This window comes from Pedobacter nanyangensis, assembly GCF_003313505.1.
Lineage (GTDB): Bacteria > Bacteroidota > Bacteroidia > Sphingobacteriales > Sphingobacteriaceae > Pedobacter > Pedobacter nanyangensis.
Genome location: NZ_QMHO01000010.1, coordinates 115,344 through 172,221, shown reverse-complemented (window position 1 = coordinate 172,221; position 56,878 = coordinate 115,344). Strand labels below are relative to the sequence as shown.

Here is a 56,878-nt window from a genome sequence, read left to right as displayed (position 1 = left end):
TACTGAACAGTTTGGAACGTACAGGGATGGATAGTATTTCCGAAATACACACAATAGGTGTAAACTATAACCAGATTGTAAAGCTGCTGTACCGCCATTTTTCGGAGAAAAAAGCCGCAGCATTTCTTTACAAACTGGAAAAACAGACGGCTGAAATGGCAATGTTGTGTCAAAAAATCATTCAGATAACCGAAGAGTTTGAAGCCAAACACCTCAAAAAACAGCCGTAGAAATGATAGCTAAAATCGGAAGAAGTGAAAATTTATACGGTGCGTTGGCGTATAACAACCTGAAAATCGAAAAGGAAAACGGGCAAATTTTGTTCGTTAATAAGATTATTGAAACCGCAAACGGACAATATACCGTCGCACAATTAGCCCAATCTTTCGCTCCCTATCTGCTGGCAAACCGCAATACGGAAAAACATACGCTGCATATTTCGCTCAATCCCGACCCGAATGATACCGTTAGTGATGATAAATTTCGGGAAATGGCACAGCAGTATATGCGTGAAATGGGCTACGGCGAACAGCCTTTTATCGTATTCAAGCATACCGATATTGACCGTAGCCACATTCATATTGTTTCGGTTTGCGTGGACGAAAACGGCAAAAAGATTTCGGACAAGTTCGAGAAAATGCGATCTATGAATGTTTGCCGTGAACTCGAAAAGCAACACCATTTAATACCTGCTACGGACAAGGAACGTCAGCACAATGACAAGGTTTTTCGTCCTGTAAATTACAAGGCTGGCGATGTCAAAAGCCAAATCGCTTCAGTAGTCCGCCATCTGCCAAACTATTATCAGTTCCAGACTTTGGGCGAATACAATGCCTTGCTTTCCCTGTTTAATACTACTACTGAAAAAGTGGAGGGAGAGTTACACGGCAAGGCACAGCAGGGTTTGTTGTACATTCCATTGAATGAAAAAGGAGAAAGAGCCGGACATCCGTTCAAGGCTTCTTTGTTTGGAAAAAGTGCAGGACTGGCAGGTTTGGAATTGCATTTTGCGAAATGCAAAACAGCTTTGAAAGACCACCCAACTAAGCAGACTTTAAAATCAGCCGTTACCATTGCCTTGCAAACCACAAGTGATGAACAGGCTTTTAAAAAACAATTAGGCGAACAGGGAATTAATGTAGTGGTACGCAGAAACGATACCGGACGGATCTACGGTATGACATTCATCGACCACAATTCTAAAACGGTATGGAACGGCTCACGGCTGGCAAAAGAACTTTCTGCCAACATATTTAATGATTATTGGAACAACAACATAAAACCGGAATTAAAAGAGCCTGCCGAGGCGCAATCCAAAATATCACAGTCAAACGATACGAACGATTTACCTGCCGAAAAACCTCATCAGTTATTTGACTTCTTAAATACCGATAAACCCGAAGACAGTTTGGTTGAAGCATTGGGCGGTTTGCTAATTCCCGAAGCACAGGAAGAGGATTACGAGGAACAGGATTTTGCTAACAGAATGAAAAAGAAGCGTAAACGCAAGCGAGGTCAGTAATAGCTTTTTCGGCGTAGGTTATGAAGAAACTTTAAACCCCAAAGCATAACTCCACTGCAAAATCTCAGGTGCAGTAGGTGTTTTGAACTGATAAATATTGTAGATGTATAATGCAGAAAGGACGAACGCTCCCCAGCTTAACCCGATAAACAAGATACTTTCCCGTTCAGTAATACTGAACATTCCGGCTACTATTGATTTTATGATAAATGCAGGAACTATACAGCATAGCAGCACACAGATTGCCCAGGGCAATACCCATACCTTCCGGTTCTTTCTCCGTAACCCGATAACAACTCCTTTTAAAAAGTAAACGATGCAAAAAATAAAGTAGGCAAATAAGATGGAGAAGCCCCAAACTTTAAAGTGATCAGTTTCTTTGCCCCACAATTTTTGTGAGAGTAAAAATCCGGCATAAAAGAACACACCGAAAATTGCCCCAATTTTCAGGACGAAAAGAAAAAACTTTATGATCCCCGACATTAATCCGGTAGCAGCTTGGCTTTCTCCGCTTTTCCGAATTTCATATTCTTCTTCAGTTTCTCCGGGATACGCATCTGGAATGTTCCAATTCATAGCATTCCACTTTAAAATCTTGCTTTCAAATAAAGAGAAAAGCAAAATGACTTTCACAATTTTAAATTTAAAAAAAATGATTGGATTATCTGCAAAGGATTAGAGCCACTTACAGCCAAACACTGCCATTTAATGCCACTGACTGCCACCTTCTTATAACCGCACTATACAGCCCATAAATTCACGCCCGAACATTTAAAATTTTATAAAAATGCAGGGAGAAGACGATTTAAGAGGCTTAGCCAAAATAATGGCTTTTATGCGTGCAGTAAGTATCATCATAGTGTTGATGCACTTGTATTGGTTCTGTTACGGGTTCTTTATAGAACGTGGCTGGACATTAGAATTAATCAACAAAATATTGGGCAATTTTCAGCGAACAGCAGGGCTGTTTTCGCATACCCTTTATACCAAAGCCTTTGCATTAGTATTGCTGGCGTTGAGCTGTTTGGGAACTAAGGGCGTTAAAGATGAAAAAATTACGTGGAGCAAAATCTATGTGGCTTTGGGGATTGGTTTTGTATTGTTCTTTCTCAACACGCCATTGCTAAAACTATCCCCGGCAACAGGCACATTCCTGTATATGCTGACTATATCGTCAGGCTATATCGCCTTACTGATGGCTGGTGTATGGATGAGCCGATTGCTGCGCACTAACCTGATGGACGACGTTTTCAATAATGAAAACGAGAGCTTCCAGCAGGAAACCAAATTGATGGAAAATGAATACTCCGTCAACCTGCCCACCAAATTTTACTACAAAGGCAAATGGAACAACGGTTGGATAAACATTGTAAATCCTTTCAGGGCATCCATCGTGTTGGGTACTCCGGGTTCCGGTAAATCGTATGCCATCGTAAACAACTATATCAAGCAGCAGATTGAGAAAGGCTTTAGTATGTACATCTACGATTTCAAATTCGACGACCTTTCTACCATCGCTTACAATCATTTGCTGAAGCACAGGGATAAATACAAAGTTCAGCCAAAATTTTACGTGATAAATTTTGACGACCCACGCAAGAGCCACCGTTGCAATCCACTCAATCCCGATTTTATGACGGATATATCCGATGCCTACGAAGCGGCTTATACCATAATGCTGAACCTCAACAGGTCGTGGATACAGAAGCAAGGCGATTTTTTCGTGGAAAGCCCGATTATCCTGCTTGCTGCCATTATTTGGTTTTTGAAAATTTATGATAATGGCAAGCATTGCACTTTCCCTCACGCTATTGAATTGCTGAATAAAAAATACGCAGACGTATTTACAATATTGACATCATATCCTGAACTGGAAAATTATTTATCGCCCTTTATGGATGCGTGGCAGGGCGGCGCACAAGACCAATTACAGGGACAGATTGCATCGGCAAAAATTCCGTTATCAAGAATGATTAGCCCACAATTGTATTGGGTTATGACAGGCGATGATTTTTCATTAGACATCAATAACCCGGCAGCGCCTAAAATTTTGTGCGTGGGTAATAATCCCGACCGCCAAAACATTTACTCCGCAGCATTGGGTTTGTACAATTCAAGAATTGTAAAGCTCATTAATAAAAAAGGGCAATTAAAGAGTTCCGTTATCATAGACGAATTGCCCACGATTTATTTCAGGGGACTGGACAATCTTATCGCAACGGCGAGAAGTAATAAGGTGGCTGTATGTTTGGGCTTTCAGGATTTTAGTCAATTAATACGGGATTATGGCGATAAAGAAGCTAAGGTTATTCAGAACACGGTCGGTAATATTTTTAGCGGGCAGGTTGTGGGCGAAACTGCAAAGAGCCTATCTGAACGCTTTGGAAAAGTATTGCAGAAAAGGCAGAGTATGACGATCAACCGTAATGATAAATCCACCTCTATTTCTACACAGTTAGACAGCCTTATTCCGGCTTCCAAAATTTCAACCTTAACGCAGGGTATGTTTGTAGGTTCTGTATCAGATAACTTTGAGGAACGCATTGAGCAAAAGATTTTCCACGCCGAAATTGTAGTGGATAATGAAAAGGTAGCTGCCGAAACTAAAGCCTATCAGCAAATACCACAAATCCTATCTTTTGTAGATGAACAGGGCGAGGATAAAATGAAACAGCAAATTGAAAGCAATTACAAACAGATAAAATCAGACATCCTGACTATTGTTGTAAGTGAAATGGAACGCATCAAGAACGACCCGAACTTGCAGCATTTGGTGCAAGAGGGATAAAATCATTCATTTTGTAACAAAAGTTACCGTATATAGCAAGCAGATTGTGTAAATTTGCAGGTTGCGTATTTCAATATGGTAATTAGCAGATATATAACCGTATTATGAATAAGTAAGCCTTAAAAATTTGCAGATGGAACCATTGGAACAGATAACAGAATTTAAATCCTCTCCTGAATTGGTGGGGAAACTCTATGAAAACAGCATACGAAAAGAATATGAAGCAGGAAGCGTTATTCTGAATGAAAATTCATCCATTCGTTCTATTCCTATTGTTACTAAAGGAACCCTTAAAGTTATCCGAACAGAAGAAGACGGCAGGGAGATTTTGCTGTATTACATCAAAGCCGGAGAAAGCTGCATTATGTCATTTTTGGGTGGGATGCACAATGAAACAAGCAAGGTCAAAGCCGAAGTGGAAGAGGATGCAGAAATCCTTTTTTTGCCAATGGATAAAGTAGCCTTGTTCATCAAAGAGTACCCCCAATGGCTGGACTATATCTTCCGTTTGTACCACAAGCGTTTCGAGGAACTTTTAGAAATAGTCAATGCCATCACTTTTAAAAAGATAGATGAACGCTTATTGGCTCTGCTGCGCAAGAAGCAGGAACTTACCGGAAATAATATCCTGAACATTACCCACGAACAATTAGCCAATGAATTGGGTACTGCCCGTGTAGTCGTGTCGAGGCTGCTGAAACAGTTGGAAGAAATGGGGACGGTTCGATTGGGCAGGAACAAAATCACCCTTATGTAACAAATGTAACTGTACAGGTTTTTGGATTGGTGCAAATTTGTAGTATCAATTCAGAAATCTATGGATATAGCAGGGTATTCGGCATCAATTTTTATTGGTATTTCTTTAGGGCTAATCGGTGGCGGTGGCAGTATTCTGACTGTTCCTGTACTGGTTTACCTGTTTAGCCTTGATGCAGTATTGGCTACCGCTTACTCCCTTTTCATCGTTGGCTCAACGAGCGTTGTCGGTTCATTCTCTTATTTCAAAAAAGGATTGGTCAGTATCAAAACAGCACTTGTTTTCGGTATTCCGTCCATTGCATCTATTTTTTTGACAAGGGAATATGTACTTCCGGCTATCCCGCAAGAGGTCTTCACTATCGGGAACTACACCATAACCAAGAATATGCTGTTGATGCTGCTCTTTGCCATACTGATGATTGCAGCATCTTACAGTATGATAAAAAAAATCAGAAAGGAAGATGATGAAGCATTACAAAAGCAACAATTCAATTATCTGCAAATTCTATTACAGGGAATTTTTATCGGCGTGATAACCGGACTGATTGGCGCAGGCGGTGGCTTCCTGATAATCCCTGCTTTGGTAAACCTGCTGAAATTGCCGATGAAAACAGCCGTAGGCACATCATTGGTCATTATTTCCATCAACTCTTTAATGGGCTTCCTATTTTCCCTGCCCCATACTTCCGTACAATGGGGCTTTCTATTAAGCATCGCTTCCATTGCCATCATCGGCATACTGATAGGCAGTTACCTTTCTACAAAAATAAAGGCTTCCAAGTTGAAGCCCGCTTTCGGATGGTTTGTGCTGGTAATGGGCATCTACATCATCGTTAAGGAAACATTGTTACACTAAAATCATTGTCATATGGAAAAGCATTTTCAAATACTCATTATTGGCGGAGGTACGGGAGGTATTATGGTTGCTGCTCAATTAAAGAACAAGCAACCCGGTTTATCCATTGCCATTATTGAACCGTCCGAAAAGCACTACTATCAGCCCGCTTTTACATTGGTAGGTGCAGGCACTTACAAAATGGAGAAGACCATCAGGGAAGAAGCATCGCTCATTCCCTCCGGCGTGGAATGGATTAAAGACAAGGCAACGATACTCCGCCCCGAAGAAAACAAGGTGGAAACAGAAAAATGCGGCAGCATCGGTTATGATTACTTAATCGTAGCTGCGGGGCTTGTGTACGACCTTTCATTGATAGCTGGCTTGGAAGAAGCCCTTGCCAAAGGCGTAGTTTGCAGCAACTACATAGACCCTGAATATACGTGGAAATGCTTGCAGGGCTTCAAAGGAGGCAACGCCATTTTTACACAGCCCACCACACCCATTAAATGTGGTGGCGCACCACAGAAGATTATGTATCTGGCGGCAGATTATTTCAAAAGGAAAGGACTGGATAAAAAAACAAATGTGGTGTTTGCCACGCCGGGTTCAGTCATTTTCGGCGTAAAGGTTATTGCCGAAACACTCATGAAAGTTATCCATCGGTATAACGTTCATTTCAAACCATTCTATGCCCCGGTAAAGATTGACCCCGACAAGAAAATTGCCTATTTCCAGAACATCGCACCCGATGAAAACAAGTGTGTGGTCAACGAGGGCAATGTTTTAGGAGAACGGGTACAGGGGCAATCCGTCATTGAAATACCGTTTGATTTCCTGCATTTGGCTCCCCCGCAGGTTGCTCCCGGATTTCTGATAAAATCAGGTTTGTGCAATGAGGCAGGATGGCTGAATGTGGATATAAACAGCCTGCAACACAAGACATACCCTAACATTTTCGGATTGGGCGACGTAGCGGCATTGCCAACGGCGAAAACAGGTGCAGCCATTCGCAAGCAGGCTCCCGTAGTGGTGGATAATATCCTGAAACTACTTGCCCATAAGCCCGCAGACAATAAATCTTATGACGGGTATTCGTCCTGCCCATTGGTTACAGGGTACGGCAAAATGACACTCGCAGAGTTTAATTATAAGAATGAGTTTACACCCGACCCTATGCTGAAATTTATGCTGGTGTTCAACAGCTACAAAGAGCATTGGCGGTTGTGGCTGCTAAAGAAATATATGCTCCCCTATATGTACTGGAATAAAATGATGAAAGGGAAAATGTAGTCTTCCTGTCCTTATGTAACTAAAGTAGCTGTACAGGAAAAATAAGTAACGGAAATTTGCAGTAGTAAAAAGAATGATAACGATAAAAATAAATCAGTATGTTTTTTCAACACGTTTATGATAAAAGTTTGGCACAGGGCAGTTATGTAATAGGCTGTCAGGCTACGGGCGAGGCAATCGTAATAGATGCCCAAAGGGATATTGATGTATATCTCGAAATCGCAAAGCAGAATAATATCCGCATCACGCACATTGCCGAAACCCACATACACGCAGACTTTCTTTGCGGTTCAAGGGAACTGGCGGCAGTAACCGGGGCAACGATGTACCTTTCGGACGAGGGAGGCGAAAACTGGCAATATCAATTCCCGCACAAAGGGCTGAAAGACGGCAATATGGTTAGAGTGGGCAACCTCACATTGGAGGTAATGCACACACCTGGTCACACGCCCGAAAGCATCAGCTTTTTACTGACCGACCATCCGGCAACGGACAAGCCCGTTATGGTATTCACAGGCGATTTTGTATTTGTCGGCGATATTGGTCGTCCTGATTTGTTAGAGAAAGCCGCAGGACTTATCGGAACAAAAGAAGCCGGAGCCAAACAGATGTTCCAATCGTTGAAAAAGTTTGCTGCGCTTCCCGAATACGTTCAGGTATGGTCGGCACACGGGGCAGGCTCCGCTTGTGGTAAGTCTTTGGGAGCGGTGCATAGCTCTACCGTAGGGTACGAAAAAATCCGCAATTGGGCGTTCCAGTATAGCGAAGATGAAAACGGATTTACCGAATACCTGTTAGCCGACCAGCCGGAGCCGCCGAAGTATTTTGCAACGATGAAGCATTTGAACAAAGTTTATCGTCCACTCTTGATAGAAGTTCCGAAACACCCGAAGCTATCCAAAGAACAATTTGTTTCTGCCTATGAAAAAGGCATCAGGGTAATAGATACCCGCAATAAGGCAGATTTCGCTAAAGGCTTTATTCCCGGTAGCCTGAACATTCAGGGAAATAACTCTTTTTCTACGTGGTGCGGTTGGTTGCTGAACTATCAGGAGCAGTTTATTTTGGTAGCTGATGACAGCCAGATGGAAGATTTGACCCGTAAGCTGATGCGTATCGGTTTGGACAACATCTACGGTTACATTTCGGATGTAAACGATATGGGCATTGCACTCCAGAGCGCAGACGTGATTGCTTTGGACGAATTTAAGACCTACATCGGGCAGGATAATGTGCAGATAGTCGATGTTCGGGGAGCAACCGAATATGAGGCAGGACACATAGACGGTGCGGATAATGTTTTTGTCGGAACCCTGCCGGACAACCTCGATAAAATCAGTAAAGACAAACAGGTGGTCATCCATTGTCAGGCGGGCGACCGTTCGGCAATCGCTTATTCCATACTGGCTAAAAACGGCTTTGAAAACGTAAAGAATTTTTCCGGCGGTATGAAAGAATGGTTAGCAGTAGAGGGTAAAACAGTCGGGTGCAAAGAAGCATCGTGTACGAACGCTTAAAATTTAAACCTATGGGATTTTTTTCAGCCCTATTGGGCAAAACAGATAACAGCCAGCTTACCGAAGCTATAAAAGACGGGGCTTTCTTGGTAGATGTCCGTACACCTGCCGAATTTGCAAATGGTAGTGTAAAGGGTGCGGTAAACATTCCGTTGGATAAAGTGCCGACAGAATTATCAAAATTCAAGGGAAAGGAAAATATCGTTGTCTTTTGCCGTAGTGGAAACAGAAGCGGACAGGCGAAAAGCATCTTGGAGCAGAACGGCTTTAAGGGTGTAATCAACGGTGGAACGTGGCAAAATGTAAATCATGTGATGAATGGATAAAAAGAAAAAAGACCTACAATGCTGCTTGACACGGTGCGAAACGCCACTTGACCAATCGTATTGGAACACCCGTTGGGAAAACAGCGAAACAGGCTGGGACATTGGTCAGGCTTCGCCCGCCATTACGGAATATATGGGACAACACCCGGATAAAAATGCGGCTATCCTTATTCCGGGCTGTGGGAATGGGTATGAAGCGGAATATCTCGTTTCAACCGAATTTACGGACATTACCCTGATAGACATCGCACCTAAAGCCGTTGAAACGTTGAAAGAAAAATTTTCCGGTACGCCACAGGTAAAGGTGCTGTGCGGGGATTTTTTTGGTCATGAGGGCAATTACGATTTAATCATCGAGCAAACATTTTTTTGTGCCATCCCGCCGGGCAGGCGAAAGGAGTATGCAGAGAAAACGGCTTCCCTGCTAAACGAAAATGGCAAAATAATAGGCGTACTGTTCGACAAACAATTTAACCAACCGTTTCCACCGTTTGGAGGTTGCCCTTGCGAATACAAACCCATCTTTGAGCCACATTTTACCATTAAGACAATGGATGGCTGTTACAACAGTATTCCGTCAAGAACCAAATCGGAAGTGTTTATCAACCTGATAAAAAAACAGAAAAGATGAAAAAGAATATGGGAACAGCGGACAAAACCATCCGCATCGGGATAGCCGTTGTTATTGCGGTATTGTATTTCACCAACGTTATTTCGGGAACGTGGGCAATCCTATTGGGCATTTTGGCAATCGCCTTTATACTTACATCGTTTATCAGCTTTTGCCCTCTTTACTTCCCGTTTGGTATAAACACTTTTAAAAAGAAGAAAAGATGAAGCAAAGCATTTTAAACGGTTGGAATTTGATGCGTATAGTGCGCTTGGCATTGGGCCTCCTCGTTATGGTGCAGGGCTTTCAGGCAAATGAGTGGCTGCTCGTTGCATTGGGCGCACTGTTTTCATTAATGCCCTTGTTCAACATAGGCTGTTGCGGTGCTTCGGGCTGCAATACACCCGTTTCACGGCGAAGCAGTAAAAAAATAGAAGATACAACGTATGAAGAAGTTCGCTAAAAAACATTTGTTTACCCTAATCGGTATGGCTATCGGGGCAGTCGCAGGTTATTTCTATTGGAGATTTATCGGTTGCAGTACGGGAAGTTGCGCCATTACTTCCAACCCGGTCAACAGTACCCTTTACGGCGCAGCTATGGGCGGGCTACTGTCATCAACATTTAAAAAAGACAAAAAAGAGTATGACGTTTCAGGAGATAATAAACAGCGATAAGCCCATATTGGTAGATTTCTTTGCCGAATGGTGCGGACCCTGTAAAATGATGTCGCCCATTCTGGAAGACTTAAAGCAGCGTGTAGGCGATGATGCCAGCATTATCAAAATTGATGTGGACAAGAACCCCCAGGTGGCAGCAGCTTATCAGGTGCGGGGTGTGCCTACCCTCATTATATTTAAAAAGGGAGAAATACGCTGGCGGCAGTCCGGTATTTTCCCGGCGAATGAACTGGAAAGATTAATTAACGAAAACAGATAAAATCATAAATGTTAGAATTCTTGAAACAGCCCTGGGCTTGGTACGTTGCAGGTCCATTAATTGGACTAACCGTTCCTGCACTTTTAATTATTGGCAACAAATCATTTGGCATCAGTTCCTCGCTACGGCATATATGTGCATCCTGTATGCCTGCCAATATTCCATTCTTTAAATACGATTGGAAAAAAGAAGTGTGGAACCTGTTTTTTGTGTTCGGGATATTTTTGGGCGGAGCTATTGCCGTTAGCCTGTTATCAAATCCGGCTCCCGTTGAGGTCAATCCAAAACTGGCACAGGAATTAGCGGGCTACGGCATTACCAACTATAACAATCTAATCCCTGAAGATATTATCAACTGGCAATCCTTACTGACCCTAAAGGGTTTTATCCTGATGGTAGTAGGAGGATTTTTAGTAGGCTTCGGCACACGTTATGCGGGTGGCTGTACCAGCGGACACGCCATTATGGGATTGTCTAATTTACAGTTGCCCTCGCTGATTGCCACCATCTGTTTTATGATTGGCGGTTTCATTATGGCGAACCTCATTTTACCGTTTATACTTTCATTATAACCCTGACAAGAAATGCAACAAAACAGAGATATAGAAAAAGATTTACAACTTCGTGAACTGGATGCGATGTGTGTCAACGAAAGCCGTTTGGAACACAAATGGTATCATAACATCAAATACCTGATAATCGGCATACTGTTCGGTATCGTATTCGTAAAATCGGAAGTCGTAAGCTGGTTCCGCATACAGGAAATGTTCCGACTGCAATCGTTCCATATGTACGGCATTATCGGGAGTGCGGTCTTAACGGGTATGATCTCCGTTTTCCTGATAAAGAAATTCAATATCAAAACCATTTACGGCGAACCTATTAAAATTGCTCCCAAAACATTCAATAAAGGGCAAATCTATGGTGGTCTGATTTTTGGTTTGGGCTGGGCAATAACCGGAGCCTGTCCGGGTCCCTTGTTTGCACAAATCGGAACGGGGGCTACCGTTATTGCCGTTACCCTGTTGAGTGCCATTACAGGTACTTGGGTGTATGGCTTGCTAAGGGAAAAACTGCCTCATTAATACCGTTTATGTATCGGTTTAAACGATTGCTGGCAACAGCAATGTGGGTTTTTATTGCCCAAACTTTACAGGCACAAAAACATTACAACGCTTGGTTTCGCAGTACGTTAAGCGTTCCTGTCGGCGAAAAATTCAAAGTAGATAATGAGTTTCAGCACAGGCGACAGAGCGGATTTCAAAACGGGAATATGCTGGATAACGACCTGATGTTTACATTCAGGAATTGGGTACACTACCAGCATAACCCCAACCTAAAGTTTTCCGTTTCGCCGTTTGCCTATTTTTCCCATTACCGCATTATTCAGGATAAGCCAGATAAAGAAGCTGCACCTAATAGTGAGGTACGGTTTTCAGTAGCAGAAGAATTACAGCACAAAATATACAAGCGTATTTACCTTGTGAACAGGAGCTTGGAGCAAAAAAGCTTTATGCTTCTATTCAAAAGTTTTCCCGATTGCCTGACGATTTGGAGATATGGGCAGGACACGGAGCAGGTTCATTCTGTGGCAAGAGCCTAAGCACCATTCCACATTCTACCTTAAAAGAAGAAAAGCAGAACAGCAAAGCCTTTCAATTTAAAAATGATGAAAAAGGTTTTGTAAAATACATTTTGGACGGACAGCCGACCCCGCCCAACTATTTTGCCGTGATGAAGCAACTCAACAAGGTGGAACGTCCGTTGCTTCTTCAAGTTCCTGTTCATCCAAAACTCAACCAGCCAGCATTTCAAAAAGCCATTGACAACAAATTGCTGGTTATTGATACCCGCAGCAAAAACGAGGTTGTCAAAGGTCACATTCCGGGCAGCCTGCATATCGAAAACGGAAAATCATTTTCCACTTGGGTAGGTTCTTTGGTAGATTATCAACCTCAAATCGTATTGATAACCGATGAAAGCCACACGGAAGACCTGACCCGTAAGCTGATGCGTATCGGGATGGATAATATCTACGGTTTTGTGACCGACTTGGATAAGATGAATGTGGCACTGGAAAAATCCGACCTCGTTAGTATCGGGGAACTGAAAAAGCACCTGGATAAAAAAGACGTTCAAATCATAGATGTGCGAACCGAGAGCGAATACCATAACGGACACATCAAAGGCGTGGAAAATATGGTGCTGACCTCATTGGAAAACAACTTGGACAAAATCAGCAAAGACAAACCTGTTATCGTGCATTGTCAAAGCGGGGTACGGGCAGCAATGGCATATTCCATACTGAAAAGGAACGGCGTAAAAAATCTTAAAATGTATTCGGGAGGTATCAACGAATGGACGGAACAAAAAAACGAGTTAGTGAAATAACGGTTTCTTCAGATAGTGTAAAATCATACAAGGGGTGCGTGGCAACACTTCTTTTCCTAACGATAGTAAAAGCATATATAAGCAAACTGCATCGTATTTCACTGCTTTTCGTGTTAAAAAAGCATAAAACAGGCGTAATTGTTTGCGACCTTAATCAAATAAAACTATTTTTGTAAATTGATGAACAGGACTATACCAAATATTTTAACGAATTGCAAGCGATACTTTTTAGTATTCGCCACGTTCTTGTTGGTATTGCTTACATCCTGCTCGATCAAAAGCAGCATTAAAATTTTTGTAGGTCTGCCAACACAGACAGAAAGTGGTTTTCCTAAAACTCATCAGAGTTTCCCGACAAGCTCTCTGGAAAAATGTAGCAAGATTGAAACTGCCGACAACCAGATTGTCCAAAACTTTAATTTTAAGGCGAACGATTTTCTACCCGTTCTTCTTTTTACGGCTTCCTTTCTTTTCCTTATCGGCTTCTGCCCATTAAACAAAGAAAACAAACATCCACTTTATAGCGGTAGCAACAAAATCCGAAGTTCTATTCCTATCTTTTTGGAATACCGGAAGCTCATCATCCACTTTGCCCGCTAATTCTCTTTTCCTATTGACTGCGATGCGGTTTCAATAGGCTTTCTATTGTTTTCATTTTAAAATAATCTTAGGTCGTTTTAACCGACCTCTCCAAAATTGTATCGTAATATGATAAAACATATTATGGCAACCACATTATTATGGTTAGCCATTGTTGCTGCGCTTCCACTATATGCGCAGCAACAACAGGACTATACTTTAGGCAGCTTGTGGTCTAAAGTCGAAGAAAATTATCCCGGAGTTGGAGCCAAAATGTCGGCGATTGATGCTGCAAAGTATAACCAACGGGCGGTAAAAGGCAATATGCTGCCGCAGGTAAACGCACAGGCACAGAATACCTACGGTACTTACGAGGGAAGCGCAGGCGGATTTTTCCCACAGCCCGGCTTTTTCAATGTAAATGGTTCAGTGCCGTTAGACGGCAGTACCACCGCAGCTAATACCTTTGGCTCCGCCATTGTCAATTGGGAATTGTTCTCTTTCGGAAAGCTCCGTAAGCAAAACGAGGCTGCCGGAGCGTTGTATAATAAATCAGTGAGTGATAAAGATGCGTATGTCCTCAACCTTAAAAAGATATTATCTGAAAGATACATTACCCTTTTGTACAACAATGCCAAGTTGCAGTGGACAAAGAACAACGCCGAACGCCTGAACGATATTCGCAAAATCACTTCCGGTTTATCAGCATCAGGTCTTAGACCTGCTGCAGACAGCCTGCTTGCTTCATCGTCTTATGTACAGGCAATGGGCGAATACGATAAATGGAATGGCTTTAAAAATGCCGCTTACATCAAGCTGTTAGAACTGTACGGCGATGACACCGTTAATTATACAGCATCCGCTAACCGTTTCGACAATCCCGCCGAAAATAGCTTGAACAAGGTAAACACCATCAATCCCTCGCACCCCATTTTAGATGCTTTGGATAAACAGTCCGAGTATTACACGTTGAGCGGCGAGGCACAAAAAAGGTCTTCTTTGCCCTCTATCAATCTGTTGGGCGGTTATGCCTACCGGGGTACGGGCATCAGTCCCAACGGAAAGGTATCGGGAGCGTGGAAAGACGGGTTCAGGAATACCACCAATAATTTTTTGGCGGGTATCGGCATCACGTGGAATTTGACGAGCCTGCATACCAACCGGATGAAAGGCGAGCAACTTTTTAAAGAAGCCGAAAGTACCAAATTACTCCATTCGCAATACGAGCAGGCAATGCAGGCAGATTTGTCCGCTTCGCAGGCAAAAATCGTTCAGCAGTACCAGCAGCTTCAGAAAACGAAACTTGCCGTACAGCAGTCGCAGGATGCTTACAATATGTACCTCGCAAGGTATAAAAGCGGTTTGATCACGTTAAGCGAACTGTTACAGATACGCATTTTGCTGGAACAGGCAGAGAACGCCCACATCGAGGCTTCCCGTGAGTATTGGGTATTGCTGGCTTATGAAGCGGAGCTGACTGCCGATTTCGACTTTTTGTTTAACAACCTTTAAATAATCGTATATGAACATTATAAGATTTGCGTTAAGGAAACCTATTGCGATTATGGTTGTCGTACTGGCGATAGCTTTCTTTTCCTACAATACCATTAAAAAAATAAACGTAGATATATTCCCCGAAGTGGAATTACCTGCGATGTATGTGGCTATGCCTTACGGTGGTTTGTCCCCCGCCTATATGGACGGGTTTATGGCAAACGAGTTCCAAAAGGTACTCCTGTTTGTCAGTGGTGTAAAGAACATTGATTTTAAAAGTGTACAGGGTTTGACCCTGATGAAGCTGACCTTTTATCCCGGAACCGATATGTCGCAGGCTGCCGGAGAGGTATCTACTTCCGTTTCACGGGCAATGGGCTTCCTGCCGCCCGGAGCCGTCCCGCCGATGGTGGTACGCTTTGACGGTAGTTCGCTTCCGGTAGGAAACCTTGTGTTTGAAAGCGACCAGCGTTCCGTAAATGAAATACAGACATTGGCATTGACCAAAATACGCCCGATGTTCGTACAAATTCCGGGCATCACTTCTCCTGCGCCTTTTGGCGGTAACATCCGTTCCATTGTCATTAACATTGACCCCGAAGCAATGCAGGCGAACGGGTTAAGCCCCGAAGATATTACGGTAGCCATTACCAAAAACAGTCTTCCGTCGCCTGCTGGAAATATCCGCATTGGCGATGAAAACCTGATGGCTCCGATTAATTCTATTGCCAAAGGACCTCAAGAATTGTTGAAAACCCCTGTAAAAACAAGCGATAACCGTACAGTATATGTTGGCGATGTTGCCCGTGTAGAAGACGGCGCAGACCAGACCGTAGGCTACGCTTTGGTTAACGGCAAACGTTCGGTTTACCTGCCTATTATCAAGAAAGCAGATGCTTCCACATTGGATGCCGTGGAGAACCTAAAGGCAGCCATTCCGATGCTGAAAGACCAATTGCCGGAAGATGTAAAGGTCAGCTATGAATTTGACCAATCGAATTATATAGAGCGTTCTCTTTCCAACCTGATACACGAGGGTATTTTGGGAGCGGTATTTACAGGATTGATGATATTATTGTTCCTGGGCGATACCCGTGGAGCAATCATTGTGGTACTGACCATTCCGATTGCCATTCTTGCAGCAGTTACCACATTGTACCTTTTCGGACAGACCATTAATATTATGACATTGAGCGGGCTGGCTTTGTCCATTGGTATTCTCGTCGATGAAGCCACGGTAACGATAGAGAACATACACCAGCATATGGAAATGGGCAAGCCCAAACAGCGGGCGATTATAGATGCCCTGCTTGAAATCTCTATCCCCAAATTGCTGATTTTGCTGTGTATTCTTGCGGTATTGACACCTGCCTTTATTATGACAGGCATTCCAAAAGATATGTTTATGCCTTTGTCAATGGCAGTTGCCTTTGCGATGATAGCTTCCTTTTTGGCTTCGCAGACCTTTGTGCCTATACTGGCAAACTGGATGATGAAGAATAAGCACAACACGGAAGCCAACACACCGAGAAAGCGGGCTTTCTTCGATAAGTTCCGTGTAAACTATTCATTCAAGATGCGCAAATGGTCAACTAAAGCCATACCGCTTTTTGTGGTTTATGTATTGGTTGCAGGTGCTATTTCAGGCTTATTATTGACTGTTGTAGGTACGGATGTAATGCCCGTTTCCAATAACGGCGATTTTCAGATACGCATAGATGCTCCGTCAGGAAGCAGGCTCGAAAAGACCGAGCAGATTGTCAAAGATATTACCAATGATATTAAAGCAGAACTTCCCGAAAACGGATTGAATATTACTTCCGCATTTGTGGGGATGCACCCCGCAGGTTCGCCTATCAACCCGATATTCCTTTTCAGTAATTCATCAAACGAAGCGGTGTTGCAAATATCCGTCAATAAGGAAGTGTACGGCGGTTCGATGGAAGATTTTAAAGAGAAAGTCCGTAAAAAGATTATAGAAAAGCATCCCGAAGTCGCATTCAATTTTGAACCGATGGAACTGACCGAAAAGATTATGGGTCAGGGTGCGATGACACCTATCGAGGTTAAAGTCGGAGCAGGTCAGGTAAAAGGAGCTTATGCCCACGCATCAAAGATTGAGGCAAACCTGAAAAATGTTCCGTACCTGCGTGATGTACGCATTGCCGAACCTGTTGCTTACCCAAGTATGGAGATTGAAGTAAACCGTGACCTTGCCGGGCAGTTCGGTTTGACGATGCAGGATATTACCCGCAGCCTTATTACGGCTACTTCATCCACCCGTTTTACAGATAAAAACCTTTGGATTGACCCGAAATCGGGATTGGTATTCCAAACTCAGGTACAGATACCGGAGGGTATTATGTCGGAGGAAAGATTGCGCTCGCTTCCGTTGAAAGCCGGAAGTCTTCGCCCCGTATTGGAAGATGTGGCAACCATACGCAGGGTTACGGCTCCTGCACAGGTAAACCGTAAGGGACCGAACCGTTATGTTACCATTGTTGCCAATCTGTATGACAAGGATTTGGGTACGGCATCAAGGGCAGTAAAGCAGGCGATTAAAGATGCGGGCGAAGCACCTCGTGGTACTGTGGTATGGACAGAGGGAACATTACAGTTATTGGATGATACATTGGGCAGTCTTTTGGCAGGTTTAGGAGTAGCTATTATTGCCATATTCCTGATGCTTTCGGCTTATTACCAGTCGTTCAAAGTGCCTTTGATTATCCTTTCAGTATTGCCTGCCGTGATTGCGGGCAGCCTTATCATTTTATTCCTGACAGGCAGTACACTTAACCTGCAATCCTATATGGGTATTATTATGTCGCTTGGGGTATCGGTTTCCAATGCGGTGTTATTGGTCAATCAGGCAGAATATTACCGTACAAAAATGGCGCTAAGACCTGTTAATGCCGCAAGGCTGGCAGCTTCGTCAAGGTTAAGACCTGTATTAATGACCGCCGCAGCGATGCTTGCCGGGATGTTGCCAATGGCATTGGGCTTAGGCGATGGTGCAGAGCAGGTAGCACCATTGGGCAGGGCTGTTATTGGTGGCTTGATTGCCTCTACTGTAACCATCCTGTTATTGGTTCCGCATTTCTTTTCATCTATGATGTCAAGGACGAAAGTCATAAGCCCGTCATTAGACCCTGACGATTGCGAGAGCAGGTATTATGCAGAACAATCCGGTAAACAAACGATATAATAAACTTTAAAACAATCATTACAATGTATCACAGCATTTCAATAAATAGAAAATCAACAGTAGTATTGGCATTGGCTACCTCGCTGGTATTGCTGCTTTCCGCTTGTTCCCAAAAAGAAAAGGAAAAAGAGCAGGCTAAAGCCGAACAGCCCAAAGCAGTGAGTTATAAGACGGCTCCTGTACAGTTCATCAATCCCGAATACGAAATTTCGGTTCCGGCAGAACTGAAACCCTACGAGCAGGTAGCCGTATTCGCAAAGGTTACGGGCTTTGTGCAAAAAATGTACGTTGACCGTGGCGACAGGGTTCGCAAAGGGCAGCTTTTGGCAGTTTTGGAAGCTCCCGAAATGCAGCAGCAATATCTTTCGAGCAAATCATCGGAGCAAAAAGTATATAGTGATTATCTGTATGCTAAACAGGCTTATGACCGATTGGTTACGGCTTCCAAAACAACGGGAGCCGTAGCGGATATTGAACTCGACAGGGCTAAAAGTGCGATGGAAAGTGCCAAATCCGCTTATGATGCTTCGAGAGCAGGCACAGCGCATTCTTCGCAGTTGCAGCAGTATTTACGCATTACAGCACCTTTCGACGGGATTATTACACAAAGAAATGTTTCCGTTGGTGCTTTGGCGGGTACAGGAAGCAATACGCCTTTGTTTATGATGGCGCAGGGCAATAAGCTACGCCTAACATTATCCCTACCGGAAAAACACGCAGCATCCGTAAAACAGGGTATGACCGCAACGTTTACCGTTAGCTCGCAGCCGGGCAAAACATTCGATGCCAAACTTTCCCGTACATCGGGATTGCTTGACCAGCAAGACCGCTCGCTTACATTGGAGTTTGACGTGAACAATCCGTCTGGCGAATTGCAGGGTGGCGATTACGCCCAGGTTAAGCTCAAATTACAGCGTAAAGCCCCGTCCTATTGGGTTAAGAGTAAGTCCGTCCTGAATACACAGTCGGGTATGTATGTTTTAACGATGAACAACGACGAAGTAAAACGGGTAGCCGTAAATGAGGGCATCCGTTTAGATACGCTGACAGAGGTTTTCGGCAACCTTTCTCCAGAAGACAAAATCATTATCAAACCTTCGGAAGAAATCAAAGAGGGTAAAATAAATAAATAGGATTATGAGCGCATACAGCAAAAGAATTGCCTTGCTCCCGCTAATGGTCATTACGGGATGGGCATACGCATCAATGAACGGAAACGGCATTGACGGAAAGATGACCGTAAATCAAGGCACTAATGGCGAACGCCAATTAGTGTCCGATGAACAGCAAACACCTGATTTGAAGTTCAAGGACGAAAACGGTAAAACCGTTTCGTTACACTCGTTAAAAGGAAAGGTTGTCTTTATCAATCTTTGGGCAACTTGGTGTCCGCCCTGCATCCACGAAATGCCCTCCATCAATGAACTGCGGAAGACCTTTAAGGACAATAAGGATTTGGTATTCCTGATGGTCGATGTGGACGGGAATATAGAAAAGTCAAAAGAGTGGATGAAGAAGAAAAAATTTGACCTCCCTGTACACGTTCCCGATAGTGAAATACCTCGTGAACTATTTGCAGGTTCTATCCCAACCACCATTATAGTAGATAAGCAAAACAACATCATCGGTAGGCAGGTGGGCGGTGCTGACTATTCTTCAAAAGAAGTCATTAACCTATTGACAAAACTTTTAAACGAAAAATAGTTGGCAATAGATAAGAAAAATATTCAGTAACAATTAAATGGTAATACAATGAAAAAGACAATATTTTTTGTGGCACTCTTATTTATAAGTGCCGCATCATTCGGACAAATACTAAAGCCTGTAAAATGGTCTTATGCTTCAAAGAAAATCAACGACAAAGAGGCGGTGCTGCTTTTAAAGGCAACCATAGATGACGGCTGGCATATCTATTCGCAGACAGTTCCTAAAAATGGTCCGCAACCGACAAGTTTTTCGTTCCAATCGTCGAAAGCCTACCAATTGAGCGGAAAGGTAATAGCAGCTAAACCTATTGTCAAACACGACCCTACTTTTGATATGGAAGTGGGCTACTACAAAAAATCTGTGGTGTTCCAGCAAAAGATAAAATTAACGGGCAATGCGCCTACGGTAAAAGGGACACTTACCTATATGGTTTGTAACGACAAGCAATGCTTACCGCCTGAAGAATTGACGTTCAGCATTGCTGTGAAATAAAGTATATCTTATGAAATTAATAGCGAAAATAATAACGATACTATTCATCAGCGGGCTGATGTCTGTTACTGCAAATGCGCAGACGGACAGCCTTGTTTCGTATGATGAGGTGGAGTTTACGGAAATAACGGGACAGCAAACCGTTCAGCAGGACAGTATCGCACCATCCGCAGATCCGAAGACTTCGGTAAGCGAGGGAAAAGAAGCTACATTACAAAAGAATGAAACCACAACAGATACAGGTTCATTATGGGCAATCTTTATTGCGGGCTTCATTGGTGGCTTTGCGGCATTGCTGATGCCCTGCATCTTCCCGATGTTGCCCTTAACCGTAAGTTTCTTTACCAAGAGCGGACACACCAAAGGCAGGGCGGTAATGCAGGCAATGATATATGGCTTATCCATTATACTCATTTATGTGCTATTGGGCATTCTCATTACCGTAATATTCGGTGCTGATGCGCTTAACAGCCTTTCCACAAACGGGATTTTTAATTTCGCATTCTTTGCCCTTTTGGTCGTATTCGCTTTTTCCTTTTTCGGGGCGTTCGAGCTTTCGCTCCCTGCTTCGCTTGCAAATAAATTAGACCGTAAGGCAGACCGTGGTGGTTTGTTGGGGCTTTTCTTTATGGCAGCAACATTGGCGGTCGTATCGTTTTCCTGCACAGGTCCGATTATCGGAACGTTACTGGTACAGGCTGCCACAATGGGCGAGCTTTTAGGTCCCGCTATCGGGATGCTGGGCTTTGCGTTGGCTTTGGCAATACCGTTTACACTTTTCGCAATGTTCCCAAGCCTTTTAAAAAGTCTTCCGTCTTCGGGTGGCTGGCTAAACAGTGTAAAGATTACGCTCGGCTTTTTGGAGCTGGCACTTGCTTTGAAATTTTTGAGCAATGTTGACCTTGTCTATCATTGGAACTGGTTTGACAGGGAAGTCTTTTTGGCACTCTGGATTATTATTTTCGGGTATTTGGGCTTTTATTTATTGGGCAAGCTCCGGTTTCCCGGCGACAGCCCTGCTGTAAATATAAGCCTGCCAAGAATGGTGCTTTCAATGGTGGTGCTTGCCTTTACCCTGTATATGGTTCCGGGATTGTGGGGCGCACCCTTAAAATCCATTTCGGCATTTTTACCGCCACAGGCAACGCAGGATTTTGACCTGTACACGCCCTCATTGAGTGGAACACAGGCAAGCCATTCAACGGGCAGTAAAGCTCATAAATATTCAGACATATTCCACGCTCCGTTAAACCTGAACGTATTTTTTGATTATGACGAGGGAATGGAATATGCGAAAAAAGCGGGTAAGCCAGTGATGCTCGATTTTACAGGGCACGCCTGCGTGAACTGCCGTAAAATGGAAGCATCGGTATGGTCTGATAAAGATGTACTCCGGCTTTTGAATGAAGAGTTGGTTATTATACAGCTTTATGTGGACGACAAGACCGCCTTGCCACAGGCAGAGCAATCTGTATCATCGTTCAGTGGCAAAAATATCCGTACCATAGGCAATAAATGGAGCGATTTTCAGGCGAGTAGATACAACGCCAATTCGCAACCCTTTTATGTGCTTTTAAACCCCGCCAACGAAGAAATTTTGGTAAACCCTATCGGAGCAGACTATGACCCGAAAAGCTATCACAGCTTTCTCCAATCGGCAATAGACCGATACAAGAGTAAGAATTAAAAGAATTAGACAACAGTAAAATTATTCAATATGAAAATGCAATTTAAAAATTTGGTAGTTCGTTCCGGGATTTTCATCATCACAGCCATTTCGCTGGCAGCTTGTGGAAATACGGATAAGGGCAAAGAAAACGCATCAGATAGAGGGAACGCTCCAATGGAGGAAGTAGCGGAAGCGGAAGCTCCGGTTTCGACAACTTCGGGTATTTCCTTTAAGGATGAAAGCGGAAAAACCGTAGCCTTAAACTCATTAAAAGGTAAAGTTGTATTCATCAACTTTTGGGCTACGTGGTGTCCGCCCTGCATCCACGAAATGCCGTCCATCAACAAGCTAAAGCAGACTTATAAAGACAAGGATATTGTGTTCCTGATGGTGGACGTGGATAACAATATGGAAAGATCCGCTGCTTTTATGAAAGACAACAAGTATGATCTGCCTGTGTATGTTCCTGTGGACAATATTCCACCTGATTATTTAGGCAGTGCTATCCCGACTACGGTTATACTGGATAAAAGTGGCGATATGATAGCCCGTATGGAGGGTGGCAGGGATTATACAAGCCCCGAAATTACCAAAGCGCTGAATGAATTGGTCGAAAGCAACTAACAGATAAAAACAGGAACTATGTTGAAAAATAAAGAAGTTTCAGAAGAAAAAAAGCCATCTGGAAATAAGTTTTCACGCTTCATCAGAAAAAATGCTCAATATATCGTATTGGTAATCGCCGTTATTATACTGGTAAACCCCGATGCAAAATCATTCGTGCTTCGTCAGTTAATGGCAACAGGGCTTTTTAATGCGAGTATAGATAAAAAGGGCGATGGCACGGTAAGCCAGGCGAACACAGATTTTGATTTTGCTGATGAAAAAGGAAATATTCAAAATACCGCATCACTACGTGGCAAAGTTGTATTTATAAACTTTTGGGCTTCGTGGTGTCCGCCTTGCAGGGCTGAATTTCCCTCTATCGAAACGCTTTATACCCAATTCAAGGATAACCCTGATATATTCTTTCTGACAATCAACGAGGACAGCGACCCTGCAACTGGTAAGGCATACCTTGAAAAAGAAAAATTTTCAGTCCCGATGTATCAGTCAAATGGCAATGTTCCGGCAGAGATTTACTCCGGTGCATTGCCTACTACCGTTGTATTGGATAAGAACGGAAAAGTCAGATTGCACCATGTGTATTTCGGTAAATGTAGCCACCCCATTCCGTTACAAACTGTCCAGTTAAACTAGGCCAGTTGTTGCTCGACCAATAGAGCGAACTTTCAATCGGAAACTATTTTCCATCTCCAGACCGAAAAGGCAGTACCGTTTCCCGGATTGCTTTTGCTACGCAAAAGAAGCTATTAGACCAATTTTTCATCACAGAAAAGCATCCGAGTTCCGACAAAAGACAACGCAATAAAACATGGTGCTCAACCCACTTTTTTAAAGTCTACAAAGCAACATCAGGCACAAGGTAGAGGTCAACATCAACAAGAGATACAACAAGACTTAAAAAGCCTTAAAATCAGCCGACTGGACACTTTTAAGCGAAATATACTGGACACTTTGCTCCGTAAAAAGTGGCCACTTTGGAAAAAAACAGGTGGCCACTTTTAGGATAACCTCCAGTTTAATACCTTTGCACTTTCTTTATATCCGGTTGCTCTTTCGGTCTTTTGATCCCATTTTTCCAGATCCCACTTTTCATTAATCGAGGTCTCTTTTGGTTTTCCGTCCACGGTAATACGAACGTAGATCATTCTGATGTTGTTCGGTTTTTTTGGGGTCTTCAGAAAGAAGGTCATCCCGTAGCTGTTCTCCAACATAATCTTCAATTTTTAGGTTAATAAATTTCGGATTATATCGCTTTTAAGTCAAGATGTAAACATGTTTAACATGTTGATTTACAGATTTTTAAAGTGGTTTTTGTGGCGCTTTTTCATTTTTTTTCAATGTGCCACAAAAGTGCCACAAAAATTTTGAGCATTTCTGAAAATATTGTGTGTAGGAGTGGGAAACAAAAAAGTCTGTAATTTCGAAAAATTACAGACTTCATGCCGTTTAGGAGATTTTCAGTAGTATCAAAATTACTACTCTGCGGAGAAAGAGGGAATAGAACTATTGCCCTAGAGCCCTTTTAAACACTGATTTCGATATTTTTTGAAAGGTGTTGTGCCACGAATGTGCCATAAAAAACTCCGTTTACCAAAAATGCCATCGGTTAAGACGGCATTTCCCTTGCAAAATAAAATTTGGTTACCTGGTGGAGCTGAAGGGAGTCGAACCCTTGTCCAGTTGTGTGATAAATTATGCTTTCTACGTGCTTATTTTCCACTTGGTTTTCGAGAGGAGCCGGGCTGGAAACCGACCTTGACAACCTCCTTAGGTACTTTATTTAACCTCTGTATCGTACCTTACAAAGGCTAGCATGGTTATTTCGATGCCTCTGATGCTAACCTAACTATGCGGCAGTTAGCGAGACAAAAGCTTGCGTAATTCTAAATTAGGCAGCTAAGGCGTAGTTATTTTCGCCAATTATTGTTTTGAACGTTCTCTTTAAAGTGCTCACCGTACAACGCACTGCATGCTTACATACTTAGCGCCACCCTGTCAAATCCAGGAACAGCCCCATTTTTAGTAGTTAGTAACCAGTTGATTAGTAATTACAGTTACCAAGGTACAAATGTACAAATAAAATGTGAAATATTAGGACTTCGGGATTAGTAGTTAGCGACTAGGCGTTAGGTGTTAATGTTTTTTCTAGCTACTGATTACTCACCACTGGCCACCAGTCCTTAACCCAACTTTCTTCCTGTATTAATCACATTTACCCCATTGAAACGGGTAGTTGGGCTGCCATGGGACACTGCGCTTGATTGACTTGGTTGCCCCTTGCCGTCGGAAAAGGTACCGCCCAAGCGATAGTCACTTTGATCGCAGCGTTGTACACAGGAGTTCCAAAACTCTTGGGTGTTGGCCTGATAGGCGGCATCCTTAAACATGCCCACAATTTTTCCATCCTTAATTTCATAGGCCAATTGCGCACTGAACTGGAAATTGTAGCGCTGCTGATCTATGGAATAAGAATTTCTGCCAAACATATAAATGCCTTTCTCTACTTTTTTTACCATATCGGCGGCTGATAAGGGGACATTTCCGGGTTGTAAGGAAACGTTGGGCATTCTTTGGAATTGGATGCTGTCCCAGCTATCCGCATAACAACAGCCTTGCGAAGCTTTAAGGCCAAGAATGTGGGCTTGGTCCCTAATGGTTTGATAGTTCACTAAAATGCCATCTTTAATAATGTCCCACTGGCCACATTTCACCCCCTCATCATCATAACCTACGGCCCCTAATGATCCTGGCTCCAATTTATCGGCCACAATCTGCACTTCTTTACTGCCAAAATTAAATTTCCTGCTTTCCCATTTATCCAAAGTAAGGAAACTGGTGCCCGCATAGTTCGCTTCGTAGCCCAGCACACGGTCAAGTTCAGTAGGATGCCCCACGGATTCATGAATGGTGAGGAACAGGTGCGAAGGATCCAGCACCAAATCGTATTTGCCGGGTGCAATGGGTTTGGCTTTCAGCTTTTCGTCCACATGTACGGCGGCCTCCCGTACGTCTTCCAGCATGTCGTATCGTTTTTTATATAAGGTAACTGGGCCACCTTTGATCTTTTCACTATCTAGCGGTTGCATGTACTCAAAACCCATTCCCATTGGGGCGCTTAAAGCATTACGGCTTTCAAACTTTCCGGCAGAGGCATCTATTTTTGTGAGGGTAAAAGTAGGCCAAATGCGGTGGATATCCTGATCAATATATGAGCCCTCGGTAGAAGCAAAATATTTTTGTTCGTTTACCATAAACAGGTTGCTGTTGATATATTTTGCACCTCCTTTAAGGGCCTCGCTATTCACATGGAGCAGCAGGTCTACCTTATCGGCAATAGGTACTTCAAAGGCATTGGTTTGGATAGGGGTTTTCCAGGAAATCTCGCCATAGCCTTTTTGTGGCGCTAGCCGTACCGGATCCCCCATAATTTTAGCGTTGCCTTTTGCAATGGCCGCCGCCATTTTAGCCGCTTTGGCAATGCTATCCTGATCTAGATTATTGGTTGCCGCAAAGCCCCATGCGCCATTGGCCAAAACCCTAATGCCCATGCCGTATGATTCGGTATTGGCAATGTTATCAACCCTTTTTTCGCGAGTGGCGATTACCTGGTTAAGGTAACGGCCAATACGTACATCAGCATAACTGGCCCCATTTGTTTTGGCAGCGTTTAGGGCTACATCTGCCAATCGTTTTTTTAGGGTTACATCAACAGGGGTTAGGGCTTCCTCTACGGAAATCATTCGGCCAAATACCGGAACGCTAGCAGCCATAGAAGCACCAGCGCTAATGCCTGTAAGGTATAAAAAGTCTCTTCTTTTCAAGATTTATGTTTTTTTACTGATAGGAGAGGCCGTTGAAATATGGTAGGAACCGTTATCGAAATGAGGAGTGTAATTCTTATTCAACGGCCTCTTTTTAAAAATTAAATGGCGTCAGACAATGAAGAGAAGGTAAAGTCTCTGATCTTCATTGGCGGGATAAGTCCGCTGCCAGTGCGTACCGGCTTGCCCAATGCTTCTACATTATTTAACATGATGACCGGGCTTTCATTAAATCTGAAGTTTTTGATTGGGAACTTAATCTCTCCATTTTCGATAAAGAAAGTGCCATCGCGGGTAAGTCCGGTGAGTAATAAGGTTTGTGGATCTACCATGCGGATATACCAGAAACGGGTTACCAAAATGCCTTTTTCGGTACTCTTGATCAAATCCTCCAAAGATTGATTTCCACCTTCCATCACAATGCTACGGCTAAACGGTAGGGGCTGTACATTTTTTTGAGCCGCCCAATATCTTGAATAAGATAGATTTTTTACCACGCCGTTTTGCACCCATTGAGTTTTGGTGATGGGCAAACCATCGCCACTCCAGGTAGAACCTGGTATTTCTGGGTTAAGCGGATCCGAATAGATGTTCACATTTTCAGAGAACAATTGTTCGCCTAGGCGAGTGCCACCACCTTTTTTGCTCATAAAGCTACGACCTTCATCGGCGCTGCGGGCATCAAAACCTCTGAACATATTGCCCAACATATCGCTGGCTGCCAAAGGTTCTAAAATTACGGTGTATTTTCCAGGTTCAATGGCTTTGGCACCAGCGGATCCGTTCGCTTTGCTCGCCGCAATTTTAGTTAGGGCAAGCGTATCCATTTTGCTCAAGTTGTTAAAATCCTGGTCTACGTAGCCTGAGCCTGTGCCTTGTTTGTTACGCATGGTTACCGAAAAAGACACGTTAGTGCTTTTATTGTAGGCAAACAAACCTTTGGAGTTCATAATGGAGCTGAAACGGGTGCTATTCTCCAAGAAACCAGCAGCTTCTAAACCTCCAGCTTTGGATACACCAAGGCTTTTGGCTACCATGTCGGCCCTGGTTTCAGGTGTCATGGCTGCGGTATTGGCATTGTAGGTTAGGGATTCGGCAAAGGTTTGCGGGCCCAAAGGCGGCATATATTCTGGATTTTCAGGAGCTAGCATGGCTAGTTCTTCGGCTCTTTTCACTACTTTTTGTAGCGAGGCATCGTCAAATTCGTTAATGGTGGCGGTACCTGTTTTTTTACCAAAAGTGGCACTTACGCCCAAACTCATCACATCTATTTGTCCTGCGGTAGAAACGGCATTTCTGGCATAGCGGATATTGCCGCCATCAGAGCCATTTAAACTCACTTCACAAGCATCGGCCTTGGCATAGCTCAATACCTTTTTTAAAATTGCTTGTGCTTCTTCTTTACTTAATATGGCCATATTATATTTTTCTTGCTGTATTAATTACGTTAACTCCATTAAAACGGGTGGTGGCGCTGCCATGTGAAACGGCACTGCTTTGCGAAGGCTGTCCCTTGCCATCATTAAATGATCCTCCTAAACGATAATCGCTTTCATCGCAGATATCGGTACACGAGTTCCAAAATTCTTGGGTGTTGGCCTGATAAGCTACATCGTTTAGCATACCCACAATTTTTCCGTTCTTGATTTCATAGAAAATCTGCCCGCCAAATTGGAAATTGTAGCGTTGCTGGTCGATCGAGAAACTGCCATCGCCAATAATATAAATGCCCTTCTCTACATTTTTGATCATGTCGTCAACACTTAATTTCTCTTTGCCGGCCTGTAGGGATACATTTGGCATTCTTTGGAACTGCACATCGTCCCAACCTTGGGCATAACAGCAACCTTGCGATTCGTTTAGGCCGATGATATGTGCTTGATCTCTGATGGCCTGATAATTTACCAGCACTCCATCTTTAATCAGATCCCATTTCTTACATTTTACACCTTCGTCATCATAGCCTACGGCACCTAAGGAACCCACTTGTGTTTTATCTGCAAATAAATTCACTTTATTGCTGCCAAATTTGAAGTTTTTAGATTGCCATTTGTCCAAAGTAAGGAAACTGGTGCCGGCATAGTTAGCTTCATAGCCCAATACCCGGTCAAGCTCGGTAGGATGGCCTACCGATTCGTGAATGGTTAACCACAAGTGAGAAGGATCCAATACCAAATCGTATTTGCCGGGTTCAACCGATTTAGCCGTTACCTTTTCAGAAGCTACTTTAGCAGCGGATTTTACATCCTCCAGCATATCGTAGCGACCTTTGTAGCGGGTAACAATGCCTGCAACTTTATCTTCTGGCCGTGCGTTCATGTACTCATAGCCCATGCCCATTGGTGAGCTAAGGGCATTACGGGTTTTGAATTGTCCAGAAGCCCTGTCAATACGGGTAACGTTAAAGGTTGGGTAAATACGGTGTACATCCTGATCAATGTAGGAGCCATCGGTAGAAGCGAAATACTTTTGCTCGTTTACGGCAAAAATAGCCGAGTTCACAAAAGTAGCACCATTTTGCATGGCAATGTCGTTCACGTTAAGTAGTAAATCTACCTTTTCTTTTACGGGAACTTCAAACGCATTAATTTCAATTGGCGTTTTCCAGCTTACCTCGCCAAAGCCTTTTTGCGGTGCTAGTTGCACTGCTTCTCCTTGTATTTTCGCATTGGCTTTAGCTACAGCTACCGCTTGTTCAGCAGCTTTGGCAATACCATCTTTGGTGACTTTGTTGGTGGCGGCAAACCCCCAACAGCCATTTACAATTACACGGATGCCCACACCGTACGATTCGGTATTGGCAACGCCCTGTACTCTTTTTTCGCGGGTGGCAACAAATTGGTTCAAGTACCTGCCAATGCGTACATCGGCATAGGAGGCTCCTTTTGATTTGGCCGCATTCAGCGCTATGTCGGCTAGTTCTTTTTTAATTTTTAGATCTACTCGGACCAGTGCCTGCTCGGGATCTATCGGCGTTGCATACGCAGATAAATCAGGAAGTACTAAGGCACCCATTCCCATTCCGGATAGATAAAGGAAATCTTTTCTTTTCAAAGTGGTTCGGTTTAGGTGATTAATAACACAAATTAGTCAAATGCCCAAACACTTGCGCTATACAAAGTATAACATTTTAGTTTCAATGCTAATTTTTGTTGTAAAGACGATTTTCAAACCAGAGAAAACCAGCAGCAAACACAAATGCGATAAAAAACCACCACTTTGAAACTATTTTTTGGGTTAAAATTTTGGTTTCGGGCGAATTATTGGTGGGTGTATGTAATGCGGCATGGGCAATATGACGTTCCAATCGTTGATTAGCGCTTAACGCCTGCCAATTTTCTTTGCCAAAAACAAAAAAGTAGTGCTTTTGGCCATTAATGGTGAGGGATTGCCAACCTGGTTGGAATGACCAGTCATGAAACTGCCAACGGTTATCAAACAGCATATTTTGCTTGCTACTCAAACTTTGTTGATGATGATTAATCAAAGGAACTGTTGGTGCCGGCGTAGCTAAAGTGAAATTTAGCCTGTTCCCTGCACCTGGTGCATTGCCCAACGCCTGTAGCAAGTAGGTTGGGTTTTTAGCTCGTGCCGCTGCTTCCAGTAAGGTAGTCCAATATAAGGCGTAGTCATGCTGGTGGCCAGCCAAGCTCCATTGGTAGCTTTGAGGTAGGGTAGTGGCTACGATGTTCCCTTTGCCATAAAGCCTTTGCACAGCTACTATTGATGCCCCGTCGAGTACCAGTGCTTGCTGATCTGCAATATTTCCTATCAAAAAGGGAACTTGTTCAGGTAAGGTGGCTAATTTGGTTTGTTGTAGGGAAAGCTGATTGATCTTTTCCTGCTTTTTACCGGCCGCTAAGTTTAAGCTTTTGATCCATGGTTCAGTACTGTTAGGTTGTTGCGCCAACAGGATTAAGCCCAATCCCTGGCCTACGGCTTGTTTAACCGCTTGCTTTTCTGGAGTACTCAAGTTCTCAAATTCCTGTTGGTCAATAAGCAATACATCTTCTTTTTGGAACAATTGTGTGCTCAACCGGTTAAGTTCAAAGCTGGTTCGGTTCAGGAATTCGATACTGTATTGGGCTTTGCTGATCCGATTTCTTAGCGCTACTTGGTATCTATTTTCATACAGCCATCTTTTGAGAAAGTTGTATTCGAAACCAGGCGATGAACCTAGTATGGTTATTTTTAAGGATGTTTTGGCTATGGTTTGGATGGGGATGAGCTCCTGGTTAAGAGTATCTTTACCTTGTAAGGCCACTAATTTTAAGAGTGCCCGCCCTTTTTGCCTTAATGGGTGTTGTAGGGAAAATTTAGCCGTTGCTTTTGCCGTGATTTGGGCAGAGTCAAGCGTTTGTCCAAAGCCCATGAGTTTAAGGTTTAATGCCTTTGGAGAGCTGTTGTGGTACTGGCCCTGCACCGTTAAAGTTTCACCTTCATGAAGCTGGTCATTCCAATGGCATGCAATAATGCCGCTTGGTTTTTCGGCAGGATGGAATTCCAATGGAATGTTTTCTAGTTTTTTCAGCTCCTCGTCAGGTAATCCATAGCCATATACGCTTACTTTCTTGATTGCCGGGGTGGCCGCCAAATGATAGGCTAAATCAGGGATAAAGTTGGCCTTGCCCTTCAATAATGGCGCCAATGTCTCATCCGTAAAATACCTTTTTTGGGGGAGATGGTCTAGGCTATCGGCATTAAAGCCAGGAGTAAGCAAAATCAAGGTGCTGTTATGTTGCCTGCTTTCGTAGTTAGCCGTGATGGGAATTGCCATCAAGGCCAATGTAACTACAGCCAATAAGGTTGCCGTTAACCTGGCAATAAGCCAATGCTTGTTAGCTCTTTTAACTTCTTGGTAGGCCAACAGGCATAACAACAGGAAACAAGCCGCCAATACGTATAGGTTAAATTCCATTGCCATGCTCAGTTTTTTAAATGATTAAAATAACGATCACTTAGTTGCTTTGCTGTTCCACCTGTTTGGGGTTGAGGTTTTGTGGGTATTGTGCCAATCAATTGATAAATGGCTTTGGCTACCACATCCAAATCTTTAGGGCGAGGAAATTTAGTTTGTGTTAGGCTACGCAAGCTTTTAAGTGCATCAAGATAGCTCTCTGGATGGCTAGAAGCAGCTTTGATCAAATCCCTTTGGGCACTTTGAAGCAAGGCTTTTTCGTTAGTGGCAAAGGCTTTTCCATCTCGATGCAGGTTGAGTAACGACAGTAGGGTACGAAGCTCCTCCCTGCTATCGTCTTTGTTTTCGAGATTTGCGTTTTGCCGAGGTGCTAAAATCTTGTCTTGGTCGCCGGTGAGCCGTTTTTCGTTTTTTAATGCAGCGGTTTTAACCGTGGTTTTAGCTACGTAAGCCCTCGATTTTTGTTGTAAATCTTTGAGCAGGCGCAAGGCCTTGTATTCAAACGGAAGAGCTTCTTGGGCTTTGTAGGTTCTTAACTGAAGCTCTGATTTCCACATTTCATTCAGTACCGCTTTCAGCTGCGCCTTGATATCGGGTTCAAAAAAGGTTGCATCTTCTGCAATATCGTGCTTGTGGGCATAGCGGTCCATTATGGCTTGTACATCGCCAAATTTTTCTTCGCCGTGGTCGTGGCCGTCATGTTCATCGTGGTCTTCATGGTCGCCACCAATAGAAGTTTCATTTTCTTCGCCCAAGAATTTGCCATAGCGCAAGCGCAGGAGTTTTTGATCAATGGCTAAGCCGTTGCTTCTCTTGTTAAAATCTGCGGTACTGATGGATGATCGTTCACCCAGTAGTTTCTCTGTATCTAAAATGATCTGGCGTTGGCTCCTGAAATATTCTGGCACCAGATTTACGCCAGAGGTCATGCCCGCCATACTCATCAGCTCGGCGGTATCCACAATGTTCACCATGTAAACATCCGAACGGCTGAGCTGGCCTTTATTGTCCTGCGCTTGGATGAAGAAATATAATTCGTCCCCTGGTTTCATTCCCAAGCTCCGCAAGTCGATAGGTTTTTGAAGTGCAATGCTTTTACGGTTTGCAAAAGAAATTTCAAATGGCAGTTTTTTTTCCGTAAAACTTACGCTTTCGCCTTTGCCGCTGGCCATGGTGGCAGAAATATAAGCTCCGGCAATGCCATAATCATCATTCAATTGGGCCTTAATGCTGATGTGCATGCGCTCACCAATATCAATGGTATGCTGTGGTTTTGGTTGGATGATGTTGATTTTTACAGGATAATCTGGAATAACCTCGATTTGGTAGAGATCTGATTTTTTGCCATCGAGCTCCAGCTGATAAAAGCCCTGTTTGTCTAACTTTCTAGAAAAATTCCACAAGGTGGAATCTTGATTCAAAGGTTTTAACCGGATTTGTTCTACTTCATTAAAAAATACACGAAAATTACGGATGGCTTTATTGGTACGAATGCTCCAAACTGCTTTGGCATCTAACTCGGCCTTAAGGTAAAGCTGATTTTGTTGCCTGCTAGCCTTGCCCGTGTAAGCTGGCGGCGTAATTTCTACCGTGTAGCTGGCAATTTGCGGCAATACCTTTTCTTCCTTACGGATGTTGGCATGTACCGCATCCTCTTGATCAGTAGCGGAATGGATTGTTCTCGCGGGAATGAAAAGATAGGTGGTTAATCCAACCATCAAACACGCATAGCTGATCCAGTTTTTAAGATTCAAGTCATTGAAAATGTTTTTTTTAGGCAGCAAAGGTTCAATTTTGCCGACTTGCAATTGTTCCAATGTACCCAGTTTTGCTTGCGGTTTTAAAATTAAGCCCGTACTTTCTTCTAATTCGGGGAAATGGCAATCAAGATGTCGTACAATATGCTGCTCATTGATTTTCCACAAAGGATGAAAGCATAAAAATACACCCGCAACTAAAGCAAAAATGGCGAAGTAAAACCAATTGCCGGTACCAAAAATATATTTTGCCAAACTACCTGTTAGTAACGAGATACCCAAGCTTAACGCCAAACCTTGTAGGCTGAGCAGCAGCATTCTTCGGGCTTTTAGTTGTGATATATATGTTTTGCCTCCCATCTTATGCTCGTTTTAAATCAGATGGTTTACGATAGGTCAGCCATCGCTCTGCTAAAAAAACTAAAAAGGCCAGGATCCACAAATATTTGTCTAAGTTGACCCTGGGCGAAATGAGTACCGTGTTATTTTTGGAGCTTTCGAACGAAGCGAACGGTTGCTCGTTCACCTGGGCTATAGTGGGTTGCGTTTCAAAGCCAAATGTTATATTGGTTTGACCATAAAGCAATGGAAAAAGTACCTCCACAAATTGATCTTTCCATACTAAATCGGTCCATTGCGGATTAAACCTGCTGTAAAAGGTATATTCATGTACTTGCTGTTGTTGCTGTAAAGTTAAAAGTGCCTCGCCAAAGCCATCTTCCCATAAAATTTGCCCCCTTGCTTTGCCCGTAGTTCTTTTTAAAATCCTGGCCGATGATGCATCCCCGATTGGGGTATTTCCAAAGCTGATAAAACTATTTTCGGCGATGGTTTTTCCGGGCGCATATTTAAACAATACTGCATTAGTTTTTAGGTTTTTGCTAATGCTGCCTGGAACTTCGGTATTGGCCAGCCAAAAAACAGCATCTAAAGGTTTAAAACTGTTTTGGACAGAGATGTTGATGGGCTGGTCAAGATAATCGCCTATGGCATTAATGGCTGCTTTTACATACTTTGCATCTAAAGGATTGTCAGAATGCAGCAGTACCTGCATGGCTGGGGCCGAAACGTTTTTTTCTCGTTGATAAATTATCGCCTTGCCATTTGCCTGAGCTTTTAAGTTCAGATTTAAGAAAGTTTTAGCATAGGCTGACAAGGTATCTGATGTTGCTGCTTGCCAATGTATCTTCAAATGAAGTTTGGGCAGGGGTTCTTCAAATCCTAAGGTAGTTTTAGGAGCAAAAATCCAAATGGGATATTGGTTGGGAAGTTGATGGTTGGCTTGTTTAAGCAAGGATGTATGGCTCAATGGCGGGAGGCTATCCACAGCTGCATTTGCGGTGTCTTTAAGGGATAGTGGTTTAAAACCAAAGCCTAAATGACGGAACTCAAAACCTTTATTCAATAAGGAATCGATGGTTTTACGATGGTTTCGATAAGTTGTCTTCAGGTTTTGTTGTTCTACTAAAATCCAACCGCCTTGTTTGGTCAATGGTTTGCCTTTTAAGAAGGGTTGGGCCAGCAAAAAGGCCAATATCGCCAATAATAAACAACGTAACAACAACAGCAGCCAATTGCTGATCACAAAACTTTTGGCATTTGAGGCGGCGCTTTCACCCATCAGCGAGATACTGCCTACCTTAAAGGTTTTGCCCTGTTTTATTCGCCATAAGTGAATAATGATAGGGACAAGAAGTGCTGTTAAGGCCAATAAACCGATAGGGGATAGCAAATTCACGTTCAATGGTTTAGCTTATTTCTCTGGTTTAAAAAATCTCTTAATGCCTGATCAAGCGCTTCGTTGGTGTTTAGGGATCTATAATAGATATTCCTGTTCAGCATTTCGGCCCGTGTGCGCTGTAAAAAATCGGCCATCCTTTCCTGATAGGCCCTTTTAGATTTTTTCTGGTCAATTTGGATGATTTTTCCACTTTCCAAATCTTCAAAAGAAGAAAAACCTTTAAAGTCAAGTTCAAGCTCGTTGTTGGAAAGAAGGTGGAACACTAAGATTTCATGTCTCAAGGGCAACAAAGTATCCAAAAGTTTGAACAGCTCTCCATCTTGTTGGTAAAAATCAGTGAAGAAAATCAATAGTTCCCTTTTGCGTGGACCCGCAAATATTTCTTTGTATTGAATAGCTTGCGTGAAATTTCCCGCTGGCTTAATGTTCTCCAATTGATAAAACAAACGGCTCAAATGTTGGTAATCCTGACGGGTGTTCATCGCAAATAGCCCCGTGTTTTTAAACACATACAAACCTATTGCATCACCTTGAAGGTTGGCCAAATAGGCTAACGAAGCTGCGGCATAACGGGCATAATCCATCTTGGTTTGGTGTCCGTCGCTATGGTTCATAGAGGCGCTTGCATCAATAACTAAACGAACCGAAATACTGGTTTCCAATTCAGATTCGCGGATGTAGTAACGGTCAGAACGAGCAAACATCTTCCAGTCTAGCGAGCGCAAATCATCACCAGCCTGGTAACTTCTATATTGGCTAAACTCCATGCCAGCACCTTTAATGGTGCTTTTATTGATCCCGTGCATAAAGCCATCTATGGTAGCTTTTGCCGCCAAGGATAAAGGTTTAATGGCCATTAATGTTTTAGGATCTAGGAGCTTACTCATTAAATGTTGTTTTTGGGCCTTGGTATCGCTTTCAACAGTTCGTCGGTAGCTTTGTCTGCGCTAATATTTTCGGCATCAGCCTTGAAATTCATCAACACCCGATGACGTAACACAGGGTAGGCCATCGTTTGTAAGTCTTCCATCACCACGGCATATCGGCCTTTAAATAGGGCACGGGCTTTGGCTGTTAAAATCAATGCTTGCCCAGCACGAGGTCCAGCACCCCAGCGCACCCATTCTTTGATAAAAGGTACGGTAGTGGTTTCAGGTCTGGTTGCTCTAACCAATTCGCTGGTAAAACCAATCAAATCCTCACTAATACTTACCTCGCGGGTAAGCTGCTGTAGCTGTTTGATTTCTTCGGCACCAATGATGGCGTTCACCCGGGCCTGTTTAGCACCTGTAGTGCTGCTTAAAATCTGGGTTTCTTCTGCGGCGCTTGGGTAACCTATTTTAATGTAAAGTAAAAAACGATCTAATTGAGCTTCTGGCAAGGGATAGGTTCCCGCTTGCTCTATTGGGTTTTGCGTAGCTAAAATAAAGAAAGGCCTATCTAGCGGATAGGTTTGTCCCGCATAGGTCACTTCAAATTCCTGCATGGCTTCCAATAAAGCCGATTGTGTTTTAGGTGGGGTACGGTTTACCTCGTCGGCCAAAATAATATTGGCAAATAGCGGGCCTTTGTTAAATTTAAAGAAACGTTTGCCCGTGGTATGGTCTTCTTCCAAAATTTCAGTGCCAATAATGTCGGTAGGCATTAAATCTGGCGTAAATTGGATGCGCCTAAACGAAAGGTCCAACGCCTGCGCCATCGTTCGCACCATTAAGGTTTTGGCTAGCCCAGGTACGCCTTCCAATAAACAATGTCCACCAGCCATCAGGGCAATCAGCATTTCATCAATAATTTCATCTTGCCCTACAATTACCTTTTGGATTTCAGTTTTTAAGGAAGTGATTTTTTGAACAAGGTTGTTTACGTTCTCAGTTGAAATTTCCACGCAGCAAATCTTTAGTTAAATAGAAATTGATATCTCAATATAGCGCATATGCAATCGAAAAATGAAGCAAATTTTAAAGAATATCAAAAAAATTACAACTTTAGCGCTAAAGAAAATGGCTTTTAGTGAAAAATGGACTTAATTTAGGTTGATGTATCGTTTAAAGTTTACGTTTGCAAGGATAAAATACACCTCAGGCGACTGGGATACGGATCAACGTATGCCTGCCAATGTGCTCAATTCGCTGTTGGAGTATACCACCATTCCCTTAGAACCCGAAGAGAAAATCGTAGAGTTGGGCAGTGCCGATATTTTTAAGTATCCGTTTTGCTACCTAAGCGGGCATAAGCTGGTACAGTTTAACCGGCAGGAAGCCGCTAACTTTAAAACCTATGTCAATAACGGGGGCTTTGTTTTTGTTGATGATTGCAATCACGACATTGACGGGCTTTTTGCACGTTCTTTTGAAACGCAAATGAATAATCTTTTTGGCGTGGCGGCTTTAAGGAAAATACCCAACAGCCATGCTATTTACAATTCATTTTTTAAGTTTGAAAAAGGTCCGCCCGCTACTTCTTTTGAGTTAAATGGCTGGGGCGATGATTTGGTACACGACTACCTTAAGGCAATTACCGTTAACGGACGTATAGGCGTGTTGTACAGCAATAAGGACTATGGCTGCGAATGGGACTATGATTTCAGGAACAAACGCTTTTTAGCCGAAGACAATACCAAATTTGCCGTTAACATTATCATGTACGCCATGGGAGTGAATAGTTAACGAAGCCTTGTAATTCCTGGCCCAGAGAAGAAGCCCTTTGAGCTTAACGGTGTTCAGAAACAAAAAAACTTACGAAGTTTCTAAAACTTCGTAAGTCTCAATCGGTACTAATTTGAATAATAAAGGCTATAATCCCTAGTTAGTTCTTCCCGGATATTGTTGTAAAGCTAATTCCAAACAATCCATTGCGGCATTTAAATCGTCTACGTTAAGTACATAAGCCATGCGTACCTCGTTTTTGCCAGAACCCGGCGACGAGTAAAAACCAGTCGCAGGGGCCATCATCACCGTAGCATTATTGTGTTCAAATTTCTCTAAAATCCACTGGCAGAATTTGTCTGCATCATCAATTGGAAATTTGGCCACTACATAAAAAGCACCTCCCGGATTTGGACAAAAAACACCGTCGATTTTATTCAATCGGTCAACCAAGGTATTTCTACGCAAGGTATATTCCTTATTTACTGCCTCAAAATAGCTGTCAGGAGTGTCTACAGCGGCGGCACCCGCAATTTGTTCAACCATTCCTGGGCTTAAACGTGCTTGCGCAAACTTTAATCCCGAAGCAATAACTGCTTTGTTTTTGGTAATCAAACAGCCCAAACGAGCGCCACAGGCACTATAACGTTTAGAAACGGTGTCCATTACCACTACGTTTTCATCTAATCCGTCAAGGTGCATCGGCGAAATAAACTCACGGCCGTCATAGCAAAACTCGCGGTAAGCCTCATCAGAGAACAAAAACAAATCATATTTTACGCATAGCGCTTTTAAAGCCTCTAACTCTTCTCTTGAATATAGATAACCTGTTGGATTGTTAGGATTACAAATGATGATTGCCTTTGTTTTTTCGGTAATCAACTTTTCGAACTCGGCAATAGGAGGAAGGGCAAAACCATTATCAATATAAGATAAAATGGGTTTTACTACCACGTTGCTCATACAAGCAAAGCCGTTGTAGTTGGCATAAAAAGGTTCTGGGATAATGATTTCATCGCCTTCGTTTACGCAGGTTTGCATGGCAATGGTAATGGCTTCTGAACCCCCTACGGTTACCAAAATATTCTCGGGGCCAATGTTGTAGCCTAATTTGTTATAATACTCGGTTAGCTTTTTTCTATAAGCTAAAGTTCCTTCCGAAGGAGTATAGGCCCAAACATTGAAATCAATATTTTTAACGGCATTTAACATGCCCTCTGGAGTTGCTATATCTGGTTGGCCTATATTAAGGTGGTACACCTTTTTTCCGGCTGCTTTTGCCTGATCGGCGAAAGGGGTAAGTTTTCTAATTGGTGAAGCGGGCATCTGAAGCCCTTTTTCTGATATCTTTGGCATGGAGCAAAAATATAAAAACCTCGTTGTAATAACGAGGTTTTTACTAAAATATTCGTGTAATAAATTACGTCCTATTTGCTTGCGGCAGCTACGCTTTCACCTTTTAAATAAAGTACTTTGGTAGAGGTTCTGGCGTTTGAAGTAACCGTAATTGCTACGTTGAAAGGAGCTGGTGCACCTGATTTTTTTACGGTAACTTTGATGAAACCTTTTTCACCTTTTTTTACCGGTGTTTGCGTGTATTCACCAACGGTACAGCCACAGGTGGGTTCAACTTTAGAAATGATCAATGGCGCATCGCCTTCATTGGTGAAATTGAACGTGTATGAAACGGCTACATCAAGTTTGATTTTGCCTAAATCATGTGTTTCTGCATCAAATTTAAATTCTGCTGGTTTTGTTTGAGCGTTAGCTGCAAACCCTAATCCAACCACGGTAACCAATAACAATAATAGCTTTTTCATGTTCGCTGATTTGAGTTTTTTGTATACACAAATTTAGTGTTTTATAATTTAAAACAAAAAGCATTCCAAATATTATTTGGGCGTTTCCTTAAGGCAGAACAAGAAAGAATTGTATCTTTGCCCCCTAACCAACTTCTTGCTTATGATTTCATCAGGGAAAATTATTACCAATGAGATTGACGCTTCGGAACTCAGTTTTGAAGACTTTAAAGCCATCGTGATAAACGACTACAGAATTGCTGTAGAGAGCCGTCAGGCTAGTTTATTGGGCCGAAAAGAGGTGCTCACCGGCAAAGCCAAATTTGGAATTTTTGGCGATGGTAAGGAAGTGCCACAATTGGCCATGGCCAAGGTTTTTAAGAACGGCGACTGGCGTGCGGGCTATTATAGGGACCAAACTTTTGCCTTTGCTACAGGAATATCTACCCTTAAAGAGTTTTTTGCGCAATTGTACGCCAATCCAGACGTTGATGCTGATCCAGCCTCAGCAGGAAGGCAAATGAACAGCCATTTTTCTACTCGTTCCTTAAATGACGACGGTACCTGGAAAAATCTCACCGAGGTCAAAAATAGTTCGGCAGATATTTCTACTACAGGCGGACAAATGGCCCGTTTGTTGGGTTTGGCCTATGCCTCTAAATTGTTCAAACAAAATAAGGAGCTTGATTACCTGAAAAACTTTTCTGTAAACGGTAACGAGGTGGCTTTTGGCACTATTGGAAATGGCTCTACATCGGAAGGTGTGTTTTTTGAGGCGTTTAATGCCGCGGGTGTATTGCAGGTACCTATGGCTATTTCCGTTTGGGACGATGGTTACGGAATTTCTGTACCTGCAAAATACCAAACCACTAAGGAAGATATTTCTGAAATTCTTAAAGGATTCCAACGAGAAGAAGGAACCAATGGATATGAGATTTTTAAGGTACGTGGATGGGATTATCCGGCCTTATGCGAAACATACCTAAAAGCGATAGAGGTTTGTAGGAACGAGCATGTACCTGTTCTAATTCACGTTACCGAAGTTACCCAGCCGCAGGGACACTCCACTTCTGGCTCGCATGAGCGTTATAAAAGTAAAGAGCGTTTGGAATGGGAGCGGGAACATGATTGTATCGTAAAGATGCGTGAGTGGATGATCCAATCGGCTATTGCCACCAAAGAGGAGCTGGACGAGTTGGAGGATGCCGCTAAAAAACATGTGAAAGAAGTGCAGAAAGAGGCATGGAACGAGTTTCTGGATACCATTAAACAGGAACAGGCCGAGGTAGTTCGTATGATCAACAATTTGGCCAATGGCGATCATGGCTTGTCAAAAATTGCGGCACAATTGGCCTCTACACACGACGCCTTGCGTAAGGAAGTAGTTTCGGCCGCCAGAAAAGCAATAAGACAAAGTGTACATGTGCCTTCGGCCGAGCGTGAAATATTGATCAAATGGTATCAAGATAAAACCTCATTTTATACCGAACTATATAATTCTAAACTGTTTACAGAAGGCATAGAAAGCCCTTTTAATGTAGCCCAAATTGCTGCCCAATACAGTGAAGACGGTAAAATGCTTGACGGACGTGAAATTTTAAACGCTTGTTTTGATGCTAATTTTGCCCGTGATCCGAGGTTACTTGCTTTTGGGGAAGATTTGGGAGCCATTGGTGATGTTAACCAGGGCTTTGCAGGTTTACAGGCAAAGTATGGCGAGTTGAGGGTGAGCGATGCCGGCATTAGGGAGGCCACCATTGTGGGGCAGGGGATAGGCCTAGCGATGAGAGGTTTAAAACCTATTGCCGAAATTCAATACCTGGATTATCTCCTTTATGGGATTACCGTGTTGAGCGATGATTTGGCAACCTTGTCTTATCGTACAAAAGCTGGGCAAAAAGCACCGTTGATTATCAGGAGTAGAGGACATAGACTAGAGGGTATTTGGCACTCGGGTTCCCCAATGAGTATGATTTTAGGGAGCTTACGTGGAATGCACATCTGTGTTCCCCGCAACATGACACAGGCCGCTGGTATGTATAACACCTTGTTCAGGTCTGATGAGCCAGCGTTGGTGATCGAGTGTTTGAACGGTTACCGCTTGAAAGAGAAATTACCGGATAACGTTGGCGAGTTTACGGTTCCTTTGGGCAAAGCCGAAATCATTAAAGAGGGCACTGATATTACGGTAGTGAGTTATGGCTCAACACTTAGATTAGTGGAGGAAGCAGCCGAGGAACTGTCTGCATTTGGTATTTCATTAGAAGTGATCGATGTACAGACTTTATTACCTTTCGATTTAGACCATGCTTGTGGGAAATCTCTTCAAAAAACCAATAAATTATTAGTGGTAGATGAAGACGTTCCTGGTGGTGCTAGTGCCTTCATCCTGAAAAATATTTTGGAGGACCAAAAAGGTTATTACCTGTTAGATGGTAAGCCACAAACTTTAGCGGCAAAAGCCCACAGAGCACCCTATGGCTCTGATGGTGACTATTTTTCTAAACCATCTGTGGATGACATCATTGAAGCGGCTTATGCCATGATGAACGAGGGAAACCCGGATCGCTATCCAAAACTATATTAAATATTGACGGAAATTACCATAAAGGCGATAGCAATATCGCCTTTTTTGTTTTTTGTAAGTAAGTGTGTTGTTGAAATTGTGGAGCCAATAAGTAGGTTATTATCATAGGTTGTCAAAAATGGCGTCATTTCGAGCGAAGTGTAACGTAGCCGAGAAATCTTTGAACTTTGTAATTAAAACACCCCGCCCGTTGGGCACCCCTCTGGGAGAGGGGAATATCGCATAACGCCATTCCCACTGATTTATAAGAAGGTTGCTGAAAGCCCCTAGATGTTCATTAACTAAAACTTCGTCCTGAGTTAATTGCGATGCTTCTTCTCACTAGCGTATTTTTGCTCACCAGCCCTAATCGCTAAAGCCAAATCATTTTCTTCTGGTGGGATAGGGCAACGATAACCATCGCTATAAGCACAATAAGGATTGTAAGCTTTATTGAAATCCAATTCAATGCTTCCATTGATAATGTTGCCACTCTTTAAATCGATATATCTGCCGCCGCCATAAGTTTCCTTATTATTGGTTTGGTCGGTAAAAGGAAGGAAGAGATAATCTTTGTATGCTGGATTGGCCGATAGGGCCACGTTTTTGTATAAAGTTAATTGTGTAGGCTTTCCGTTGAGGTCAAAATCAAGTTTCGCATAACGAATGTATTCGGCAGTGGTTCCCGCATAGGTAGGCATTTTGAAAGCTTTTTCACCTTCCAATAAGGTTACTTTAGCAGTCACTTTGTAATTGCTATCGGCATTATAAAAGCGGAGGTGTTTTAAATCTCCTTCCTTGAGTGGCGAATGTTCGTTGCTAACAAAATCTGCTTTATATTTTTCACGGTGGGTTGCAATTTGTTCGTTAAAGCTTTGAGCAAAAGCACCTAGATTTAAAACAACTAAAGAAGTAAGTAAGATCAATTTAACTTTCATATCATAAAACTAAAAAAAAATCTGTGTATCTGTGGCTAAAAATAATTGCCACAGATGCACAGATAAGTGTGATGATGATATTAAGCTATAGTTTTGCAGTGCGATTTCTTAATAGGTGATCAGCCAAAACAAGCGCTGCCATGGCTTCCACAATAACAACGGCTCTTGGTACTACACAAGGATCATGACGGCCCTTGCCTTTTATTTCGGCAGCTTGGCCGGCAGCATTAATGGTTTGTTGGCTGTGCATAATGGTGGCCACCGGTTTAAAGCCTACTTTAAAGTTGATGTCCATTCCGTTAGAAATGCCCCCTAAAATACCGCCAGCGTGGTTGCTAATGGTTTTAAATTGCTGTTCGTCCTTAGCTTTTGGCAATGGAATATCGTTATGTTCAGAGCCTCTTAGCTCGGTCCCATCAAAGCCAGATCCGTATTCAAAACCATGTACCGCATTAATGCTTAGCATGGCTTTTCCTAAATCTGCATGAAGTTTATCAAAAACAGGTTCTCCCAATCCTGCAGGACAGCCCTTAACTACACAGGAAATTTTGCCGCCAACCGTATCGCCATCCTTACGTACACTGTCGATAAATTCGATCATTTCATTAGCCGTAGCGGGATCGGCACAGCGAACAATATTTGCTTCTCTTAATTCAAGTAATTCGGTAATGTCGTTGCTTTCTAAATTGGGAGCATTGATTTTTCCAACCGCAGTGACATGGGCAAAAATATCAATGCCATGATGTTTTAAAAACAGTTTGGCAATAGCGCCAGCGGCTACACGGGCAGCAGTTTCCCTTGCGGATGAACGGCCGCCGCCACGATGATCGCGAATGCCATATTTGGCATCGTACACATAATCGGCATGGCTGGGGCGATAAACATCTACATTGTGGCCATAATCCTTGCTGCGTTGGTCTTCGTTCGGGATTAGCATGGCAATAGGTGTACCGGTACTTTTGCCTTCAAAAATGCCTGAGAGGATTTGTACCGTGTCGCTTTCCTTGCGTTGTGTGGTAATTTTTGATTGGCCAGGTTTTCTTTTGTCTAGCTCCGACTGGATGAAATCCAAATCGATGGTTAAGCCTGCGGGACAACCGTCTAAAATTACGCCAATTGCCGTTCCATGCGATTCGCCAAAGGTGGTGATAGAGAAAATTTGTCCAAATGAGTTGCCTGCCATTTTTATTTTAGATTTACGATTTTAGATTTACGATTTCGCCCATTTAGGCGTTTGTGCTTTGGTCTTTATTCTTTGCTCTTTTATCTTTGTTCCACTACTTCAAATCCCGCTTTCTTCAAGTCCTCCCAAAAATAAGGATAAGATTTTTCAACCACGTTACATTCTTCAATTTCTAGTTCCTCAATCAATAGTGCTAAAGGAGCAAAAGCCATGGCCATGCGGTGGTCTTCGTACGTAGCGATGCTTACTTTCTTGGGGAAATTCAATTTTGAACAATCTAGTGTATAAACCAGGTTGTTTTCAATTAATTTCACGCCAATTTTAGCCAACTCATTTTGTAAAGCCGCAACACGATCGGTTTCTTTTATTTTTAAGGTTTCTAAACCTGTAAAAGCCATGTTTAATCCCAAAGCGGCAGCAATTACCACAATGGTTTGTGCCAGGTCCGGACAGGTTTTTAAATCTAAGACCTTGTCGGTGTCCTTAATTTCTTGATTTTTTTCGAAAGCAATGCCGTTGGAAGTTTTGGTAGTGCTTACGCCAAAAATCTCCATGATGGATTTGATTTGGCTATCGCCCTGCAAACTTTTATCTCTCAAGTGAGGCAAGCTTATTTTTGCATTTTTAGCTAGCGCCACAATGCTGTACCAGTAAGAAGCAGCGCTCCAATCTGGTTCTACAATCAAGGTAGAAGGTTTAAAATCTTGAGGAGCAATGGTAATTAAATTTCCTTTCCATTCATGAGAAATGCCGCATTCTGCCAACATGGCCAAAGTCATTTCTACATAAGGTTTAGAGGTCAGTTCGCCTTCTATTTCCAGGGTTAATCCCTTTGGAAGGGTAGGCGCAACCATTAGCAAAGCCGATAGGTATTGACTGCTTACATCACCTTTGATTTTGATTTGGGCATTGGTTTGCTCCAATGGGCCTTTAATGGAGAGAGGAGGAAAGCCATCTTTCTCAGCATAGCTGATGTTGGCGCCAATTTCTTTCAGGGCTTCGGCCAAAATACCAATGGGACGTTGCTTCATGCGCTCAGTTCCGGTAAGTAGGAAGTTGCCGTTTTTGGCAGATAGGTAGGCCGATAGAAAACGCATGGCGGTTCCAGCAGGACCAACGTCTACGGTCTTAGCAAGGTTGTGGTCGGTATCTACGGTATCTAAATCGGCTAAAATAGCATTTAAGGTAACCGTATCGGCAGCATTAGATAGGTTCTGTACTTTTACCAAATTTTTGCTTAAAGATTTGATAATCAATGCTCGGTTACATTCGCTTTTTGAGCCCGTAAGTTGTATTTCGGTGTTTATGTTTTGCGCCCCCTTAAAGGACACAATTGCATTTTTATGCATAGGTTCGGTCTGATAGTTGGGTTGTTAAGGCTATACTGTTGGAGATTGCTCCGTCGTTCCTCCCCGCAATAACGAAAATTGGAACTTCATTACGGAGTACGGAGCAATCTCTTTTGTTAACAGTTTTATCCTAAAAAATATTCGCTTATGCTTTTACTTCAGCATGTTGCTCAGCAGCAATGCCTTCTTGTGTAGCTTTGCCTTCGTTTAATATTTCAGTTTGTAAACGGATAGATTCGCCGTGTACCAATTCCAAGAATTTTTCGGTAAAGTGCTCATCCAATTTCAATGCTTTCGCAAATGCTGTTCCTTTTTTAAGGATTTCATCCCAACGGTTAACTTGCAAAACAGTTACTTGGTTATCACGTTTGTACTCGCCAATTTTTTCTACGATTTTCATACGCTCGCCCAGTTTTTGCAATAGCAAGTCGTCAATTTTGTCGATTTGCTTACGTAGTTCCGCTAGTTTATCTACAAAAGCTTCGTTTTGAGATTCTGGTTCACGTACCGTTAAGCGCTCCATGAGCTCGTTCACCGCTGCTGGTGTCAATTGTTGCTTAGCATCTGTCCAAGCTACCGAAGGATCCAAGTGCGACTCGATCATTAAACCTTGCATGTCTAAGTCTAAAGCTTTTTGAGAGATGTAAGGGATCAACTCACGGTTGCCGCAAATGTGGCTTGGGTCGTTAATGATTGGCAATTCAGGGCAAAGGGTTTTCAATTGGATGGCCATTTCCCACATTGGCTCGTTACGGAAGGAAGATTTTTCGAACGAAGAGAAACCACGGTGGATTGCACCAATTTTAGTAATTCCGGCTTTGTTGATACGCTCAATCGCACCAATCCACAATTGAAGATCAGGATTTACTGGGTTTTTCACCAATACAGGTACATCATGACCTTTTAAGGCATCAGCAATTTCTTGTACAGTGAAAGGGTTTACGGTTGAACGTGCACCAATCCAAAGGATATCAACACCAGCTGCTAAAGCCTCCTCAACGTGCTTAGCGTTGGCTACCTCAACTGCTGTAGGCAAACCAGTTTCTGCTTTAGCTCGTTTCAACCACTCTAAACCAATGCTACCAATACCTTCAAACTCTCCCGGACGGGTACGAGGTTTCCAAATACCGGCTCTTAATACACTTACTTTGCCAGTAGCAGCCAATAAATGTGCCGTGGTTAATAATTGATCTTCTGTTTCAGCGCTGCAAGGACCTGAAATTAACAATGGCTGGTTCTTAGCGGACAGCCAGTTTTCTAAAGGCTCGATGTTTAAACTTAGTTTCATTTTTTAGGATATTTATGTTGTTTATAATTTTTTAGTATGGAGATTTGGGTATCAGGGATCAAGATTTGATATCCAGCTTTTTAATTTTTTACTTTCTAGTTTTACACTTTATCATTTTTCACGTACTCGCCCATGATGTTGAAGTTGACCGTGAACTTTAATACTTTTCTGATGGCCGCATCATAGTTTTCAATGTTTTTCCATTCAATATCTACATAGAAATAGTACTCGTTGCGGCGGCCCAGTACAGGCATAGATTGGATTTTGGTTAAATTCACATTCAGCTCTGCGAATATTTGCAACACTTGGCTTAACGCCCCAACGTGGTGACCCACCTGAAAACAAATAGAAGCTTTGTTGATGCCTTTTTCTACTTCGGTTTTGTCTTTTCTAAGAATTAAAAAACGGGTAAAGTTCTTTTTGTTCGATTCTATTCTTCGCTCAATAATGTCGAGCCCATAGGTTTCGGCAGCTAAAGCATTGGCAATGGCAACCGTATCTTTTAACTGGCCATCTTTGATTTTCTTTGCACAAGCGGCGGTATCGTTGCCTTCAATAACTTGTATTTGAGGGAATTCTTCAAAAAAATCAACACATTGTCTGATGGCGATAGGGTGTGAGGTCGCTATTTTAATGTCTTCAAATTTTACGCCTGGTAAAGCCAATAAGTGCAATTGAATGGGAAGGTAAACCTCGCCAACTACGGCGAAATTGTATTCGCGAATTAAGGTGTAGTTGGGCAAAAGGCTGCCGGCAATAGAGTTTTCGATAGCCATTACCACAAAATCAGCTTTGCCCTCATCTAAAATGTCGCAAGTTTGTTTGAATGAATTGCATTCAACCGTTTCAATGTCTCTGCCAAAGAATTTGTAAGCTGCCTCTTCGTGGAATGATGCTTTAATGCCTTGTATGGCTACCCTGGTTTTTGTTTTCATAATGTTGTTAAACGAAAAAGGGTCCTGGCTTTTTAGCCAGGACCCTTCATACATTCTTAAATATTTTTATCTATTTTTCTGCATATCAGTCCTGGCTCTTACTAAAGTAGTAAAAGTAACCAAACCAATATGTAGTGTTAAAATTCATTTTTTGCTTTATGTTGCCAAATGTACAGCAACAAATTTAATTTGTCAATACTAAAGTGAAAATATTTTTATCGGAATTTAATTTTGTTGTTTTTGTACCGAATAACGAAATGGTATTTTTTAACCAAAGGTTTTAACGCTATTGCCAACTACTTTGCTTTTATTTTCTTCTTCCTGTAGTTCCCGCTGCATGATTTTGGCGATTTTAGTGCTTCCGTCATGGCTCCATCCCGGCGGATTGATCACATATTTGATCTTATCCCAAAAAGTTGGCGCTTTTTTAACATCTTTCCCCAAAGCTATAAACTCATGGAAGATGATGTTTACAGGTCCAGTGTCTTCTGGTTGGGTAGTTAAGCCATATTTTATTTTGTCCTCTGGTAATTCCTCTTGAAAAGTACCAAACATCCTGTCCCATAAAATAAGTACCATGCCCATATTTTTATCCAGGTAGCGCACATTGCAGGCGTGATGTACCCTGTGGTGCGAAGGTGTTACAAAGATATATTCAAAAACAGGATGGAACTTCATCACGGTTTGCGTGTGTACCAAGTTGCCATAAATTTGGGTAACAAGGTAAGCAAAAAGAATATCCAAGGCATTAAAGCCCATAAAAGCCAGTGGCAAATAAAAGAATACCCTGTACAAAGGTTCAAAAACCGTTGAGCGAAAACCTGTGGTTAAGTTAAAGTGCTCCGAAGAATGATGGGTAACGTGCATGGCCCAAAAGAAACGCACATAATGGCCAACTGTATGTAAAAACCAATAAAGGAAATCCTGCGCCAGCACCAGTACCGTCCAATAAATCCAAGGTGTTTGAATTTCGAACAGTCTGAATTGATAACAGTAATCCAATAGATAAAAGGTGGCGACCTTCATGCTCAGGTTAACTACAATGGCACAAAGCATGAGATAAATGTTGGTCCAAGTATCTCTCTTGGTGTATAATTTTTTATCGTGCCTATAGCTGAAATACATTTCAACAATGGTGAGCACAATCACGAAACCAAATAAGGTGCCTACAGAAATGTCACTTCCGGTAAACTTCATACACTATAAACTATTGTAATAGGTTAAACTGTTAAAAATATCTTCCTTAGTTACTCTGCAATTAAAAACGCACTTGCCAATCTGATCTAATAGGGAGAATAAGATGAAGCCGTCTTCGTTCTTTTTATCGCTTTGCATTAAGGCCATTAAATCATCAAAGCTCTCTGCTTTAATGTGGTATTTAGGGTAAAGAGATAAAATATAACCCGCAATTTCATCAAGTTCAAGGGCAGAAAGGTTACAATATTTGGCAGAGAGGTAAGCTTCGCAAACCATTCCAATGGCAATGGCTTCGCCGTGGGTAAGCGGCTTTTTATCATTTACCAGGGCATAGCCTTCTACTGCATGGCCAATGGTATGTCCAAAATTTAAAATCTTACGCAAACCTTTTTCAAATGGATCGGTCAATACCACTTCGTTTTTGATTTTAACAGAATGGTAAATGGCTTGTGCGCTGATCTGACGATAATCGCTGTTTTTCAGTTCCTGATAATAGGCCGCATCAGCAATCAAACCATGTTTGATCATTTCGGCAAAGCCGGACAGCATTTCCCGTTCTGGCAAGGTAGCCAAGAAACTGTTTTCGATAAACACCGCTTGTGGCAAGGCAAAAGTACCTACCATGTTCTTCACATTATCGATGTCGATTCCTGTTTTACCACCTACGGAAGCATCAACTTGCGAAAGCAGGGTAGTGGGAATGTTGATGAAATCGATGCCACGTTTGTAGGTTGATGCCACAAAACCGCCCATGTCGGTAATTACACCGCCGCCAAGGTTGATCATCAGGCATTTTCTATCGGCTTCAAAATCCAAAAGAGTTTTCCAAATGCCTATACAAAAGTCAATGTTCTTGTTTTCTTCTCCAGCATCTGTTTCAATAATATCGAAATGATCTAAATCTGGCAAAAGGTCCCTGAAAACCGGTATACATACTTCCGCAGTAGTCGAATCGGCAAAAACAAATACCTTACTGTACTTTTTCTTCGTTAAAATATCATTTAATGGAGCCAGGCCACTCTCGAAATGAATAAAATGATCGTTGTTTTTTAGCGCTTCCATTAAATAATTTCAATTATCTTGCCCATAAATTCAACTTTATCGCCAATGCGCACCTTTAAGCGCTTACGATCTTCGGTGGTTCCGTTAACTTTAACCAAACCTTCTTCAACGATGGACTGTGCTTCGCCGCCGCTTTGTACCAGCGAGGCCGCTTTTAGCAATGCAATTAAGGGAATAAATTCTCCTTCGAGTTTAAATTTAATCATGGCGGCGCAAATTTACGATTATTTGAAAGTCTTTCGTGCTTGGATGGCTAGTTATTTATATTTTTGCAGCGTTCTGACTAAATACTTATAAAAATGGATGCTTCCCCCAAGCAAAAAATAGACTTCAATAACACTGAGGTTGCGTTTCGACATAAATCTGATTCCGAATTAAAACAGGCCTACTGGCTGTTTAAAATGATAGGGAGTAACTTTTTAACCAAAGTTGGCCCGCCCATCACCAATTTTATGCTGAATATTGGTTTGCCTATCCAAGGCGCCATTAAAGCCACTATTTTTAAACAATTTTGTGGTGGCGAAACCATTGCCGAGTGTGAACACACCATTGAGCAATTGCACCAAGGCAAAGTTGGTACCATCCTCGATTATTCTGTAGAGGGTGAAGACGAGGAGCAGGTGTTTGATTTTACCTGCGAAGAAATTATCAGGACCATTGTACGTGCCGATGGGGATCCCAGAATCCCGATCACGGTTTTTAAGGTGACGGGAATTGGCCGTTTTGCCCTGTTGGAAAAATTGGATGCCAAGCAGGCGCTTGATGCAGCCGAAACAGAGGAGTTTGAACGCGTAAAGCAACGCTGCGAAAAAATTTGCCGTACCGCATACGAGAGAAGCGTGCCCGTGATGATTGATGCCGAGGAAACCTGGATCCAAGACACCATCGATTTATTGGCCATTGAAATGATGATGAAGTTCAATAAAGATCAACTCATTGTATTTAACACATATCAAATTTACCGCCACGATAAACTGACCAGCTTACAGGCCGACCACCTAATTGCCAGGGAAGCGGGTTTTATTTTGGGTGCCAAATTGGTACGTGGCGCCTATATGGAAAAGGAACGTAAACGTGCCGAAGAAATGGGCTATCTATCCCCGATACAAGTGGACAAGGCGGCTACCGATAAAGATTACAATGAAGCACTGCGTTACTGTGTGGACAATATTGATAAAATCGGTTTTGTATGTGGCACGCACAATGAGGAGAGCAGCCGTTTGCTTACCGAGCTAATTGACGAGAAAGGGATCGCTCATAATCATCCGCACGTTTATTTTGCACAGTTATTGGGAATGAGCGATAACTTAAGTTTTAACCTTTCTCATGTGGGCTATAATGTGGCCAAGTATGTTCCTTATGGGCCTATCAAAGCGGTAATGCCTTATCTGTTCAGAAGGGCGCAGGAAAATACTTCTGTAGCGGGGCAAACAGGCAGGGAGCTTTCTTTGATTAGCAGAGAGAAGCGTAGGAGAGGGATTTAGGAATAAGGAGCAAGGAGTAAGGAGCAAAGAGTAGGGATGTCAATCTTTATTCGTTGCTCTTTGTTCTTTTATCCAATTAATCCAATTTCCTTTTCAACAAATCGTCTTCTAGTTCCTACATCTGCCTTGGGGATTTCAATGAGCTGGTAACCATGGGCTAGATAAGTTTCTTTCATTTTTTCAAAGGTAAATACGGCTTCTTCCCAAGTTTGCTTGCGTTCGTGGTCGGTTTGATAGATTTCTTTCCATGGAGGCAGAATGAAAACTTTAGCTGCATATCGATGGGCAATTGCCACGGCTTTCATTTCTGATGGAATTGGAATGTTTTCCATGTTCATGTAGCCAATGGAGTCTAAAATCCCTCTGTCAAAAAACACCGGTTCTGATAATTGTTTTGCTTTAATAGTTTGATAAACATTAACAGCGGCTTCCAGCATCAGCTTTGCGTAAAGCATTTTGTTTTTCCATGGTAGTGCATCGCCGTTTGCAAGCATTTGCGCCTGGATAATTTTTCTGGCGCTTTCTTCAACTACCGTAAAACCGGCGTTGCTTAATTCGTGGATCAGTGTAGTTTTGCCCACGCCGGGGCCTCCCGTAATCACGAATAGGTTGGTGTGCATGAATTTATGGTTTGGAATGTTAAAAGGGAACAGCAATGAATTGCCGACATTGAATTATGGATAGGTTACTTCACAATGAAATAACCTACAGCTAACCATGCCAATCCCTTTACCAAAAAGAATAGAAAACCCCAAAAGCCAATTTTCTTGACCCATTTTTTTAGCTTTTCTGCTTTTTCTGTGTTCATGATCTTCAATCGTAAAAGGGAATAACGTGGTTAGCCGTGCATTGCTTTGGTTAATGTTCGTGCTCTTCTAACTTTCTTACGGCCATAATCTTGAACTCTTTGATGCCATCGGGCATTTCCCATTGGATCAAATCACCGGTTTGGTAGCCTAGCAATGCAATGCTAATCGGGGCAAAGATAGATACTTTTTGTTGTTTTATGTTGGCATCTTTAGGTAAAACCAGTTTAAAGACAAATTGTTGACTGTTTTCGGTGCTTTCAATCTGCGCTTCGGTGTATAACGATACAACATCGGCAGGTAAAGCTGCATCATCAAAGATTTTGGCATTTTTAATTTCTTGTTTAAGTCGAGATTTATTGTAGTCGCTCATGACAGCTTTTTCTAAATGCTCGCTTAAAAATTTGTGATCGCTTTTAGATAATAAAATTGATTTTGTTTCCATTTCAATAAGTTTAAATGAATAGATAAGCCTCCAGAAATGAAGGCATAAAAAAAATATTTAGAGGTGGTTATCCCCCGAAATCGCTAAGAAGAATTAGAAATCGGGGTTTAGTGAATAAAATCCTTGCTTTGATTAATTGCTGCAGGATTTGAGGGCGTGCAGAAATTTTGCGTTGCAGGTTGAGCATATGGCATAGCAGGGGCCTTCTTCTTCGTAAAGAAAGTACCGCTTGTTTTTGATGTTGCCATTTTGCTCATTTTCACAAAGATGGGTTTGTTCATTTAAAAAAGCAAATTAAAAGGACTTTGTTACAATTAAAGTACTAACATGGTTTGGGAGCCTGGTCCCATTTGGTTTGTTCTGAGTATAAAAATTCTTGGGAGGTTGTTATCGCCCTTAAATGCTAATGAAAATGGTGTTTTGCTGTCACCATATCCCCGCTTGGGGAGGGGCTGGGGGGTAAGTAATTAAACCAAAAATCCCTAGCCCAGCTTCTAAAAAGCAATGGACTAGGGATGATGACTATTTTATTGCTAGATTTTAAGCCAAATCAAAACGATCTAAGTTCATGACTTTATTCCATGCGGCTACAAAGTCCTTCACAAATTTTCCATGAGCGTCTGTACTGGCATACACTTCGGCAATGGCACGAAGCTCGGCATTGGAGCCAAAAACCAAATCGGCACGGGTGGCGTTCCATTTGGTTTGGCCAGTACTGCGGTCGTAACCCTCGTACAATTCCTGATCCTCGCTGGTGGCTTTCCAAGCGGTACGCATATCCAATAGGTTTACAAAGAAATCATTGCTCAGTTGCTCTGGACGATTGGTTAGCACGCCATGGGCAGAACCATCGTAATTGGCATTTAAGGCACGCATACCTCCTATAAGTACGGTCATTTCAGGTGCCGTAAGCGTTAATAATTGTGCTTTGTCAACCAATAATTCTTCTGTTGAAGACAGCGTTCGGCCTTTTTTGTAGTTACGGAAACCATCGGCGATAGGCTCTAGGTAACCGAATGATTCTACATCTGTTTTGTCTTGGCTGGCATCTGTACGTCCAGCAGCAAAAGGTACTTTTATTTGTTGGCCTGCATCTTTAGCGGCTTTTTCTATGGCCGCATTACCGGCAAGTACAATTAAATCGGCCAACGAAACTTTTTTGCCATTGCTTTGTGCACTATTAAACTCCTTTTGGATATTCTCTAAGGTGCTCAACACTTTATCTAACTGCGTAGGGTTGTTGGCTTTCCAATAACGTTGGGGTGCTAAACGAATGCGTGCGCCATTGGCACCGCCACGTTTATCGCCACCACGGAAAGTAGAAGCGGAAGCCCAAGCAGTGCTTACTAATTGCGAAACACTTAATCCCGAAGCCAGGATTTTAGCTTTTAAGCTTTCCAAATCATTTTCGTCTACTAACGGATGATCTACCGCAGGTACAGGATCTTGCCAAATCAATTCTTCGCCTGGCACTTCAGGGCCTAAGTAACGGGAAACTGGCCCCATGTCGCGGTGCGTTAATTTAAACCAAGCACGGGCAAAAGCATCTGCAAAAGCGTCTGGATTTTCTAAAAAACGCCTGGAGATCTTCTCGTATGCGGGATCAAACCTCAAAGAAAGATCTGTGGTGAGCATGGTAGGTTTATGTTTTTTGGTAGGGTCAAAAGCGTCGGGAATAATTTCTTCGTTGGTTTTAGCTACCCATTGGTGCGCACCCCCCGGACTTTTGGTCAACTCCCATTCAAAAGCGAAAAGGTTCTCGAAAAAGTTATTGCTCCATTGGGTTGGGGTAGTGGTCCAAGTTACTTCTAAGCCACTGGTAATGGCATCAGCACCTTTACCACTGCCAAAGTTATTGCTCCAACCAAAGCCTTGGGCTTCCAAGCCAGCAGCTTCGGGCTCTTTGCCTACGTGGTCAGAAGTAGATGCTCCGTGTGTTTTTCCAAAAGTATGTCCGCCCGCAATTAAGGCTACTGTTTCTTCATCATCCATGGCCATACGACCGAAAGTGTCACGGATATCTTTAGCGGCTGCGATAGGATCTGGATTGCCATCAGGGCCTTCGGGATTTACATAAATTAAACCCATGTGTGCCGCAGCCAAGGGTTTTTCCAAATCTCTGGAGTGTTTTCGTCCATCAGCATCTTCATCAGAAGAAACCACTCCATGAGCGGCCACTCCCTCCTGACCTTGGGCGTAGCGTTCTTCGTTACCCAGCCAAGTGGTTTCTGATCCCCAATATACATCCTCGCTAGCCTCCCAAACGTCTTCACGACCACCGGCAAAACCAAAGGTTTTAAAGCCCATCGATTCCAAGGCCACGTTTCCAGCCAAGATCATTAAATCGGCCCAGGAAATGGCCCGGCCATATTTTTGTTTGATAGGCCAAAGTAAACGGCGGGCTTTATCTAAGCTCACGTTGTCTGGCCAGCTATTTAGCGGAGCAAAACGCTGTTGCCCCTGTCCAGCACCACCACGGCCGTCGCCTACACGATAGGTACCGGCACTGTGCCAGGCCATGCGGATAAATAAGCCACCGTAATGGCCAAAATCAGCGGGCCACCAATCTTGCGAATCGGTCATGAGGGCGTGCAAATCATTTTTTAAAGCTTGATAGTCGAGGCTTTTGAAAGCTTCGGCATAATTAAACTCTTCGTCCATGGGATTTGACAGGGAAGAGTACTGGCGGAGGATGTTGAGTTTGAGTTGTTTTGGCCACCAGTCGCGGTTTCGGGTACCACTGCCGCCAACGTTACTTTTCATGCTGCCGTTGTGAAATGGGCATTTGCTGATGTCTGAACCTTTGTTTTCCATGCTTAATCAATTTTTTGTTAATGATGTATTGGTATTTTCCAATGGCTTACTAGCGCCGTTGGAAAGACATTTCGCTGTTTGTTTTGTTTCCATGTCCATACCTTTTTTGAATAATGATAAAGGTAGGGTTATGGCCTGGCCCTGTCAAAGTGCTTTTATCTATGGGCTAATAGGCAAAAGCTATTTTACTTTGAAATTTTGCTTTCCGCTCAGCAAATCCCAAAATAGCATGAAATCGCTGGCTAAGCTATACCCTGGGTACTGGAAGGTGGCAGGTTTGTTCTTTTCAAAAAAGAAATGTCCTACCCAAGCAAAGCCATAGCCCAAAAAGGGGATGACCAGCAAAAAGCGCCAATCATGAAAAAGCACCCCTGTAATGAGCGAAAGTACAACCAATCCTGTGCCTATAAAATGTAGCACCCGGCTGGTGGTATTTTGATGCTCGCTCAGGTAAAAGGGGTAAAACTCTTGTAACGATTTGTACTTTTTGGCTTCCATTTAGCTCTTTTTTTGTTAAGTTAGTAAATATTGCTCAAATATAACCTCATTGTGTATGTTTTTTAAGGTCAATTTTTTGCTATGCTTTTTGTTGTTTTTAGCTCAGCATGGTTTTGCGCAACTTACGGCAATAGGCAGGGTGGTTGATGCCAAAACCGGTAAGCCCATTGAAAATGCCAGTGTATATTTCAACGAAACGCAAATTGGTACTAAAACCAATGCAGCAGGCAAATTTTACATAAGCATTTCTCAAGGCAAGGCCAAATTGGTGGTTTCATGTGTGGGTTATCAAAAAGTGGTGTTGCATAAAATTCCTCAGCAAAACCTTAAAGTAGTGTTAAAGCCCATCCATAATACTTTAAAGGAAGTGATTATTGGCGACCGTGTTGGATGGAAAAAATGGGGACGCTTGTTTACCAGGCTATTAATGTCGGATATAGACGAAGATTACTACTCCAGTAAATATAAAAACGATGTAGTGGTTAACCAAAAGGCGGTGCGTTTTAGTTTCGACCAGTTGACCGGTATTTTAACCGCTGCTACTTATGAGCCTATATGGGTGATGAATGATAAGCTGGGCTATTTGGTAAAGATAGATTTGGATGAGTTTAAGTATGATGTGAATAGCGAAAAGCTGCTTTATAAATCGACCTTGTTTTTTGAACCGACCAAATCAACCAATTCAATAGACAGGTTGCAGTTCAATACCAATCATGCTTATCAAGGTTCAGCTACCCATTTCTATAAGGCTTTGGTAAGTGGTAAACTTAAGGAGGAAGGTTTTTCCATTAACACCTACACCGAAGTGCGGAACCAAGAGAAAGAAAGAATCCTCGATTATATCAATTCGCTTAAAAATCAGGCTTTAAAGCAAAAGCA

The 56,878-nt window shown here is 42.7% G+C and carries 54 protein-coding genes and 1 other RNA gene (1 of these 55 running past the window's edge); 29 read left to right on the top strand and 26 right to left on the bottom strand.

All coding sequences use genetic code 11. From position 1 onward, the window contains the following. Both DUT71_RS15700 and mobB read left to right on the top strand, forming a co-directional pair. A partial coding sequence (locus DUT71_RS15700) for a plasmid mobilization protein (protein WP_449415913.1) occupies nucleotides 1-230 on the top strand: 230 nt, incomplete at its 5' end. Between the two features lie 2 nt (nucleotides 231-232). Further along, the gene (gene mobB / locus DUT71_RS15695) at nucleotides 233-1,522 is read left to right on the top strand and encodes a conjugal transfer protein MobB (RefSeq protein WP_113663490.1); all 1,290 of its coding nucleotides are present in this window, start codon (nucleotides 233-235) and stop codon (nucleotides 1,520-1,522) included. A gap of 18 nt (nucleotides 1,523-1,540) precedes the next feature. Here mobB and DUT71_RS15690 read toward each other — a convergent pair whose 3' ends face one another. Further along, on the bottom strand, nucleotides 1,541-2,098 hold the full coding sequence (locus DUT71_RS15690; protein ID WP_162796077.1) for a hypothetical protein: 558 nt from the start codon (nucleotides 2,096-2,098) through the stop codon (nucleotides 1,541-1,543). 211 nt (nucleotides 2,099-2,309) lie between these two features. Between DUT71_RS15690 and mobC the strand changes: the two genes are divergently transcribed. From mobC to DUT71_RS15570, 23 genes are all read left to right on the top strand, one after another. Beyond that, nucleotides 2,310-4,310 (top strand): conjugal transfer protein MobC, encoded by a 2,001-nt coding sequence (gene mobC, locus DUT71_RS15685; protein WP_113663488.1) that lies wholly within the window; start codon nucleotides 2,310-2,312, stop codon nucleotides 4,308-4,310. Between the two features lie 133 nt (nucleotides 4,311-4,443). Beyond that, the gene (locus DUT71_RS15680) at nucleotides 4,444-5,067 is read left to right on the top strand and encodes a Crp/Fnr family transcriptional regulator (protein ID WP_003012728.1); all 624 of its coding nucleotides are present in this window, start codon (nucleotides 4,444-4,446) and stop codon (nucleotides 5,065-5,067) included. A gap of 60 nt (nucleotides 5,068-5,127) precedes the next feature. Beyond that, nucleotides 5,128-5,925: a sulfite exporter TauE/SafE family protein gene (locus DUT71_RS15675; protein ID WP_113663487.1), complete on the top strand. Its 798-nt coding sequence runs from the start codon at nucleotides 5,128-5,130 to the stop codon at nucleotides 5,923-5,925. 12 nt (nucleotides 5,926-5,937) lie between these two features. Beyond that, a complete protein-coding gene (locus tag DUT71_RS15670) occupies nucleotides 5,938-7,197 on the top strand; it encodes an NAD(P)/FAD-dependent oxidoreductase (RefSeq protein WP_113663486.1) in 1,260 nt (419 codons plus the stop codon). Between the two features lie 98 nt (nucleotides 7,198-7,295). Further along, a complete protein-coding gene (locus DUT71_RS15665; protein WP_113663485.1) occupies nucleotides 7,296-8,714 on the top strand; it encodes an MBL fold metallo-hydrolase in 1,419 nt (472 codons plus the stop codon). Nucleotides 8,715-8,725: 11 nt separating this feature from the next. Next, the gene (locus DUT71_RS15660; protein ID WP_113663484.1) at nucleotides 8,726-9,040 is read left to right on the top strand and encodes a rhodanese-like domain-containing protein; all 315 of its coding nucleotides are present in this window, start codon (nucleotides 8,726-8,728) and stop codon (nucleotides 9,038-9,040) included. Then, entirely contained in the window at nucleotides 9,033-9,671 is a 639-nt protein-coding gene (locus tag DUT71_RS15655) for a methyltransferase (RefSeq protein WP_113663483.1), read from the top strand. The genes DUT71_RS15660 and DUT71_RS15655 overlap by 8 nt, the downstream gene beginning before the upstream one ends. Next, nucleotides 9,668-9,877 carry a YgaP family membrane protein gene (locus tag DUT71_RS15650; protein WP_003012710.1) on the top strand — a complete coding sequence of 70 codons (210 nt, stop codon included), beginning with the start codon at nucleotides 9,668-9,670 and terminating at the stop codon, nucleotides 9,875-9,877. The genes DUT71_RS15655 and DUT71_RS15650 overlap by 4 nt, the downstream gene beginning before the upstream one ends. Next, entirely contained in the window at nucleotides 9,874-10,113 is a 240-nt protein-coding gene (locus tag DUT71_RS15645) for a hypothetical protein (RefSeq protein WP_003012708.1), read from the top strand. Before DUT71_RS15650 ends, DUT71_RS15645 begins: the two co-directional genes overlap by 4 nt. After that, on the top strand, nucleotides 10,097-10,327 hold the full coding sequence (locus tag DUT71_RS15640; protein ID WP_113663482.1) for a DUF6132 family protein: 231 nt from the start codon (nucleotides 10,097-10,099) through the stop codon (nucleotides 10,325-10,327). The genes DUT71_RS15645 and DUT71_RS15640 overlap by 17 nt, the downstream gene beginning before the upstream one ends. Beyond that, the gene (trxA, locus tag DUT71_RS15635; RefSeq protein WP_113663481.1) at nucleotides 10,296-10,589 is read left to right on the top strand and encodes a thioredoxin; all 294 of its coding nucleotides are present in this window, start codon (nucleotides 10,296-10,298) and stop codon (nucleotides 10,587-10,589) included. The genes DUT71_RS15640 and trxA overlap by 32 nt, the downstream gene beginning before the upstream one ends. 8 nt (nucleotides 10,590-10,597) lie before the next feature. After that, nucleotides 10,598-11,161 (top strand): YeeE/YedE family protein, encoded by a 564-nt coding sequence (locus DUT71_RS15630; protein WP_113663480.1) that lies wholly within the window; start codon nucleotides 10,598-10,600, stop codon nucleotides 11,159-11,161. Between the two features lie 12 nt (nucleotides 11,162-11,173). Then, a complete protein-coding gene (locus DUT71_RS15625) occupies nucleotides 11,174-11,674 on the top strand; it encodes a DUF6691 family protein (RefSeq protein ID WP_113663479.1) in 501 nt (166 codons plus the stop codon). 8 nt (nucleotides 11,675-11,682) lie between these two features. Further along, on the top strand, nucleotides 11,683-12,192 hold the full coding sequence (locus tag DUT71_RS15620; protein WP_240186956.1) for a DUF2490 domain-containing protein: 510 nt from the start codon (nucleotides 11,683-11,685) through the stop codon (nucleotides 12,190-12,192). Next, entirely contained in the window at nucleotides 12,129-12,980 is an 852-nt protein-coding gene (locus tag DUT71_RS15615) for a rhodanese-like domain-containing protein (RefSeq protein ID WP_162796076.1), read from the top strand. Before DUT71_RS15620 ends, DUT71_RS15615 begins: the two co-directional genes overlap by 64 nt. Nucleotides 12,981-13,703: 723 nt before the next feature. Then, nucleotides 13,704-15,071 carry a TolC family protein gene (locus tag DUT71_RS15605; RefSeq protein WP_240186955.1) on the top strand — a complete coding sequence of 456 codons (1,368 nt, stop codon included), beginning with the start codon at nucleotides 13,704-13,706 and terminating at the stop codon, nucleotides 15,069-15,071. Nucleotides 15,072-15,081: 10 nt separating this feature from the next. Next, nucleotides 15,082-18,258, top strand: a complete 3,177-nt coding sequence (locus DUT71_RS15600; RefSeq protein WP_113663476.1) for an efflux RND transporter permease subunit — start codon at nucleotides 15,082-15,084, stop codon at nucleotides 18,256-18,258. Nucleotides 18,259-18,281: 23 nt separating this feature from the next. Further along, complete coding sequence (locus DUT71_RS15595) at nucleotides 18,282-19,391, top strand: efflux RND transporter periplasmic adaptor subunit (RefSeq protein ID WP_113663475.1); 1,110 nt, start codon at nucleotides 18,282-18,284, stop codon at nucleotides 19,389-19,391. A gap of 4 nt (nucleotides 19,392-19,395) precedes the next feature. Then, a complete protein-coding gene (locus DUT71_RS15590) occupies nucleotides 19,396-19,962 on the top strand; it encodes a TlpA family protein disulfide reductase (protein WP_113663474.1) in 567 nt (188 codons plus the stop codon). A gap of 48 nt (nucleotides 19,963-20,010) precedes the next feature. Further along, on the top strand, nucleotides 20,011-20,457 hold the full coding sequence (locus DUT71_RS15585) for a protein-disulfide reductase DsbD N-terminal domain-containing protein (protein WP_003012678.1): 447 nt from the start codon (nucleotides 20,011-20,013) through the stop codon (nucleotides 20,455-20,457). A 10-nt stretch (nucleotides 20,458-20,467) separates the two neighbouring features. Continuing rightward, a complete protein-coding gene (locus DUT71_RS15580) occupies nucleotides 20,468-22,144 on the top strand; it encodes a protein-disulfide reductase DsbD family protein (RefSeq protein WP_113663473.1) in 1,677 nt (558 codons plus the stop codon). Nucleotides 22,145-22,174: 30 nt separating this feature from the next. Then, the gene (locus tag DUT71_RS15575) at nucleotides 22,175-22,750 is read left to right on the top strand and encodes a TlpA family protein disulfide reductase (RefSeq protein WP_113663472.1); all 576 of its coding nucleotides are present in this window, start codon (nucleotides 22,175-22,177) and stop codon (nucleotides 22,748-22,750) included. 18 nt (nucleotides 22,751-22,768) lie between these two features. Continuing rightward, on the top strand, nucleotides 22,769-23,386 hold the full coding sequence (locus tag DUT71_RS15570) for a TlpA family protein disulfide reductase (RefSeq protein WP_113663471.1): 618 nt from the start codon (nucleotides 22,769-22,771) through the stop codon (nucleotides 23,384-23,386). 365 nt (nucleotides 23,387-23,751) lie between these two features. Here DUT71_RS15570 and DUT71_RS15565 read toward each other — a convergent pair whose 3' ends face one another. The 10 genes from DUT71_RS15565 to DUT71_RS15520 all read right to left on the bottom strand — a co-directional run bounded on the left by DUT71_RS15565 (nucleotide 23,752) and on the right by DUT71_RS15520 (nucleotide 36,875). Beyond that, complete coding sequence (locus tag DUT71_RS15565; RefSeq protein ID WP_113663470.1) at nucleotides 23,752-23,964, bottom strand: Arm DNA-binding domain-containing protein; 213 nt, start codon at nucleotides 23,962-23,964, stop codon at nucleotides 23,752-23,754. 435 nt (nucleotides 23,965-24,399) lie between these two features. Beyond that, nucleotides 24,400-24,768, bottom strand: a transfer-messenger RNA (tmRNA) gene (ssrA, locus tag DUT71_RS15560). A gap of 165 nt (nucleotides 24,769-24,933) precedes the next feature. After that, nucleotides 24,934-26,574 (bottom strand): TldD/PmbA family protein, encoded by a 1,641-nt coding sequence (locus DUT71_RS15555; protein ID WP_113663469.1) that lies wholly within the window; start codon nucleotides 26,572-26,574, stop codon nucleotides 24,934-24,936. 101 nt (nucleotides 26,575-26,675) lie between these two features. Then, the gene (locus DUT71_RS15550) at nucleotides 26,676-27,992 is read right to left on the bottom strand and encodes a TldD/PmbA family protein (protein ID WP_113663468.1); all 1,317 of its coding nucleotides are present in this window, start codon (nucleotides 27,990-27,992) and stop codon (nucleotides 26,676-26,678) included. A 1-nt stretch (nucleotide 27,993) separates the two neighbouring features. Beyond that, a complete protein-coding gene (locus tag DUT71_RS15545; protein ID WP_113663467.1) occupies nucleotides 27,994-29,628 on the bottom strand; it encodes a TldD/PmbA family protein in 1,635 nt (544 codons plus the stop codon). 88 nt (nucleotides 29,629-29,716) lie between these two features. Continuing rightward, the gene (locus DUT71_RS15540; RefSeq protein WP_162796075.1) at nucleotides 29,717-31,492 is read right to left on the bottom strand and encodes a hypothetical protein; all 1,776 of its coding nucleotides are present in this window, start codon (nucleotides 31,490-31,492) and stop codon (nucleotides 29,717-29,719) included. An 8-nt stretch (nucleotides 31,493-31,500) separates the two neighbouring features. Then, the gene (locus tag DUT71_RS15535; RefSeq protein WP_113663465.1) at nucleotides 31,501-33,609 is read right to left on the bottom strand and encodes a DUF4175 family protein; all 2,109 of its coding nucleotides are present in this window, start codon (nucleotides 33,607-33,609) and stop codon (nucleotides 31,501-31,503) included. 1 nt (nucleotide 33,610) lies between these two features. Further along, nucleotides 33,611-34,987, bottom strand: a complete 1,377-nt coding sequence (locus DUT71_RS15530) for a BatA domain-containing protein (protein WP_162796074.1) — start codon at nucleotides 34,985-34,987, stop codon at nucleotides 33,611-33,613. Between the two features lie 2 nt (nucleotides 34,988-34,989). After that, on the bottom strand, nucleotides 34,990-35,877 hold the full coding sequence (locus tag DUT71_RS15525; protein ID WP_240186954.1) for a DUF58 domain-containing protein: 888 nt from the start codon (nucleotides 35,875-35,877) through the stop codon (nucleotides 34,990-34,992). After that, nucleotides 35,877-36,875: an AAA family ATPase gene (locus tag DUT71_RS15520; protein ID WP_113663462.1), complete on the bottom strand. Its 999-nt coding sequence runs from the start codon at nucleotides 36,873-36,875 to the stop codon at nucleotides 35,877-35,879. The genes DUT71_RS15525 and DUT71_RS15520 overlap by 1 nt, the downstream gene beginning before the upstream one ends. Nucleotides 36,876-37,026: 151 nt before the next feature. On the opposite strand from DUT71_RS15520, the gene DUT71_RS15515 reads away from it, so the two are divergent. Continuing rightward, entirely contained in the window at nucleotides 37,027-37,656 is a 630-nt protein-coding gene (locus tag DUT71_RS15515; RefSeq protein ID WP_113663461.1) for a DUF4159 domain-containing protein, read from the top strand. A 135-nt stretch (nucleotides 37,657-37,791) separates the two neighbouring features. Here the strand turns inward: DUT71_RS15515 and DUT71_RS15510 are convergent, their stop codons facing one another. Continuing rightward, on the bottom strand, nucleotides 37,792-38,991 hold the full coding sequence (locus DUT71_RS15510; RefSeq protein WP_113663460.1) for a pyridoxal phosphate-dependent aminotransferase: 1,200 nt from the start codon (nucleotides 38,989-38,991) through the stop codon (nucleotides 37,792-37,794). A 71-nt stretch (nucleotides 38,992-39,062) separates the two neighbouring features. Next, nucleotides 39,063-39,455, bottom strand: coding sequence for a DUF1573 domain-containing protein (locus DUT71_RS15505; RefSeq protein WP_113663459.1), 393 nt, complete (start codon nucleotides 39,453-39,455; stop codon nucleotides 39,063-39,065). 142 nt (nucleotides 39,456-39,597) lie between these two features. Between DUT71_RS15505 and DUT71_RS15500 the strand changes: the two genes are divergently transcribed. Beyond that, the gene (locus DUT71_RS15500; protein ID WP_113663458.1) at nucleotides 39,598-42,021 is read left to right on the top strand and encodes an alpha-ketoacid dehydrogenase subunit alpha/beta; all 2,424 of its coding nucleotides are present in this window, start codon (nucleotides 39,598-39,600) and stop codon (nucleotides 42,019-42,021) included. Nucleotides 42,022-42,320: 299 nt separating this feature from the next. On the opposite strand, the gene DUT71_RS15495 is transcribed toward DUT71_RS15500, so the two are convergent. The 8 genes from DUT71_RS15495 to DUT71_RS15460 all read right to left on the bottom strand — a co-directional run bounded on the left by DUT71_RS15495 (nucleotide 42,321) and on the right by DUT71_RS15460 (nucleotide 50,158). Beyond that, the gene (locus DUT71_RS15495; RefSeq protein WP_113663457.1) at nucleotides 42,321-42,938 is read right to left on the bottom strand and encodes a DUF1684 domain-containing protein; all 618 of its coding nucleotides are present in this window, start codon (nucleotides 42,936-42,938) and stop codon (nucleotides 42,321-42,323) included. 85 nt (nucleotides 42,939-43,023) lie between these two features. Next, entirely contained in the window at nucleotides 43,024-44,121 is a 1,098-nt protein-coding gene (gene aroC / locus DUT71_RS15490; RefSeq protein ID WP_113663456.1) for a chorismate synthase, read from the bottom strand. A gap of 80 nt (nucleotides 44,122-44,201) precedes the next feature. Further along, on the bottom strand, nucleotides 44,202-45,470 hold the full coding sequence (gene aroA / locus DUT71_RS15485) for a 3-phosphoshikimate 1-carboxyvinyltransferase (protein WP_113663455.1): 1,269 nt from the start codon (nucleotides 45,468-45,470) through the stop codon (nucleotides 44,202-44,204). Between the two features lie 145 nt (nucleotides 45,471-45,615). After that, nucleotides 45,616-46,758 (bottom strand): chorismate mutase, encoded by a 1,143-nt coding sequence (locus DUT71_RS15480; RefSeq protein ID WP_113663454.1) that lies wholly within the window; start codon nucleotides 46,756-46,758, stop codon nucleotides 45,616-45,618. 101 nt (nucleotides 46,759-46,859) lie between these two features. Beyond that, on the bottom strand, nucleotides 46,860-47,693 hold the full coding sequence (locus DUT71_RS15475) for a prephenate dehydratase (protein WP_113663495.1): 834 nt from the start codon (nucleotides 47,691-47,693) through the stop codon (nucleotides 46,860-46,862). Between the two features lie 267 nt (nucleotides 47,694-47,960). Then, on the bottom strand, nucleotides 47,961-48,890 hold the full coding sequence (locus tag DUT71_RS15470; protein WP_113663453.1) for a sterol desaturase family protein: 930 nt from the start codon (nucleotides 48,888-48,890) through the stop codon (nucleotides 47,961-47,963). Between the two features lie 3 nt (nucleotides 48,891-48,893). After that, nucleotides 48,894-49,952 carry a 3-dehydroquinate synthase gene (gene aroB / locus DUT71_RS15465; protein WP_113663452.1) on the bottom strand — a complete coding sequence of 353 codons (1,059 nt, stop codon included), beginning with the start codon at nucleotides 49,950-49,952 and terminating at the stop codon, nucleotides 48,894-48,896. Beyond that, nucleotides 49,952-50,158 carry an RNA-binding S4 domain-containing protein gene (locus tag DUT71_RS15460; RefSeq protein ID WP_113663451.1) on the bottom strand — a complete coding sequence of 69 codons (207 nt, stop codon included), beginning with the start codon at nucleotides 50,156-50,158 and terminating at the stop codon, nucleotides 49,952-49,954. Before DUT71_RS15460 ends, aroB begins: the two co-directional genes overlap by 1 nt. A gap of 93 nt (nucleotides 50,159-50,251) precedes the next feature. On the opposite strand from DUT71_RS15460, the gene DUT71_RS15455 reads away from it, so the two are divergent. Next, nucleotides 50,252-51,436, top strand: a complete 1,185-nt coding sequence (locus tag DUT71_RS15455) for a proline dehydrogenase family protein (RefSeq protein ID WP_205313968.1) — start codon at nucleotides 50,252-50,254, stop codon at nucleotides 51,434-51,436. A 68-nt stretch (nucleotides 51,437-51,504) separates the two neighbouring features. Here the strand turns inward: DUT71_RS15455 and DUT71_RS15450 are convergent, their stop codons facing one another. From DUT71_RS15450 to DUT71_RS15430, 5 genes are all read right to left on the bottom strand, one after another. Then, nucleotides 51,505-52,056 (bottom strand): AAA family ATPase, encoded by a 552-nt coding sequence (locus DUT71_RS15450; RefSeq protein ID WP_113663449.1) that lies wholly within the window; start codon nucleotides 52,054-52,056, stop codon nucleotides 51,505-51,507. Nucleotides 52,057-52,294: 238 nt separating this feature from the next. Beyond that, nucleotides 52,295-52,687 carry a GreA/GreB family elongation factor gene (locus DUT71_RS15440; RefSeq protein WP_113663447.1) on the bottom strand — a complete coding sequence of 131 codons (393 nt, stop codon included), beginning with the start codon at nucleotides 52,685-52,687 and terminating at the stop codon, nucleotides 52,295-52,297. A 107-nt stretch (nucleotides 52,688-52,794) separates the two neighbouring features. Beyond that, a complete protein-coding gene (locus DUT71_RS20255; protein ID WP_162796073.1) occupies nucleotides 52,795-52,968 on the bottom strand; it encodes a hypothetical protein in 174 nt (57 codons plus the stop codon). Nucleotides 52,969-53,227: 259 nt separating this feature from the next. After that, entirely contained in the window at nucleotides 53,228-55,501 is a 2,274-nt protein-coding gene (katG, locus tag DUT71_RS15435; RefSeq protein WP_113663446.1) for a catalase/peroxidase HPI, read from the bottom strand. Nucleotides 55,502-55,681: 180 nt separating this feature from the next. After that, nucleotides 55,682-55,999 (bottom strand): DUF962 domain-containing protein, encoded by a 318-nt coding sequence (locus DUT71_RS15430; protein ID WP_113663445.1) that lies wholly within the window; start codon nucleotides 55,997-55,999, stop codon nucleotides 55,682-55,684. Between the two features lie 55 nt (nucleotides 56,000-56,054). Here DUT71_RS15430 and DUT71_RS15425 point away from each other — a divergent pair, with 55 nt between their 5' ends. Then, nucleotides 56,055-56,878: the 5' portion of a carboxypeptidase-like regulatory domain-containing protein gene (locus DUT71_RS15425; RefSeq protein ID WP_113663444.1), read on the top strand. It continues 481 nt past the right edge of the window; only the first 824 of its 1,305 coding nucleotides appear in the window; the start codon lies at nucleotides 56,055-56,057; its stop codon lies off the right edge, out of view.

What these genes read in the sequence shown, in the direction of transcription:
- mobB (WP_113663490.1), top strand. Translation starts at nt 233, where the DNA reads ATGATAGCTAAAATCGGAAGAAGTGAAAATTTATACGGTGCGTTGGCG.
- DUT71_RS15690 (WP_162796077.1), bottom strand. Translation starts at nt 2,098, where the DNA reads ATGAATTGGAACATTCCAGATGCGTATCCCGGAGAAACTGAAGAAGAA.
- mobC (WP_113663488.1), top strand. Translation starts at nt 2,310, where the DNA reads ATGCAGGGAGAAGACGATTTAAGAGGCTTAGCCAAAATAATGGCTTTT.
- DUT71_RS15680 (WP_003012728.1), top strand. Translation starts at nt 4,444, where the DNA reads ATGGAACCATTGGAACAGATAACAGAATTTAAATCCTCTCCTGAATTG.
- DUT71_RS15675 (WP_113663487.1), top strand. Translation starts at nt 5,128, where the DNA reads ATGGATATAGCAGGGTATTCGGCATCAATTTTTATTGGTATTTCTTTA.
- DUT71_RS15670 (WP_113663486.1), top strand. Translation starts at nt 5,938, where the DNA reads ATGGAAAAGCATTTTCAAATACTCATTATTGGCGGAGGTACGGGAGGT.
- DUT71_RS15665 (WP_113663485.1), top strand. Translation starts at nt 7,296, where the DNA reads ATGTTTTTTCAACACGTTTATGATAAAAGTTTGGCACAGGGCAGTTAT.
- DUT71_RS15660 (WP_113663484.1), top strand. Translation starts at nt 8,726, where the DNA reads ATGGGATTTTTTTCAGCCCTATTGGGCAAAACAGATAACAGCCAGCTT.
- DUT71_RS15655 (WP_113663483.1), top strand. Translation starts at nt 9,033, where the DNA reads ATGGATAAAAAGAAAAAAGACCTACAATGCTGCTTGACACGGTGCGAA.
- DUT71_RS15650 (WP_003012710.1), top strand. Translation starts at nt 9,668, where the DNA reads ATGAAAAAGAATATGGGAACAGCGGACAAAACCATCCGCATCGGGATA.
- DUT71_RS15645 (WP_003012708.1), top strand. Translation starts at nt 9,874, where the DNA reads ATGAAGCAAAGCATTTTAAACGGTTGGAATTTGATGCGTATAGTGCGC.
- DUT71_RS15640 (WP_113663482.1), top strand. Translation starts at nt 10,097, where the DNA reads ATGAAGAAGTTCGCTAAAAAACATTTGTTTACCCTAATCGGTATGGCT.
- trxA (WP_113663481.1), top strand. Translation starts at nt 10,296, where the DNA reads ATGACGTTTCAGGAGATAATAAACAGCGATAAGCCCATATTGGTAGAT.
- DUT71_RS15630 (WP_113663480.1), top strand. Translation starts at nt 10,598, where the DNA reads ATGTTAGAATTCTTGAAACAGCCCTGGGCTTGGTACGTTGCAGGTCCA.
- DUT71_RS15625 (WP_113663479.1), top strand. Translation starts at nt 11,174, where the DNA reads ATGCAACAAAACAGAGATATAGAAAAAGATTTACAACTTCGTGAACTG.
- DUT71_RS15620 (WP_240186956.1), top strand. Translation starts at nt 11,683, where the DNA reads ATGTATCGGTTTAAACGATTGCTGGCAACAGCAATGTGGGTTTTTATT.
- DUT71_RS15605 (WP_240186955.1), top strand. Translation starts at nt 13,704, where the DNA reads ATGGCAACCACATTATTATGGTTAGCCATTGTTGCTGCGCTTCCACTA.
- DUT71_RS15600 (WP_113663476.1), top strand. Translation starts at nt 15,082, where the DNA reads ATGAACATTATAAGATTTGCGTTAAGGAAACCTATTGCGATTATGGTT.
- DUT71_RS15595 (WP_113663475.1), top strand. Translation starts at nt 18,282, where the DNA reads ATGTATCACAGCATTTCAATAAATAGAAAATCAACAGTAGTATTGGCA.
- DUT71_RS15590 (WP_113663474.1), top strand. Translation starts at nt 19,396, where the DNA reads ATGAGCGCATACAGCAAAAGAATTGCCTTGCTCCCGCTAATGGTCATT.
- DUT71_RS15585 (WP_003012678.1), top strand. Translation starts at nt 20,011, where the DNA reads ATGAAAAAGACAATATTTTTTGTGGCACTCTTATTTATAAGTGCCGCA.
- DUT71_RS15580 (WP_113663473.1), top strand. Translation starts at nt 20,468, where the DNA reads ATGAAATTAATAGCGAAAATAATAACGATACTATTCATCAGCGGGCTG.
- DUT71_RS15575 (WP_113663472.1), top strand. Translation starts at nt 22,175, where the DNA reads ATGAAAATGCAATTTAAAAATTTGGTAGTTCGTTCCGGGATTTTCATC.
- DUT71_RS15570 (WP_113663471.1), top strand. Translation starts at nt 22,769, where the DNA reads ATGTTGAAAAATAAAGAAGTTTCAGAAGAAAAAAAGCCATCTGGAAAT.
- DUT71_RS15565 (WP_113663470.1), bottom strand. Translation starts at nt 23,964, where the DNA reads ATGTTGGAGAACAGCTACGGGATGACCTTCTTTCTGAAGACCCCAAAA.
- DUT71_RS15550 (WP_113663468.1), bottom strand. Translation starts at nt 27,992, where the DNA reads ATGGCCATATTAAGTAAAGAAGAAGCACAAGCAATTTTAAAAAAGGTA.
- DUT71_RS15540 (WP_162796075.1), bottom strand. Translation starts at nt 31,492, where the DNA reads ATGGAATTTAACCTATACGTATTGGCGGCTTGTTTCCTGTTGTTATGC.
- DUT71_RS15535 (WP_113663465.1), bottom strand. Translation starts at nt 33,609, where the DNA reads ATGGGAGGCAAAACATATATATCACAACTAAAAGCCCGAAGAATGCTG.
- DUT71_RS15525 (WP_240186954.1), bottom strand. Translation starts at nt 35,877, where the DNA reads ATGAGTAAGCTCCTAGATCCTAAAACATTAATGGCCATTAAACCTTTA.
- DUT71_RS15515 (WP_113663461.1), top strand. Translation starts at nt 37,027, where the DNA reads ATGTATCGTTTAAAGTTTACGTTTGCAAGGATAAAATACACCTCAGGC.
- DUT71_RS15510 (WP_113663460.1), bottom strand. Translation starts at nt 38,991, where the DNA reads ATGCCAAAGATATCAGAAAAAGGGCTTCAGATGCCCGCTTCACCAATT.
- DUT71_RS15505 (WP_113663459.1), bottom strand. Translation starts at nt 39,455, where the DNA reads ATGAAAAAGCTATTATTGTTATTGGTTACCGTGGTTGGATTAGGGTTT.
- DUT71_RS15500 (WP_113663458.1), top strand. Translation starts at nt 39,598, where the DNA reads ATGATTTCATCAGGGAAAATTATTACCAATGAGATTGACGCTTCGGAA.
- DUT71_RS15495 (WP_113663457.1), bottom strand. Translation starts at nt 42,938, where the DNA reads ATGAAAGTTAAATTGATCTTACTTACTTCTTTAGTTGTTTTAAATCTA.
- aroC (WP_113663456.1), bottom strand. Translation starts at nt 44,121, where the DNA reads ATGGCAGGCAACTCATTTGGACAAATTTTCTCTATCACCACCTTTGGC.
- aroA (WP_113663455.1), bottom strand. Translation starts at nt 45,470, where the DNA reads ATGCATAAAAATGCAATTGTGTCCTTTAAGGGGGCGCAAAACATAAAC.
- DUT71_RS15480 (WP_113663454.1), bottom strand. Translation starts at nt 46,758, where the DNA reads ATGAAACTAAGTTTAAACATCGAGCCTTTAGAAAACTGGCTGTCCGCT.
- DUT71_RS15475 (WP_113663495.1), bottom strand. Translation starts at nt 47,693, where the DNA reads ATGAAAACAAAAACCAGGGTAGCCATACAAGGCATTAAAGCATCATTC.
- DUT71_RS15470 (WP_113663453.1), bottom strand. Translation starts at nt 48,890, where the DNA reads ATGAAGTTTACCGGAAGTGACATTTCTGTAGGCACCTTATTTGGTTTC.
- aroB (WP_113663452.1), bottom strand. Translation starts at nt 49,952, where the DNA reads ATGGAAGCGCTAAAAAACAACGATCATTTTATTCATTTCGAGAGTGGC.
- DUT71_RS15460 (WP_113663451.1), bottom strand. Translation starts at nt 50,158, where the DNA reads ATGATTAAATTTAAACTCGAAGGAGAATTTATTCCCTTAATTGCATTG.
- DUT71_RS15455 (WP_205313968.1), top strand. Translation starts at nt 50,252, where the DNA reads ATGGATGCTTCCCCCAAGCAAAAAATAGACTTCAATAACACTGAGGTT.
- DUT71_RS15450 (WP_113663449.1), bottom strand. Translation starts at nt 52,056, where the DNA reads ATGCACACCAACCTATTCGTGATTACGGGAGGCCCCGGCGTGGGCAAA.
- DUT71_RS15440 (WP_113663447.1), bottom strand. Translation starts at nt 52,687, where the DNA reads ATGGAAACAAAATCAATTTTATTATCTAAAAGCGATCACAAATTTTTA.
- DUT71_RS20255 (WP_162796073.1), bottom strand. Translation starts at nt 52,968, where the DNA reads ATGAACAAACCCATCTTTGTGAAAATGAGCAAAATGGCAACATCAAAA.
- katG (WP_113663446.1), bottom strand. Translation starts at nt 55,501, where the DNA reads ATGGAAAACAAAGGTTCAGACATCAGCAAATGCCCATTTCACAACGGC.
- DUT71_RS15430 (WP_113663445.1), bottom strand. Translation starts at nt 55,999, where the DNA reads ATGGAAGCCAAAAAGTACAAATCGTTACAAGAGTTTTACCCCTTTTAC.